The sequence below is a fragment of the Niallia endozanthoxylica genome, assembly GCF_008710145.1.
In the GTDB taxonomy this organism is placed as follows: Bacteria; Bacillota; Bacilli; order Bacillales; family Cytobacillaceae; genus Bacillus_BD; species Bacillus_BD endozanthoxylica.
The window spans coordinates 1-54545 of sequence record NZ_VYKL01000023.1 but is presented as its reverse complement, the minus strand read 5'-3'; the positions used below and the strand labels follow the sequence as shown (position 1 = coordinate 54545).

Sequence of the window (54545 nt, the reverse complement as noted above, 5' to 3'; positions counted from 1 at the left end):
GAATCTCCCACTTCTAAACGAAGTGAAAGTGGGAGTAGTTCAATGAGATTCTATTACCGTTTATTCATGAGTCTGAACTAAACTGAAACGTGGGGATGGTTGGAGAGCACTGAAAAAATGTTGAAACATATATCAACGTTAAGTATTTTTACAACATATAGAAATAAAGGAATCTGATTATCTGCATATGATAGGTAATTAGATTCTTTTTCTTTTTATTTGGACCTTTTCAACCGTCTCGGACGGTTTTTCGTGTTTTAAATATACTTAATTAAAATCAATCTATATTTTAGATTAATTTTATAATTAATTGATATTAGATAGATTGATATAAAAGTATTACAATACAGTTAAGAAATAAGAAATTTTTAATCATACAAAAGAATCAAAAATAAGAAAAATTATTTTCTGTTAAATAGTATTTAGGCCGAATGGATGGCTGTTGAGTTGGTAAATATCTTAGTTTACAGACAGGTGAATCGAATTGGGGAAATGGAGCAGTGGATCAATCTGATATTCCTCCATTATTTTTCTGGATATTTTGTTCACTAGTGAGCAAAAAAATCTAAATCATTATTATTAAAATCTATCTAAGAGGTGATTGCCATGAAAAAAGTTGAAGCGATTATACGGCCTGAAAAGCTGACTGAGACGATTAAAGGGCTTAAAAATATAGGAATCACAGGCTTTACCGTATCACAGGTCGTTGGCAGGGGGAAACAGAAAAGCAGTAAGGGAGTCTATCGGGGGCAAAATTATAAAGTCACTCTCCGGCCAAAAGTAAAATTGGAAATTGTCCTTTCGGATTTTATGGTGGAGCAAACGATAAAGAAAATTATTGATTCGGCTCAAACAGGAGAAGATGGGGACGGGAAAATTTATGTTTATCCCGTTTTAGAAGCCTATAACATTCGAACAGGGAAAGCAGACGAGAGTATTGATGAATTAGTAAATGAAGGGGAGTGATGAGTGTGGAGCTAATGTATTTAAATACCGTATGGATTGTATTAGCCGCGGCAATGGTGTTATTTATGGAAGGTGGATTTAGTTTACTAGAATCTGGTTTTGTTCGAACGAAAAATGCTGTCAATGTAACGATGAAAATTTTCGTTGATTTAACGATCGGGATATTAGGCTTTTGGTTAGTAGGTTTTGGAATTATGTTTGGGAAAGATGCCTTTGGAATCATCGGTACGAGCCTTTTTGGCAGTCCAGAAAAAATAGCTCTTTCCATTGAATTACCTAGTGCAGCATTTGTGCTGTTTCAAATAGGTTTTGCTATAGCCTGTGTCTCGATTATTTCAGGTGCAGTAGCTGAGCGTATGAACTTTAAAGCCTATATTTTAACCGTTGCACTTATTTGTATCATTATTTATCCACTTTCTGGTCATTGGATTTGGAGCAGTAATGGATGGTTGGCAGAATTAGGCATGAAGGATTTTGCGGGTTCGGCTTCTATACACGCACTAGGAGGATTTGCTGCTTTTGCCATGGCTAAACGATTAGGTCCGAGAAATGGCCGATTTAACTCCGACGGAAGTGCCAACGTTTTTGCTCCTAGTAATATTCCTTTAGCTTCAGCAGGTGCTTTTATGTTATGGTTTGGCTGGTTTGCTTTTAATGCAGGAAGTACGTTAGATGCCTCTAACGCAAACCTTGCATCCATTGCCCTTAATACGATGCTTGCCGGGGCAAGTGGCGGTACAGCGGCCTTATTTTTAACGATGAAAAAGTTTGGAAAAGCAGACCCGAGTATGACGATTAATGGCATATTAGCTGGGCTGGTGGCTATTACCGCTGGATGTGCCTATGTTTCTCAATGGAGTGCGATTGTCATTGGGATGATCGGTGGTTTCATTGTCATTTATGCCACTTTGTTTATTGATCATTTAAAAGTAGATGATCCAGTCGGAGCTGTAGCCGTTCATGGCTTTAATGGAGTATTCGGAACGATAGCTGTTGGTTTGTTTGATACGTCACAAGGTCTTTTCACAACAGGTGATTTCTCACTAGTAACCGTACAACTGCTAGGTGCAGCAGTCGTGATTGTTTGGGGACTTATTGGCGGGACATTCATCGCAAAGGTTTGTGAAATGACGGTTGGCTTCCGGGCAAGTACACATGAGGAAGAAGAAGGCTTGGATATGTCCTACCACGGGATTCCAGCCTATAATGAATTAGAACGATTCACAGATATTCCTGGAAGTTTATATGATTTTGAAGAAACAACAGGAATCACTGTTGCTCCGGCGGGCAGTAGAAAAGAAAGAGTGGTATGAAACAGCAGAACCATCCGAGACTGCTGAAAAAGTGTTGAAAAGTGTATCAATGGCAGCTACTTTTACAATAGACAGTAAAGAAGCGGATTCTCTTTAAGGTGCAAAATAGTCAATTGCAAGGCAAATGGGTGTGAAATCTGAGTGATTCTCCACCCTATTTTTTATTGTGTTTGAAAAATAGACGGAGAAATTCCGCTTAAATGGAGAAATACTGATATTTTCCTAGATATAAAGGAAGTTTTTCCGTTTATCTTCTCCAAATCTTTGGATTTTGCTTTATTTAGAGGAGTTAATCGGAAATTCTCCGCTTATATCGTCTTCTGAAGCCTCCGCTATATAGATTAATCGGAAATTCTCCGCCTATGATTTTATACCTTTAAAGAAATATAAAGGGCATGGAGATTCCTTTGCGAATTACCATGCCTTTTTGTAAGTTATTTAATCTGTTTTTCACTTTTTGTACTTCAAAAGAGAACCGTTTATCCTTCTGGAGGCGGCCTGTTCTTATAATATAATAGTGAAGAAACGAGGTGTCTTTCGTGGAACAATTTATTCCCCTCATAAGCGAGGTTGGCTTTCCGATTGCCGTTACCCTGTTCTTGCTTTATCGAATTGAAGCAAAACTTAATCACGTGGTGCAATCAATCCAAAGCCTGCCGGAGCGATTAAGCGGAAAATGAAATATGAGGCATGTTCGTCTCCGCGTTTTTGCGTTTCTATTTTCATTTTCAAGAATATGTAAGTGAAAAAGCAAAAAAAAGCAATTTATGTCAAAAAAGGTTCCTCCTATTCTGTTATCTTATTTCTAAGGAGGTTCGGAACATGAGCTATAGTCCCATTATACAAAAAACCATTGAGTATATAGAGCAAAACCTGCATGAAGAACTATCCTTAGAAAGCGTTGCTCAGTTTGCTGGATTTTCAAAGTACCACTATCATCGTATTTTTCAAAAAGAGGTTGGTGTCACGGCATCTGAATATATTCGATACCGAAGAATTGCTAATTCAGCGAACCTGCTGCTCTATACGGATGAAAAAATCATCGATATTGCTTTGTATTATGGTTTTGAAACACAGGAATCATTTACACGTTCCTTTAAGAAATATTATCAATTACCACCAGGACAGTATCGTAAAATCATGGGTAAATTGACCATTCAAAGGGAGGAAACGAAGTTGAATCATGAACAGTTATCATTAAAAGGATGGATATTAAGTGGAACGCATCCATTTAACTATAAGATGGGGATTGATAGAGAGACGTTTCACAAAGGAAAAGCATCCGGTTTCTTAAAATCCGTTACAGTCCAATCTCAAGGTGAATTTGCAACGATGATGCAGCAATTCAAAGCAGAAAAGTACCTTGGTAAAAGATTAAAACTATCAGGATTTATAAAATCCAAAGATGTTGATGGATTCTGTGGATTTTGGATGCGAGTAGATGATGCACTTGGGGATGTGCTGCAATTTGATAATATGAGTGACCGCCCGATTACAGGAGACTCGGAATGGAATCATTACTCCATCGTTTTAGATGTTCCTAAAAATAGTGCAGTCATCGCGTTTGGAGTTCTACTTTCAGGGAACGGGCAAGTATGGATGGATGAGCTTTCATTTGAAGAAGTGGATAACCGCACGCCAACAACAAATCTTGATCTTTCTAAGGAACTCTTAGACGAGCCTGTTAATTTATCTTTTGAGGAGTGAAAATAGATGATATTACACTTTCTACTGGCTTTGATGAATAGTTTTTTGAATGTAGGAAGCATCAAATCAGCATTCATACTATGTTTGGCAGCTGGAGCGGTTTATTTTATGCAAGAAAGGATGGAACGGTTGAATTGAAACGGGAGCAAGTGGTTGATTCTGCTGTTTCATGGATGAAAAATTAAAAAAGCATGGGGAATAAAGACATTTCGGGGGTCGGTACCTCCCCAAGCGTTTTTTTGAAAGTTACTGCTCATGATTTGAAATTCTGTATGACAAGTGATTCCTCGCAATGATTTATTGAAATGTAATCAATAAATCGAAAGGTAATACAGCCGATAAAGGAATCTTAATAACTTGCTATAGTAAGTTCCGTCACTGTGACCGCCTGAAGTTTGTTAAGATTTGCAGATTAGGAGGAAAGGGTTATCCCTTTTCCTCTTACGTATTTCGTTATCGCAGCAATCACATATGGTAAATAAAAGTTGTTAGTTTCTACCTGTTTTATTAATCTTAAAGCCCAACTCAATTATGAGAAGGGCTTTTGTTGTGGCAGAATTATCTTCAACCGTTGTTCCCCTTTTCTGTTTTCAATTAGGTTTTATTTATATATCCTGTACCTTTGCAATCAGGGCATATCTTATAGCCTTCTCCTATTTTCAACATTGCTTCATAGTAATTAAATCCCATAAGGTTCGCAAATTGCTCAATCTCTTCTTCCCTACCAGGGAAAGGGATTTTCCCCAAATAACAGTTACATCGTTGCTTATTCATCTATACCACCTCCACATATCATTCATATGGCCGCCTAATTGATGATATTCATCCTGAACAGAACAGGTAGAAACGGAAAAACCTTCCCTGTACTGTGTTTCTACCATTAGCTGATAATCAAGAATGTGGTATTGCATATGTTACTATGTTTGTATCAGAAAGAATGGAGGAGGAAATCATGAATCCTGAACAGAGGGAAGCAATATATGAATTCTTTAAGGTGACAAAAAAACTAAAGGACTTAGATATCGTTCGTTCTAGTTCTTATCTAGGTAACATTGCTGAATTTGTTTGTTCAAATCTGTATGGAATAACTTTAAGTGAATCTCAGAGAGAGGAAAGTTTAGACGGTGTTGATATAAATGGAATTAAAGTGGAAATAAAATCCCATGATGGCGAAAGTGGAAATAACATAGTTATGAGTAAGTATAAAGATGGACAAAACTTTAAAGATTTAATAGTCTTTTTAGCTCCATCAAGTAAGATAAGGCCAAATAATATTCCGCAAAACACTTTTGCTATATATAGAATTAGAAATTATAACGTAAATACTCATGGGAATATTGCCAAAGGAGTTTTGGGGGAAAATGGTTACGATTTTTTGCTTGATGAACATTTGAATATATTGGAAGATCACATATAGTGAAACATGGGGAGGTTCTCGCGTTTTAATATGAAACCGTCCCAGTGTTTCTTTTTTTATTTTAATAGTGAATTTTGTCATTTTTGTTTAAATGGGAATGATTTATCATGAGAGTATTCAAATCGTCTTATTGATTCATACATTTTGAGCACGGTCTTTTCTTTTAACTAATAGTACCTTTTTAGGGTGGGATTTATTTGTCTAATCACGTTTTTTTGGAGAAGCAAAAAAAGAAATTAGAAAATCAACTTCGTGTACTCTGGTCTCAGATTAATTATTGCGAGGATATCGAAACATCCTCTTTGGCATTAAGTGATTATCTAATGAAAATAAAAAAGATTTATATGGATTATACAAGGAACGAAAATTATATTACATTGATGGCAGAGAGAACAAAGCAAAAAATCGATTTGCAATTGCATCTATTTCTAGAAGGTTTAGAAAAAATCATTCAATTAAGAGAGAATTATAGTCATGTGAATGCAAAAATAGTGGAATTAAACAAAGATAATATGGAAGTGGATAAGCATCTGCGAGATACATTTACATTATTACAAAATGTCTCTTCTCAAACCAAGGTCCTGGCGATTAACGCAAACATCGAAGCCCATCGATTAGGAGCACAGGGAGCCGTCTTTAAAATTATTGCATCGGAGGTAAGGAAATTATCTGATATAACGAACGAATCCTCGAGCCATATGACAGATACAACGAGTAAGTTAACAAGTCAAACGTCTGAAATGACCCAGATATTAAATGAGAATAATCGTACCTTAATCAAAGTCGTAGAAGAATTGGAACAAGGAAAAGATAGTTTTGTGTCCATGTATCAAGACAGTGAAGATATTGTAAATGAGTCACTGGTTCTGGACGATACGTTAAAATTGATATACGACTTAATTGATAAAGTGAATATGATGATTGAGTATAACCGAATCAGTTATACCAATGTTAAAAAAATACTTAGAGAACAGGTCGATATAACAAAGGAAATGATTACGGATTTTAACAGGGAATTAGATGTATCCACTCTAGTCAACCTGAATGATGGGATTGATTTATATAAAAATTTCTATAAACATTTTAAGGAGGAAAATTTAGAGCAGTGCGTTTGGCTTATTCAAAAAGCCCTTGAAAACGGTGAGGAAGCTGCTTTTATCACGACTCATATTTTAGAACGTACAGTTGAGACTGTAGGAAAAGAACAAATTGATCGGCTCGTTCCATTAAGTGAAATTTATGTGAATGGAAGAATCATTGAAGCTTGTATGGATATTTTGATTCCTATTTTAGAAAAAGACCGCAAGAAAGAAAACTTAGGGAGCATTATCATCGGAAATGCTTATGGAGACTACCATGCATTAGGAAGACAAATCATCGCTACTTTTTTAAGAATGGCTGGTTTTGATGTAACCGATTTAGGTTTATCCGTTTCGAATGAAACATTTGTTGAGGCTGCTAAAAAGCAAAAGGCTAACCTCATTTGTGTTTCGGCATTAATTATCCATACAGCAGAGGAAGTCATCCAATTAAGAGAATTATTGGACAAAAGCGGGTTAAAACATGTAAAAATCTTAGTCGGAGGGGCACCTTTTAATTTTGAACCGCGTCTGGTTCAGAGGGTAAAGGGGGATGCTATGGCTGCGAATGGGATTGAAGCCATTAAAGCAGCGAAAGAATTGCTAGGTTTATTGAATAGAAAGGTAGATTACAAATGAATTCAAAAGAACGTTTAGTAAGAGCTGCTACATTTCAACCAGTGGATCGAGTACCTGTTATTCCTATTGCTTTGTCCCAAGGCTCAAAATTGTTGAATATCGACCTGCCAACCTATCAAAAAAGTGGGACACATCTTGCAAACGGACAATTAAAATTATTAGAACAATTGGAACATGATGCTGTTTTTGGAATCCCGCATGTGGTAGAGGACTTAGTCCCTTGGGGCTCCCCTTTGACCTATTATAAAAATGGTTCACCTACTCTTTCCAAAATAGTTATTCATAAATTTGAAGATATCGTTGATTTAAAGGTACCTGACCCTTCGGGATCGCTTGAAACAAAGGAAACATTAAAAGCCATCAACCTTTTAGCTAAAAAGGTAGGGCATCATACGGCTGTCATTGGAGGACTTATTGCCCCTTTCAGTCTGCCAAGTATGCTAATGGGAACCGGTCCTTTTATGAGATTGCTGTTGGAAGAAGATAAATCCGGTGATAAATATTTAAACATGTTATTAGACAAATGCAGACGATATGTTGTTTCCTGGACAAATCAAATGATCGATCAGGGTGCTGATATGATTGTAATGGCAGACGGTATTGCTTCAGAAACCGTTATCAGCAGGCGACTTTTTCAAAAATATGTTCATCCGCTTGTCATTGAAACGATTAAAGAAATCCCCGTACCAGTCGTTTACGAAGCAGTGGGCAGTGCGCAAGGTATTTTGGATTTAATTGCGACAACGGGAGCGGTTGCGGCGATTATCGATTATAAAGATAATCTAGAGGAATGTAAAAAAATGGCTCAAGGCAAGATTGCTATCATGGGGAATTTCAATAATATCGAAATGTTATATTGGAATTCCATCAGAACACAGTTGGAAGTAAAGAAGGCTATTAACAAAGCGGCTGATGGATATGGATATATTATTTCATCTCAAGGACCTGAAATTCCATACAATGTACCTTTTGAAGTCATTGAAACAATGGTTCGGGCAACAAAAGAATTTGGCCAATATAAATAAGTTCCGTCACTGTGACGCCCCGAAAAGTCTTGTTTCACAAAGTGTTTCACGAAAAGGAGCCCCGTCACTGTGACCACCCGAATGATTATATATTCCATGTTGGGGAGTGATTATATGTATGAGAAGGATTTAAAGCGAATTGTCTGTTTATTTCCTGATCTTATTGAGGAAGGCTTAAGTATTGAACACGAAGAATTCCCTATAAGAAGTGGAATATCGACTTATCGATGTGATTTAAAAGGGAAGGATAAAAATGGGAATACTGTTTTCATTGAACTAAAATTAAAGGCAGATGAAGCTGTGCTTTTTCAAATAGGGAAGTATAAAACCTTTGTTCAAGGTGAAGGAAGGTTCATGGTTGCTGCATTTGATTTCAAACCAGATTTACCGCCTGTCTTGTCTAATCATGGGTATGAATATATAGTGATTGATCAAAAAAGAGCTGCATTATTGTTGGAAGAAAATCAATATAATCCGGACTTATTTAATAGGAAATTATCAGCTGTGAAAGAATTCAAAAAAGGTTTTTCTTCCAAATCAGTACCGACACACTCTTTATATAAGGAAAATGAGCGGCAAGCTATCTCTGAATTAATGAATGAATTGAAAGAGATGTTAAAGAATCACCTTCGTCAGCAATTCAATATTACGTTTGAAACATTTGATATACGAAAGAAGGACGAACATAGGTTAATTTTTCAATCTCCTACAGGAGCAGGAGATAAGTTTATCATTTATACACGACCTAGGGAAATGAATATTATTGAGCTGCAATTTGTCCCGGATTTCAGCTTAACAACAGGTTATACCACCCCGAGGAAAGAAGCCTTTAAAGAATATGTAAATAAGCATAAAAATGAAGTCTTAGAGCTTTTTGGTTTCCACGAACTTTTCTCTAAATCTCCAAAAGACGTTTTGCATATGGGAGATCACTTATTACATACAAAACAAGCATGGAAGGCGCTTCACTACCGAATTGTCTCTCCAATAGAAGAATGGAATAAACCGGACTTTTGTGAATGGACCGCCATGAAATTTATTGAATTTATTGAAATTCTATTCCCTTTTATTCGTGAGTTTGAACTAAACTAAAACATGGGGGGCGGTTCGAGACCACTGAAAAATTGTTCATTTGTCACTTTGAACATGAAATCTGGTGCCGGCTTATCCAGATATGGCGACTGTTCATCATTGATGTAGGGGGCATATCAAGGTAACCCGTTCTTAACCTAATGGTATGCTTCCCAGGTGGCCCGGCAGCTCGTATCTTTGCTTCAGCCGTTCCCTTTGTTGAGATAGCCTGGGTACTTATTATCATATGTCAACTGCCAGTTGCGTATATAAGTACTCCAACCCAGGCCTTCTACTTTTACGGTCATATCCGTACCAACTAGACCAGATTCAAGATACATGGTAAATGTAGTAATCCATAATCAAAAGCCTTATTGTTTACTGGTGGACTAAGTTGAGTAGATATTTGTTTTAATACAGCTAGAGATTATTCTGTTACATTTGGATCATTCTTTCATGTTAGTACCACAAAAAGACAAACTGCATGAGTTTGTCTTTTTGTGGTGCATTTTTTATTTCTTTCCTTCTTTCATAAATTCTTTTATCATTTTTTTGTAAAATCGAAATTTTAAATATTTCAAAGGGATGCTTGTCTAAACAAAAATCCGACAAGAGAATACATTATATTATTCTGATTTGAAGGGGGGAAATGATGAATGAGTAAAGTATGGAAAAACTCTGATATTTTCGGTAACGAAAGACGTTCTGGAGCTGACGTTGACGTCGATGTTGAAAATGAGTTTAAAACAAGAATCGATAATGAAGCAGAAAATGAAACAGATGTTAATGTAAAAGACAAAAATACGAACGTTGCTAATTCGCGTGTAACTCAAAGTGGAAACTCTAGCATTTATATAGAGATTAACGTTGATAGCGATTCAGCAGCTAAAGTACGCACAAAATCTGAATCCGAACAGGAGCAAAAGCAAGAAAAAAGGCACGAAAAAGAGTACGAAAAAGAGCAAGAAAAAGAGCAAGAAAAAAGGCATGAAAAAAAGCACGAAAAAGAAAAAAAGCACGAACAAAAGCAAAAGCACGAACAAAAGAAAAAGAAATATTAATAAAGGAAGCTTTATTTGGGATACGAGTTCGAGGGATACTAGTATCTAGTATCCCTCTTTTAAAAAAGGAGGGAAGGAATTGGAGAGACCCATTGAGAATAAAGTACATTCACTGGTTGGACATAGTGGAAACTCAGATGTTGATCTTATTGTAAATATAGATATTCATTCAAAAGCGATTGCATATGGAATGTTATGCAGTTTATATGCTAAAGGGGAAATAACTGAGTTAGAGCTAGAAAGGGCAATTGAAAAACTTGATCATTTAATAGAAAGGGATACGAAAAGAAAAAAGTCAAATAAGAACCCTGTCAGTGAACACAAACCTAAACCAACATTAATATACTCACCACAACAAAATTCTAGAGGAAATTGGTTTTGATGCCATGTTTTCTTTATATGAAACGCCGGGACGGTTCGAGACTGCTGAAAAAGTGTTTACCTGGAACAGTTAGCGGACTTTTTCATCAACATAAAGTAAGAAGAGGAAGTAGACCTTCTACATATAGTAGTTGATCTACTTCCTTTTCTTTTTAGATGGACTTTTTCAGTGCCTTCGAACCGTCCCCGCGTCTCCTCTTTTATACCCATGTCATTTTAACTGAGATTAATATTCTATTATTATGCTAAACTAGTGTTATTGTTTCTACATAATTCTACATAACTTTCAGTTAGAACACAGACAAATGTCGACCTTGCCCATCATAGGGATTCAAAAAGGTCAGGTCGTCAAGCGAGGAGGAAAATGATGAGGAAAGAGATTAGGAAGAGGAGAATATTGGCGATTACGTTCTCAGCCGTATTGGCTGGCAATATTCTGACGCCGCTGAATGCTTCCGCTTTAGGAAGCTTTGATTTACATTCAGCAGTGGTGCAAACGGCAATTAATGAGTATGAGGCAGTTCTTGCACCTGGCGTAACAGAAAAACATTATACATTCGAGGGGAAAGACGGAAAGAAGATTGAGAGTTTTGTCATCGATATTGATAGGCAAACGCCCAATCTATCCATTGAAGCAGGAACACCGAATGATGGCACGGCCTTTGGACTTCAGCCTGTTCAAAAACAGGCGACTAGTGCCGATCGAGAGAATCATAGAGTCGTAGCGGCTGTCAATGCGGACTTTTTTTATTTTGCCACTGGCGAACCGGTTGGAATTGTCCATAAAAACGGACAAGCGCTAAAGACGGATATCAGCCCCACTCATTATTTCTTCGGCATCACCAAATCGGGTGAAGCGCTCATCGGAGGCAGCGAGGAATATGAGGGAGTCAAGGATCAATTGCAGGAGGCACTTGGCGGCAATGCGATTCTTGTAAAAGATAGTCAAGTGTATCAAACACCGAAAACCGGTGGAGATGTCGAACCTCGTACAGCAGTAGGGATTAAGGCAGACGGCGACGTTTTCTTTGCTGTTATTGATGGAAGGCAGGAGCCTTATTCAAGCGGAATCTCCATGCCGGAGTTAGCGCAGCTTATGATTGACTTGGGCGCTGTGACCGCTCTGAATTTGGATGGCGGCGGTTCTTCTACTTTTATCACACGTGAACTTGACGGTAATGGGCTGGAACTGGATAATTCACCGTCTGACCGATCGGAAAGAAGCGTGGCAAACAGCTGGCTTATCGTGAACAAGGCACCATCTGACCAGGTTTTCCATAATGCTCATATCGAGCCATATGATCAATCCTTTACTCCAGGTTCAACGATTCAATTCAGTGCGAAAGGCAGAGATCAATCCTATGCTTCTGCTTCCTTGCCGGCAACCGGTTTAACTTGGGCAGTGGAAGATCCATCCTTCGGTACGATTAATGAGAATGGAACCTTTGTTTCTAGTGGAAAAACTGGCCAGTTCCATGTTCTATTAAACTATCAAGGAACAGAGGTTGGAAGATCGATTATTGAAGTGGAAAATCCAGATCACATGTATTTCAGTTCACAGGAATTGACACTCGCAAGAAACAGCGAGATGCCTTTGAATTTAACCACTCAGTTTCAAAAAAGAAATGTAAAGTGGAATCCTCAGGATATCGAATTTGATATTCCAGCAGGTCTAGGAACCATTGATGAAAACGGGATTCTGCACACTGGCAACCAAAGCGTCACAGGCACCATTACGGCCCGTTTGAAGGGAACAAACCTTACAGCACAAACGAAGGTATCTGTTGGGAGGAGCCCAGAGGTTCTTTTTAACTTCGAAGAATCGCTCGGCAGTTGGAAGACCTCTACAGCAAACCGCGGGGAAACAAGCAGTGTACATCTTGCCAGTGCCCCAGCACCTGTACAAAATGGCAGCCACGCGCTAGGGATTGATTTTGATTTTACAAAAGCACAAACAGGAGCGACACTTGGCGTTTATGCAGGACCTGGCAAAGCAGTTTCAATTGATGGCGAACCAACAAGCATCGGGATGTGGGTATATGGCACTCCGGAAGCACAGGGCTATTGGCTGCGCATGATGATTGTCGATGGAAATGGTACGAATCAAACGCTGACCTTGGCTTCGGCCATCAATTGGACAGGTTGGAAATATGTGAAGGCGGACATTCCCGCAGCCTTTACTGGACCTTTCAAACTCCATGGCACGCAGGCCATTCGCTTAATGTCAACGAATTCAGGAACAGCTGGACCGATGACGAAAGGCAGTCTCTACGTGGATAACATTCGCGCTGTGTATGGGGAAGATGATGGTGGTGTAGAGGATGATGGTAAAGAAGATGGGCTTGAACCTAGTGCGTTTACCGATGTAAATGAACGTTATGCTGAAGCGGTTAATTATTTGCATAAGGCTGAAATCGTACAGGGATTCAGTTCAACGGAGTTTGGCACGTATCAGAATATTACACGAGGCGATGCAGCTGTCATCATGGCTAGGTTAATGGGCTATGATACCGAAAATGCCCCAGATGCCGGCTTTACTGATTTAAATCCTCGTGTAAAAGGAGCGGTCAATGCGCTCGCCGCTGAAGGAATTGTCTCAGGGGTAACAAGCGATCGCTTTGCACCGCATGAACCGTTATCACGTGGTGCCGTGGCAAAAATACTTGCCCTTACATTTGATCTCACAGATCGAGCTGCCGAGACACCTTTTACGGATGTCAATGGCAGTGTGTTTGAACCATACATCGAGGCACTGTACGGGGCAGAAATAACGGCAGGTAGAACAATAACATCCTATGGTACACACGAACCGATTATGCGCGGCGATTTCGCAAACCTGCTTTTTAAATCCTATAACTATAGTACAGGAGAGTGAAGCATGGGGACGGTTTATTCTCGCGTTTCAATATGAAACAGTAGAATCGTCCGAGATTGCTGAAAAAATATAAAAGTGAATTTCAAGCGGTAGTATATAACAGAAGCATCCTAATTGATAGGACAACGCTATTGGGGTTTTCGGGAAATCTGTCCGAATGAGGCCTTGATTGGGACAACCTGAATGGATTTCTATGACAATCTGTCAGAAAAGTGTTTTTCAGCAGCCCCGAACCGTCCCGGTGTTCTATTAAAATTTTTTATCGTTAGAATAAATACTTTTATTATTCTTTACTAGTGGGAATAAAAGCTGTGCATTTAAGTGTACGAAAAAATGTTGAATAGTGTGTGCCATGAATGATAGTCTTCCGATATTTCAAGCGTTCCAACGAAAAGGCCACCTACTGGACAAGGTGGCCTTTCATTTTTTTTTTTGCAATTGGACTACCATACTTTAGAAAAAAATGCTGTGATTTTTATCACTGTCAGTTATTAGAATTTTCTTTATAGTCTAATTGCAAAGTAGATACAATAAAGATTAATGTTATAGAATTCAGACAAGATATAAGTATTTTTTTGGTCGAAGGTTGTATTTCTAACAACTATCTAACTTAAAAAAAGCTCATTGGTATATTTTTATCATGTAAATTTTTGAAAAGGTCTTGATTTTAATGGTTAGTTTTGGAATCATGTGTATCGTTCTTGGATTGAGATTTGGAGATTGGAGAAACATAGAAAAATATTATCCAACGATTTTATTCTTGGTTATTGGTGATTTACTATATAACATTTTTACGTATAGTAATCCAACATGGAATTATAACGAAAGTTGGTTGTTTCCGAATCATACATTAGCGAATGTGTGGATTATGATAACGGTGTATCCTGCAACGGTGATGATATACTTATATCATTTTCCTAAAAAAAGAGTGAATCAGGTTTTTTATATTGCATTTTGGGTGATTCTGTATGTCATTACGGAAATAATTGGTCTTCATGTTCTCGATCTTATAGATCATTTCAACGGCTGGAATATGTGGTGGTCATTCTTGTTTGATATTATTCTTTTTGTTATGCTGTATATCCATTACAAACGTCCATTTTTAGCATGGGGATTATCCATTCTTGTTATTATTTTCTTTTTAAATGTATTTGATGTGAATTTGCTTTATTTGAATTAGTTATCTATCCAGTCGACTCTCAATAGAATCGGCTTTTTTGATGTTTACTGGAAATATGGGGAGGGTTCTCGCATTTCATTTGCTCTTTGAAGATGAAAATATCTCCAGTGCTTTGTTATGAAACAGCAGAACCGTGCCTGGCAGTTCATAACTTTTATCCCACGCTTAACGGGCAGTAAGACCCCCACCTCAAGATTCTGAGTATACAAAAGAAGATAAGTGGGGACCAGCTGCCCGTAAAGGTCCATTCGTGGAATCACAGACTAAGAACGCCACATTTGTGGCAACGTCTGTGTGACCCACATCCTGTGGGCCGCAACTAACCATCAGTGGGGGATGAAGAAAACCCCCACTGATGGAAGTTTCACTTTATTTCATTTCGATGTATAAAAGAATAATAGGTTGGAAATCATGGAGATACAGTAAGTAAATAAGGGAGAATAATCATGTACAGAGAAGGTGAAATGCAGTTTACAGACTTTGTTGCTTATGATCAATTTGAACTAAAACCTTATCTTTCTTATCTATTTCAACGGTTTTATGAACATGCTTCCAATCAGTCAGAGGAAAAAAGATTACAGTTGAATGAAGAATTGGTGTTAAAGTAGAATGTGAGACTACTATGTGCTATATTTGTAGTTCTTACATAAAAATTATAAAGTAGAGGTGTAAAAAATGAATAAAACAGAATTAGTAAAAGCAGTGGCAGCGCAAGCTGAACTATCACAGAAAGATGCGGCTAAAGCAGTGGATGCGTTATTTAGCACGATTTCTAACACGCTTGCTCAAGAAGAAAAAATCCAATTAATTGGATTTGGAACGTTTGAAGTACGTGAACGTTCAGCTAGAACAGGACGTAATCCTCAAACAGGCGAAGAAATACAGATTGCTGCGTCAAAAGTTCCAGCTTTTAAGCCAGGAAAAGAATTAAAAGAAGCTGTAAAATAAGTTAAAATTGAACCCTGGGGCAGCACTTGTTCCAGGGTTTAGAAATATGGGGACGATTCTGAACTGAACCCAAAAAGCTAGACAAATAATTTTATGCAGCTAAACAGGATTGTTCTCTGTGTTGTATACGGGGGGCAATCCTTTTCGTTTTACCTTCATGCGTTTGTAATGGTAAATAGAGTTCTCCCGTTCTCTCTTAAAATGGTCCATACTCTTCAATTCCCGCAGATACAGTAGTTCAGATTGTAATAAGCCAAAGAAATTCTCCATGTTTGCATGATCCAAACCATTCCCTTACGAGACATGCTTTGTTGTATATGATTGTTCTCCAATCATTTTCGGTACTTACACATACGATAATGCCAGCGATTTTTACTAAGTTTGTTACCTTATGAAGAAACACTGGGACATTCCCGCGTTTCAATTGATTCCATCCAGACATTGATGAAACATCAGAACCGTCCCAGCGTTTCAAAAGCTTCTACCATGCATCATTTATATCACGAAAATCATAAACCAGGCTGCCTGCTTGCATACCTGATGAATTAGCATTTAAAATGTTGGCTAAATAATCGGAAGGGCCGGTACTAAAATACTGCCGACTATCCACGAATTCATCGAGACCTTTCATTGCTTGTAGGGCATATATTGACTCCTTTATATATAATTTATGTGCTTTTTTTAGTATTCGATTTTTAGGTTTAGGATAGTTGATAATTTCGTCTGTTAAGTCTGAAAGATTATCTTTCATCATCATATAAGACGTTAAGTCAATATAAGTGTCAGGAGTTCTTTCGATTTCCTCATAAATAAATTGTGCTTCGTTAATGATATCATTCATTTCTGAGGAAGTTTCATTATACCAATCCACATAAGCGAGGTCTTCTTCATTAACTTGACGGTCAAGAAAAAAGGTCGTGATTTTTGTTAGAAGGAATCCTACTGCGATAAGAATCGTAATAGACAATATAATTTTAATAACTGGATTAAGAGTATTGAACCTTTTGATCATCACTACCACCTTACTAGCTATGTCGTTTTCTTACTTGATTCTTTAACTACTTTTTCAAGTTTTCTAATAGCTAGTAATGAACCATATGCTATACCCATATTTATAAAGGTCGATAACATGGCAAAGAAAAGTCCATTTCCAGCATCTTCGCCTGTAGATACAGCGAAAAAAAGAGTAGAAACAAAACTAGTACAAGCAATTAAAATAAATACTTCCTGTATATTTTGTTTTTTTAATTTATGAAGTACCCACCCATCTATGAGAAAAGTCGATATAACTAAAAGCCAAGTGGCAACGTTGTCCTCATATGTTGGTACAAACATAGCTAAAACGATAAAATAAGCTACTAACAAAACAATGGCGTAGATTATGTAAATGGATTGTATTAGTGATTTATCCCCAGCATTTTTTATCCTATTAATAGTTTCCTCCTTTGTAGACGACGGTTTGAATGGATCCCTTCCTTTGATCTCTTTCCCACAACTCGAGCAAAACTTATCTTGTTCATCTACATTATTTCCGCAATTTGTACAAAACACATAAAGAACCTCCTTTATAGTAAAAAATAAAGGTATCAAGTCTTTTTGTTCATTTGATTCTTAGTGTTTCATAGTGGGATATTTTTATTCGTAAACAGGGGGATGGTTCTGAACTGCACCTCCCATTGTTAGTTTTTGTCATTGTTAGTTTTTGTGTCTAACAATTAGGGTGCAGTTCATGGACCTGTCCCTGTGTCCCTCAAAATAGATTACCAATTGTTAATTTTAAGACTTTTGAGTAAATCCATTATAAAGAAAACGAATGATTTCAATTGGAATGTAAAGAAAAGTAATTGGAATTTTTTGGGCCGAAAGCATTAAATGAAAAGGTTTGATAAGGAAAAAGAAACTTGACAAGAAGAGTTGGGATAAGAAAAGTCCTTCAAAGCTCTCCAAGGATTAGTGAAAAAGTAATAGAATCAAGGGATTTTCTATCTTATTCTGATGAATGAAATATTAATATCTCTTTACGAATCTTCATTTTGGGGTAATCATTTTTTAGTATTGTCGAATTATGATAGAGACAAAGTTTAACATACCTGAATGGAGGATTCCTATGAGTAATCAAGACCAAAACTATTCTTTTGATAGAAGAAAGTTTATTAAAGTGGGTGGTGTGAGTACACTGGCGTTAACCATGGGTGCTGCAGGGCTTCCAACCGGTTTATTCGGTGATTCAGCTACTGCGCAGGCTGCTGCTAAACCTAATTTCAATGCAAAGCTCAAGTTTAATTCTGATGGAAAATTCAAAGTTGTCCAATTCAATGATACACAAGATGATGAAAATATTGACCGTAGAACGATTGAATTAATGGAAAAAGTACTGGATTCAGAAAAGCCGGACTTTGTTGTTATCAATGGCGATGTGATAACTGGAGGTACCGATACTCCGATGGAAACAAGACAAGCCATTAATAATGTGGCCCAGCCTATGGAACAAAGAGGGATTAAGTGGGCGATTACTTACGGAAATCATGATGAAGATTCTACTCCGAAAAGCGGTCTTGATGAAGCAGATATGTTACAAATTTACATGAATTATAAACATAATATGAACCAACCGAGTGAAAAAGGCATCACAGGAACAGGGAATATGAATCTTCTTATTAATAACTCCAAAGGCACGGATGCTGCTTTTAACCTTTGGCTGCTCGATAGTGGAAGATATGCTCCTGGAACCATTGATGGTCAAGACTTTAAAGGGTATCCAACATGGGACTGGCTTCGCGGTAACCAGGTGAATTGGTATTTTGAAACGTCCAAACAAATTGAGCAACAATACAATCGAAAAATTCCTTCTCTTATGTTTTTGCATATCCCGCTGTGGGAGCATCGTTTTATGTGGTTCTCAAGTGTGGATGACCGATCAGCTGCAGCCCATGAACGTGCGGTTGCCAAGCACAATATTGTCGGAGAAAGAAATGAAGATGAATGTCCAGGACCATTTAACAGCGGCATGTTTTCAGCTATTTTAGACCGAGGCGATGTGAAAGGCGTCTTCTGCGGCCACGACCATATAAATACCTACCATGGTAATTATTACGGAGTATTACTTGGCTATGCGGGTAACACCGGATTTGGAACCTACGGCCTTTCAGGTGCTGAAAGAAACAGACTTCGCGGGGCCAGAGTCTTTCATCTAGATGAAAACAAAGAAGGTGTTTTAGTCGAAACACATATGGTCTTTGCCAAAGACTATGGAATCGACTTAACAGCAAACGACCAAAGCATCAAACCGGAACCATTAGAGGAAAGTAAAAAGTGGGAAAAATTTGTTCAGCGTAACACTTGAGTTCCGTTACCGTAATAGGCATGGTGCTTGGCCTCACTTGAAGTTTGTTAGTTAAACAGGGGAAGGGACAGAGGGGCAGGTCTCCATGTCCCTCGACCTATGATTTTTTATTTTAATAATATTCACCTTTACTTCATGTTTTCTCCATAGTTTGTTTGACACAATATGACATAGCCAATCTATTAATAGTAGGAAGAGGTTCGTAATATGGGAAAAAAACAGAAAAAGCAGCAAAGAAAAGTGACTCCGATTGTGTTAACAGGTTTAATGGCGCTTGGTATCAGTTCTTTTCCAGCAGGAGCGGCTGGTACGACGGTTCATGCCAGCGCACAAGAGAGTTTACTAGTTACAGAGAATTTTGATCAATTGACGGGAGAAGCATTGCCGAATGGCTGGAAGCTGATTGAAGGCCAAGCCGCTATTGTGGATGGAAAACTGCAGCTGACTTCACCGGCAACTTCAAAACCGAGCCGCGTTCTCATTCCATTAGAAGAGGAGACAGGTGATTATGTATTTGAGGCCGATATGACGTTTATTTCTGCTGTTGAAGATACACGTTGGGCTTCGATGATGTACCGTGTTCAAGATAGTAACTATCCTTATTATCAATTTGCGGTAAGAAGAGGGACAACGGCGTTAAATGGCTTGGAATTTGCCATGCGGACCGAGCAAAATGTCTGGAATGTTCCTGAAAAGACCTTTTATCCAGAATCTTTTCAGTTCGGTAAAAGCTATCATTTAAAAATCGTAGCAAAAGATAATCGTGTGCAGCAATTTGTCAATGGCCAGCTTGTGATCGACACAGACTTAGCAGCGAAATGGTCAAACGGTGATGTTGGATTTCAAGCGGCCGGCGTAACTGTGCAATTTGATAACGTAAAGGTAACGACGACTTCAGAAGAATTGCCGCCGCTCGAGAACTCAAAGGCATTTCTTGCTGAGGAGCCTGAAACCAATATCGTCAATGCACCAACCGTTATTTCCAATTTTGAAAACGTCGGTGAAATCAAGAATAGCCAGGATGTTTCTTCGATGATTTTACCAGTTAGAACGAATGAACTGGATGAATTATTTGTCAATGAAACACCGCTTTCCGATGTAATGGAAGCAATGAAAGGAAAGATGATTCCTATTTTTCAAGTTCAGGACGAGTCATCCATTGCACCTCTTCAAGCTTTTATAAAAGAAAAACAGCTTCAAGACATTCACGTACTGTCCTCAGAGGCGGAGCTGGTAAAGCAATTGAAGGAAGGTACACCGTTTGCAAGAGGAACGGTTTTATACACAAAAAACTCCCTAAATAAACATGACTTAAAGGAATTGGCATTAGAAATTCATGAAAGCAATGCCAAGGTTGCTGCGATTCCACAAAAGCTGCTCACGCCGGAAGTGGTGCACTACTTACATAGCCGTACTATCTCTGTTTGGGGTGTCGGCGGAGAAAGTGAAAGTGACGCACACACACTCATTCATTTAGGTGTGGATGGAATCATTGCTGAGAATGAACAGGCAGCTGTGGCTGCATACAGTCAATATCCTAAAAATACAATCGTTCAGCGTCCGATTGTAGCGGCCCACCGAGGAGTGCCATCGCTTGCTCCTGAAAATACAATGGCCGGTTATCAATTAGCCTATGATCTTGGTGCCGATTTAATCGAGACCGATGTACACCGGACAAAGGACGGACATCTTGTCATTATGCACGATTATACGGTTGACCGTACGACAAACGGAACAGGAGCCGTAGCAGACTTAACGCTTGAACAAATCCGTGCTTTAGATGCGGGTATCAAATTTGGTCCTGAATTTGCAGGTGAAAAGGTACCGACTTTTAAAGAATACTTACAGGCTTTTAAAGGAAAAGATGTTGTATTACTGGTTGAAAACAAGGCTACTGGTATCGCAGAGCAGGTCATGAAGGAAATTGAAGAGGAAGGCATGACGGATCAAGTCTTAATCCAAAGCTTCCATCTAGGGGAAATCATTAAATCAGACGAGGTAAATCCAACAGTCGGTATTGGGTACTTGTTCTCAGCGGGTGTTCCAGGTACAACAGAGGCACGGCTGAAGGATGCCCAGAAGATGCTCAGCTACGCATCTGGCATGAACGCGACGCTGAATGCAAGCTATGGAAGCTTATCTGAAGAGTTTATCACATACATGCGCCAGCGCGGTATGATGAACATGCACTGGACGTATAGAAATGAACAGCACTTAGGTAATCAGCTGGAGCAAGGAATCATCGGGCCCATCACGGACTATACGCAATGGTTGACAGATGTACCCATCCGCCTGGAAACGCCAATTAAGAAGAGGAATCTAAAAGTAGGCGATACCGCGGATATCCAAGCGAAAGCGTTTATGCATTACCGTGAAGACAAGAAAGAAAATATTGAAACAAAGCTCTTTGTATCCGGCGATCAAGACACTGTAACCGTTGAAGGAAATACCATTAAAGCACTCAAACCGGGAAAAGTAAATGTATTCGTCACACATACCTTTACCGCACATGGCAAGGAATGGAACCTTGTGGCCGAGCCGGTGGAAGTAAATATTCAATAAGAAGAGCGGTGGCTTCTCATAGAAGCTGGGTAGGAATGGTGACAGTGCGTTTCGGTTCATAAAGTAGACAATATAATTCCAGAATGATTTAGAGAACTCAGTGCTGACAGGGCCTGAGTTCTTTTTCCTACTCATTATCCTCAGGGGAAACATGGTGACGGCTCTCGCGTTTCATTGACAGGAAAGGCTAAATCTATAAGTGGTTTTTATGAAACATCAGAACCGTCCCGGCGTTCCGTTTAAGGAACCTAAATCAGGTAAAAGCAGGTCTTTAACTGCTACCTAGGGTGACCCGTTGCATTTTAATCTTGACTGTGCTCATCGCCCCTTTCTTTCTGCGATTTGTGACAATTACCTATACTTAGGACATTCATGGAGAATAGCATAAGAAATGGAGGAGGTGAACGAATATGTATTATCCTCAAATGTATTATTTTAGCAATTTTTCACATGTGCGAAATGAGAAACGACTCATACAAGTACTTCAAAACTGTGCGGCCATGTGCAATTATACAAGCTCAGTAATACATCGAACGATGGATGTACTTCAAAGAGAAAAACAACTGACATTGTTAAGTTATTGCGCAGACATCTGTTCTATAACAGCAAGAGTAATTGCTCGTCAAGGTGAAGAAGCGCAATCACTCGCTTTGCTATGTGTACAGATTTGTCAAGATTGTGGTATTCATTGTCTACATGAGCAACCTGATGAATTATCACATAGGTGCGGTCAAATATGTCTAGATTGTTCTATAGAGTGTAGAAAGTATACTGGAACCGAATCTTAGTTTTGAGGGACTGAGGGACAAACCTGTCCCTGTGTCCCAAACCCATACCGACAGAGGGTTAACTTTAAATGGTTTAGTATTCTATCAGCCTCACCGCTTCCATATACAACGCTTGGATGAACTTTTTCATGTTAATGCGGCTCTGATTGCTAGCTTTATTGCTCTTGTCCTCCAACTCTAGCATTTTCTTGCGGACTTCCAAAAAGTCAAAAAACGTAGAAGAATAGGCTTCGAATTTTGGATTTGCATAATCCGTCAATCCTAATGAAGCAATATGAATAAGCGCCTGGTAAAGAGCCCGGCGTACGCGCTGTTCGGAGGCTTTCATCTCTTTTTGGACTTCCGTCTCCGTCGCTTTTATTCCCAGCTTTTCAGCAGCGATACCTGCGAAGGTTGCCTTTAAAGATGGAAACTTGAAGGAAGATCCGAGTCTTTGCTGTTCATTTTGGAGAAATCCTAAAATCCTCAGTAAATCCTCGCTTCCACCTTCTCCAATCATGCCCAAATCGGAAATTAAAGAACGTCCGGCTTCCAGAATATTTTTAGTATGGAAGGAAGGTACAAATGGAGACTGTGGACGGCTTGTAAATAAGCTCAATGATTCTTGAATGCCCCGAATGGATTGTTCCAACAGCATCCGCTCGTTTACCTTTTTTAATATGCCTGCAATTTCAAGGCGATTCAATGGTTTTGTAATGTAGTATTCCACTCCTAAACTATATGCTTCTCCAATGAGCTCCTTCGCTTCCACTTGCGATATCATCACAAACTTTCCAGCAAAGCTATCAACAAGAGCCCGGACCGTTTCTATTCCGTCCCTTATTGGCATAAGTAAATCAATTAAGACAACGCCTGCTTCTTTAATAGACAACAAGCCATTATCAACGAATGATCCGTCCTCAGCTTCTCCCACCACAGTTCCTAAATCTTCGTCTTCGATTATTTCTGTCAGCATTGCTCGAATAGCAGGATCATCATCTATAATGAAATAATTCATCTCACTAACCCCTTCTCTATCAACGCATCCACCGGTATTTCAATCATAAATACGGTTTCCTTATTTTTATCCATAAGTCTGATATGTCCTCCCCATTTTTCAACCGTTTGTTTCACGTATGATAAGCCGATGCCTGTTGAAGGATTTCCAGCTGCATCAAATTTTGTTGTAAAGCCTTCCGTAAAAATGACTTCCTTCAGCCTCTGTGCAATGCCGGGACCATTATCACTGACACAAAACTCCACGAATTGATCCTTCTTTTTCACATGCAGAGATACGACCCCTTCTTCTTTAATAGCTTCTACGGCATTGGTCAACAAATTATTTATTAATGATAATACTATGTATACATGGTATGGAGGATGATTTCCATCCACATGTAAAGAAAACGAAATATTCTTATGCAGGGACTTCGCATATCGTCTGTTGGATACGAACATGATGTTTCCGAGTTGTTTGATATTCATATAATCCTGCAGGCGTTCAGAAGCCATAAGCTCCGACAGCCCCGCATAAATTCGCTGATTATCTTTTTTAATCTCATGCACAAGACCAGCAATCTGCAGCGCTGTTTGCGCATCGAGGACACTGGTGTTTCCTGAATGTAACCGGCGGTAAAAATCATAACAAGTGCGCGTGATTTCTTCCGCATTTTGCATTGTTTTCTTTAACTGAACGGATTCTTCATACAAATTTGAAATAAAAAGAAGCATTTGTTCATTTTGTCTGCGCTGCTCTTCTTCAGCGAATTTTGCTTCTCTCAGCTTGAAAATAGTAAAAAAACTGAGAACGAAGAAGCTGCGAATAAAGGCGATAACAATGAGTTGATTAATGGAAAGCAAGGATATGTCCTGATTGTTCAGTAAAAAACGGATGACCATTTCCGATACGCTTGCAGAAAGCTCGGTCACCCCTCCCAAAAGCCCAAGCATTAAAGGCTGATCGTGCCGTTGGTTCAATTTTATCCAATGAAATATGAACGCGTACATGACGTAATAAACGAAGGCGGGAAAATGTAGATATATCGCTTCCTCAACAGATAGGTCCCGTATCCCAACAGCCAACCAATAACGAAACACAAATACACTCATTCCCGCTATAAAACCGGCAATATACGGATGAATCCTTCTCTCCCACAGCAAAAACAGGAAAAAAACAGGGGTCCCTAAACTGACCCTAAATGTATCTTCAAATGGATAAAACTTGAATTCACCCGCAAGAGGCACCGCGATCATCATTAATAGTAAAATCCATAACTGCTTCTTCAACATGGTTCCTCCCCAGTCATACTAAATAAAAACATACCACATTGTACTGAAATAAATAAAAAGAGGAAAGAGTTTTTTATTAAGTCGTTCTCTTTCGAGGTACCCGCAGGTTTAAAAACACATATAAAAGCAGCTAAAATAGCAGAGTTATTCACATAAGAACTCCCTTTGCTATTTTGTTTATTTAGTGGAGTTTATGACGATTTATATACCAAAATTAACATGATTAATAGAAGGTGAATTAGTACGAGCATAATAAAAATTATGCTTCCGCTCATTGCTTTGCGAATAGACTTGGCAATTTAAACACTATTTGGAAGTTTTGTTGAACAAGTTGTAAATTTAACATTTTAAAGTAAGAGCATTTCTTTTTAATGAGAAATGCTTTTTTTGTCAAAAATCAAAGGATATTCCCCTAACAATAAAAATATAATAAAAAACAATAATTATTTATTTTAAAACGATAAATTCTATGTTAAAATCGCATTGTCATTAAATAAATGAGGTGTTTTATATGAATGTTAAACGAGGTTCTACCACTTTCTTAAAGGTCATCATTTTTCTGGTTGGAATTGCAGTGCTTGCCGTGTGTATATTTTTGTTGCCTGAAGCAGCCAGAAGAGACGTGATAGAACGTCCAGGTGATTATTCGCTATATCCACTTTTGGTATGTGCATATGGAATATGTATTACGTTTTCTGTAGCGTTGCATCAAGTATTTAAACTTTTAACCTATATCGAAAAGAACAATGCTTTCTCTGAGTTATCTCTTCAATCTTTGAAGGTAATAAGAAAATGCGCTTTTATTGTCATTTTCTTCATTTTGTTAGCGATAGTTTATTTAAGGGTGCTTGCTCAATTCACAGGTGATGACGCAGCAGGTCCAATATCTCTAGGTCTAATGGGGATTTTAGCAACAAGCGTCGTCGTAGCTTTTGTAACCGTTCTTCAAATACCTATAAAGAATGTCTTGGATTCACAGCCAAAAAACAATTAACATTGCCCTAGGTCTCATATTTGTTGGAATGGTCATTCCTTTTGCTTCGTTTGTTATCTCAGTTTTTGCTGCTGTTCTTCAAAGGCTTTTGCAAGAAGCGATTAACATCAAATCAGAAAATGATTTGACGGTCTGAGGTGAAGGATATGGCAATTATAATAAATATTGATGTGATGTTAGCAAAACGAAAAATGAGCGTAACCGAGCTTTCGGAAAGGGTTGGAATTACTATGGCGAATCTTTCCATTCCAAAAAAATGGGAAAGCAAAAGCGGTTCGTTTTTCAACATTAGAAGCGATATGTAAGACTTTGGATTGTTAGCCAGGTGATATTTTGGAGTACAAAAGCGATGAGGACACTTAATAATAACAGACAACAAATTTTATCAACTAACAGGATTAGGGAGTGAAATTAAGATGAAAGGATAGCGATTAAGTTATCCTTTCTCTACATTTATTAATGTTAATTAAGTAGAGAATTCTATTGATATTAGTGACATAAATAGTCTTCTAACCATCAAAATAAACTCTAGCTATGGATTTTATATCTTCATTACTTTCTATTTTAATCTTCAAACTAATCACCTATAAGTAATACATAATGCTAAAAGCAGTGCGATTTCGGGTGTGAAATCCACTGCTTTTATACTTGTTTTTATATATGTTTTTTCCTACGTGGGTACTCCAAAAGAGAACGGCTTAGTTTTTTATTAAGATCCTTATTTTATCTTTTTCCTTTTTCTTACAGTAGAAAAGTTGTATCCCTGCTTCTCAGGTCATCTCAGGTATTAGTTTAATAGTCTGAAAGGAATTTTTTAAAAAGTTTCAGTATGTTTCAGTATGAATTAGTAGGTTTTAGTAGGCCGGGTTGTAAGATTTAAATATTCAGAACATTGTAAATGTTACCAACTAAATACTAAGGAGGAGTTTAAATGAAAAAGTTTGGATTAGCTACACAAATTTTAGTTGCACTTGTACTAGGTATTGTTGTCGGTACTTTATTCCATGGCAATGAAATGGCTATGGCCATTATGGTGCCAATGGGCGATATTTTTATTCATTTAATTAAAATGATTGTCATTCCAATAGTCGTCGCGGCATTAATTGTTTCAATAGCTGGAGTTGGCGATATTAAAAAATTGGGGAAATTGGGCGGGAGGACCATTCTTTATTTCGAGATTGTGACCACCATTGCTATTGCTATTGGATTACTAGCGGCAAACTTGTTCCACCCAGGTTCTGGCTTAGATACTAGTAATCTTGAAAAAAGTGATATTTCAAAATATGAAGAAACGACGAAGACAGCTGAAGGCCAAGGCTTTGCAGAAACGATTGTTCATATTGTGCCGAAAAACATATTTGAATCCATGGCCCAGGGTGACTTGCTGCCGATTATTTTCTTCTCTGTATTATTCGGTCTAGGGGTTGCAGCAATAAGAGAAAAAGGAAAACCTGTCCTTAGCTTTTTTGAAGGTGTATTAGAAGCAATGTTTTGGGTGACCAACCAAGTGATGAAGTTGGCTCCGTTTGGAGTATTTGCGCTGATTGGTGTAACCGTTGCCAAATTTGGTGTGGCAACGTTAATTCCTTTGGGAAAATTAGTGATAGCTGTTTATGTAACAATGGTATTCTTTATACTCGTTATCCTTGGAATGATTGCGAAAATGTCTGGGACAAGCATATTTGTTCTCATGAAAGTATTAAAGGACGAACTTATTTTGGCCTTTACAACGGCAAGTTCAGAGGCTGTATTACCAAGGCTTATGGACAAAATGGAGAAGTATGGTTGTCCGAAATCCATTACCTCTTTTGTTATTCCAACAGGCTATACGTTTAATTTAGATGGTTCATCGATTTATCAAGCCCTTGCTTCACTTTTTGTAGCACAAATATATGGTATTGATCTATCCATTACACAACAGATTACATTATTACTAGTGCTCATGCTAACGTCAAAAGGAATGGCAGGCGTTCCGGGTGCGTCATTTGTTGTCATTTTAACAACACTTGGTTCGATGGGACTGCCGCTTGAAGGCGTTGCATTTATTGCCGGTATCGACCGTATTTTAGATATGGCACGAACAGTGGTTAATGTCTTGGGGAATTCATTGGCAGCGATTGTCATGTCCAAGTGGGAAGGTGAATTTGACCAAGAAAAAGCAAACGACTACATCCAATCCGTTAAGCAATCGGACGTAGCGTAAACTAGCGGAAAAATAAGGAGGAGACACCATGTCAATGGTCAAAATAAAACAAAATGTTCGCATGGAAAAGGATTTCTTAGGAGCAAAGGAAGTACCAGTGGATGCCTATTATGGTATCCAAACATTACGCGCGGTCGAAAACTTTCCTATTACAGGCTATCGTGTCCACGAAGATTTAATTAAAGCTTTAGCTATTGTGAAAAAGGCTGCGGCTTTGGCGAATATGGATACGAAACGCTTGTACGATGGACTTGGTAAGGCAATCGTCCAGGCTGCAGAAGAGATCATTGAAGGCAAATGGCATGATCATTTTATCGTCGATCCAATCCAGGGCGGTGCGGGTACATCAATGAACATGAATATAAACGAGATGATTGCTAACCGTGCCCTTGAGTTGATTGGAATGGAAATGGGAGACTATGGTCAATTAAGTCCAAATACTCATGTAAATATGTCACAATCTACAAACGATGTGTTCCCGACTGCCATCCATATCGCCACTTTACATTTACTAGAAAAATTGTTAAACACAATGGAATATATGCTTGATGTTTTTAAGAAAAAGGCAGAACAATTCGACCATGTGATTAAAATGGGACGGACACATCTGCAAGATGCTGTGCCAATCCGTCTTGGCCAGGAGTTTGAAGCATACAGCCGTGTGTTGGAGCGTGATATTAAGCGTATTCGTCAATCACGTCAGCATTTGTATGAAGTGAACATGGGGGCAACTGCGGTTGGAACAGGATTAAATGCTGACCCTTATTACATTGAAAAGGTGGTCCAGCATTTGGCAGTTATTAGCGGTCTCCCTCTTGTTGCTGCCGAACATCTTGTTGATGCTACCCAAAATACTGATGCCTATACAGAAGTGTCAGCGGCATTAAAAGTATGCATGATGAACATGTCTAAAATAGCCAATGACCTGCGTTTAATGGCCTCTGGTCCTCGTGCGGGTCTAAGCGAAATCACCTTGCCTGCCCGCCAGCCAGGTTCATCTATCATGCCAGGAAAGGTAAATCCAGTTATGGCAGAGATGATTAACCAAGTAGCGTTCCAAGTAATAGGCAATGATCATACCATCTGCTTAGCTTCCGAAGCCGGCCAGTTGGAACTAAATGTAATGGAGCCTGTGCTAGTCTTTAATTTACTGCAATCCATCAGCATAATGAGCCATTCATTCAAGGCTTTTACAGACTACTGCCTGACAGGTATTGAAGCAAACGAAGAACGTTTAAAAGAATATGTGGAAAAAAGCGTAGGGATTATTACGGCTGTTAACCCGCATATTGGCTATGAGGTAGCGGCACGAATCGCACGGGAGGCCATTTTGAAAGGTAAATCAGTACGCGAGTTATGCTTGCAATATGATGTGTTAACAGAGAAAGAACTTGATCTTATTTTAAACCCTTATGAAATGACAAACCCAGGTATTTCAGGGGCAGCTCTATTTGACGGAAATTAAATAGGATGAAATAAGCTCGATGATTAAGATCATTTTTTTAGACTATGCCCATTAAAGCGGGTAGAAAGAAAATCTATCAAGCTTCCATATTCTGCGGGGCTTTGAAAGAGGAAATATACACTTTTTTAATAAAATTTGGAGGTATTCTAGTATGGCTAACAAACACATCATTCGTACGTTAATGGTGGAGATTCCTTCGGTGCCAGGGAGTCTTGGGAAATTGACAACAGTAATCGGTCTTGCGGGAGGAGATATAGGTGAAGTCGAAACCATACAGGTGGGTCCTAATTATACAACGCGTAATATCACTGTCCAAGTAGAGCATGAAAAACAGTTATCCGAGTTGTTGGAGGCTGTCCATCAATTAGAAGGAGGTTTTCGAATTCACACGGTCTCTGATGAAGTCCTTCGTTCACATGAAGGGGGAAAGATTCAGATGAAAAGCAAAATGCCTATTGAATCTTTAGCAGACCTGAGACGAGTATACACACCAGGAGTAGCAGACGTTTGCCGTGTAATAGAGGAAGAACCAGAAAAAGCAGGAATCTATACAAGCATTGGTAATACAGTGGCTATTGTCACAGATGGGACAGCGATACTCGGTCTTGGAGACATTGGCCCTGTTGCTGGGATGCCGGTAATGGAGGGGAAATCAGCCCTATTCGACCAATTGGCTGGTATCAATGGGGTACCTATTCTTTTAAATACGAAAGATCCAGATCAAATCGTCCAAACCGTGAAGAGTATTTCCTTAGGATTTAGCGGGATTCTTTTGGAGGACATCGCTTCCCCGCATTGTTTTGAAGTAGAAGAACGCTTGAAGAGGGAGTTAGACATTCCTGTTATGCACGATGACCAGCATGGAACAGCTGTTGTCACCTTGTCTGCAGTCATTTCTGCCTGCAAAAGTGCCGGGGTTGACTTGAGAAAAGCACGTGTGGGGCAAATTGGCCTGGGAGCGGCAGGGCTAGCTATCTGTCGGATGATGATGGCCTATGGAGTAAAGAATGTGATTGGGACGGACAAGTCCCAAATAGCCATGACACGCTTGGAGAATTATGGAGGCTGTTCTGTAGACAGTATCGAAAAACTTATGGAATGTAGTGACATTGTTATAGCCACAACTGGTATCCCAGGACTTATCAAAAAGGAATGGGTGCGACAAGGTCAAGTCATTTTGGCCCTGTCTAATCCAAAACCAGAGATTGAACCGGAGGAAGCCCTGCAAGCGGGGGCTGTCTATGCAGCGGATGGACGCTCTGTGAATAATGTCTTGGGATTCCCGGGAATATTCCGAGGGGTGTTGAATGCAGGATTCAACGAGATTACTCATTCGATGCTAGTCGCTGCAGCCGAAGCGATCGCGGCATGCACGAAACCAGGGGATTTGGTACCTCACCCACTTGATTCAAACGTCCATAAAATGGTGGCTAAAGCTGTTGAAAATGTGGACTCTTTGTCGGATAAGGAAGTGAAGCATCCGAAGATTTGTATTCAGAGAAAAGTTCCCCTCAAAAGTTTTGCGTGAAGAGTAATGACAAGAACATCAAAAGGCACAAAGAGCAGTCAAGCGCTCATTGTGCCTTTTTTCGCGCAAAAATTCCGTCCCCGTAAAGAACGTCCCCATGTTTCACATTTGAAGAAATTGCGTAGTTTTCAGCGAACAAAATAGATTTTAGACTTTGTTAACCTCTTACAAGGCTTTTTTCTTTGCTGTAGAGAATATATAAAATGTGGAATGTTATAATGTAAGTAAATAATGAATATCAAAAAAATGGCGGTGATAGTATGTTATCGTAGCAAGAAATTCTAGATGAATTGTCGAAAAACCTAAATATATGGAAAGAAAAATATGGTGTAAAGCGAATTGGATTGTTTGGCTCTTACAGCCGGGAAGAGCAAAAAGAGTCTAGTGATATTGATGTGATAGTGGAATTTTTTGATACTTCCTTGTCTTTTGATAATTACATGGACTTAAAATTCAACCTTGAAGATCATTTTCAGAAGCGAGTAGATTTGGTCATATTAGATGATATTAAGCCGGCTCTAAAGCCAAGTGTTTTAAGGAGTATCAAGTATGCAGAGGGAGCCTAGAGTTTTCTTAGAGGACATTTTAACCGCTGCAGTTAAAGTTGAAAAGTTTACTAAAGGATTATCTTATGAGGATTTCATTAACAATGATTTAGTTGCTGATGCGGTTATAAAAAACATTTTAGTCATTGGAGAAGCGACCAAAAACATTCCAGAAGAGATTCGAAACATCAATGCCCAAATCGAATGGAGAAAGATGGCGGGAATGAGGGATATGATGTTTCATGGTTATTTCTCCATTAATGATCGGATTGTTTGGGATGTAGTCCAAAATAAAATTCCTACACTCAAACAACAAGTAGAGGTACTTTTAAAAAGTCTTTCATAAGGCTGGAAACACGGGGGCGGTTCTGACGTTTCACTATGAAACAGTAGAACCGCCCCCATGTTTCATTCCTTGACTAACATTTTATCTAATTCGCGCATTTTATCATAAGATTCTAATAATTCTTGAGGTACTACAGTTCTCCCGTATTCCCAAGCATTCGTTTCGATTTTAGATTTAAGGCTTTCTTTTTCCTCTTCATCACCATACATGAGAATCCTTAAATCATGTTTGTTTTTCTTAAAGTCTAAATAATACCCAATTTCATGATAGAGAAGAAGCTTAACAAAGTTTTCATTGGTTTCTCTCAGCTGTACGTTCATAATGCTTATATACCCATTCACTTTAAGATAATTAAACTTTATTGTATTGGTCGATACGTTATAACTCATAGGTGTGGTTAGTTTATTGTTGAACTCATACTTAATAGTTAACTGATGCTCATTTAATGTATCTCGAATGATCCTTTCGATATCCCATATATATAGCATTTTAGTATTCCTTTCTAATAAGGTCTGAAACATGGAGACGGTTTCTCAAGTTTTATTATAATATCTTTTTGGCATGCGGAATTCTTAAAATGAAAAAAGCGATTATAAAACATGTAGCCACACTCAAAGGAGCAACTAAGACAAATTTTACAAATGGCGGTAATCCGAAAGGACGGAATGCCATTGTCCATCCAACAATAACTGGCGGGTGAATCAAATATACGGTGTAGGCACTTTCACGCAAAAGGTTAATAAAATGACTCGTGAAATTCCACCGTTTTTGAAAATAAACAATCAAGCCTATGCAAATACCAAAGCATAAGAATGGCTCCCATAACGCATAAAACAGGGCTTGAGTATTCATTCCTCCTGAAAAGTTAAGGTTCCCGCTAAGAGCACCAGTGGCAATTAAACCAACGGGAAAAATGGGAATCATAATAAGGCCAATGATTTTCCACGTTTTAACCAATTTTTCTGACATATTTTCAAGCCATTTGTGACGGTATGCGGCAACTCCGGCCCACATAAAGAGTAAATACAATGGGAAATAACCAAATTGAAGCCCCCATATACCCGTTCCAGTTGGGTAAATCAAACGAACTGAAAAGGCAATGAATCCAAAAATAAAAGCGATTAGAACTAGTGTCTTACCTTTTGGGAAATCTATTGTTTTTTTCTTATTCGGCTTTGTAAAAAATTGATAGAGTGCATAAACTATACTCGCATAAAGAAGCGTTTCTAAAAACCAAGCGGGTCCAAAAAAATTCTGTTGAAACGAAAAAACCTTTTGAATGTAAAATTGTGATAAGGTCATTCGGCTGGAGAAATGAGCAAACCAGTTCGTTATCGGTCCAATGATAAAATAGTAGAATAAAAGCGGAATTCCGATACGAATCAATCTCCCTTTTAGAAAAGATACTGGACCTTTTTTGTCATAGGAAGCTGGAATAAAGTAAGTAGATAAAAAGAAAAACAAACTCATAAAAAACGCTTGGCAAACTCCAGTGAAGATACTTAATATAATCACAGTTACACTTAATTGACTATCATCCACATCTTTTAATATCCAAGAACCTGCTCCGCCGTATGCAATGGATGAGTGAAACACAACCACAAGCATGGTTAAAAAAACACGTAAATTGTCCAAATATACTATTCGACCCATTTGATTCTCTGCCTTTCGTAGTGTCATGTGAAACATGAAGATGGTTCAATATCATAAAGATGCGAGGTTATTAATCTCCACCCCCACCGCAGCTTGAGCAGGAACTACAGGACGAGCAAGAAGAACTGCAGGAACTAGTCGAACCACAACTTGTAGAACTTGATGATGAACTGTTGCTGCCCATTTTCATATAACTTGTAAATTCATCATAATGAAAGTAAGAAACAGATAAGAATGGAACGAGCATTAGGTTGTAATTTTGCTGAAGTTTGCTTTTTTTCATTTTATCTTGTATGACGCGTTTTTCATAATCCTTTACACTATAGGCCGTTTTTTTCATAGAGGAGATAAGCGAGCTTAGAGTAGGCATATATTTGGTATCGCTTTTAAAGTACAGATTGATAAGCTCGTTTTCTGGCAAACTTTTAAACTCCTCGATGATATTCGGATGTACAGGGTGCCTGAAAAACCCCTTATAAAGATAGATATTCTCTTTTCTTATGAAAAAAAGCTCCGTATACACCCAATCAAAAAATCCTCGTAAATCAGGATCAGATGACTCTTTTACATTTGGACTATGATGAAGGACACTACCTAAATATTTCTTTGAAAATTCATCATACTCACGGGTAAACATGAGCATCTGATGCCATAGATCATCGACCTTTTCGCTAAACATAGGAACCTCTTTTAAAAGAGCAGTCAAAATAAAGTAGCGTTTTAAATCGAGTAGACGCCAGTTGTACTCATTTTCTTTTAGCTTCGTTTCTTTTTTTACTCTCTCTTCTACATTTTCCATATAACTTTTACTAAGAGACTGGTCAAGGTTATCACTTAGTTTTTTTAACCCTTTTATTGGTTTTGTCTCTACTGATTTTGAAGATAAGCCAAATTTAAATGAGAGTTTCTTGCGCAAAAATAAAATAACCCCAATAACAACCGCTAGAAAAAGTAACCATGCCATCTAATCTCTCCTTTCTATTATGAATAACTTCCTTTTTTTCGTCATTGTTAAGCCGTGTAATAATCTTTTCCTTTTCTCTATCAAGCATTTCAGAGATTCTAATCCTTTTTAGGTAGTCTTTCGCTCGTTCCCTTCGAATAGAATCCTCATCTAGTCTAAGTCTAATCCCATTAAGTACATCAATCATATTTTCCATCTATTCTATTATATAATAAATGAAACATGGAGACGGTTTCGCGCGTTTCACTATGAAACCGCAGAACGTCCCAGCGTTGCAGAGAATATCAAAATGCTATACAATAACTAACAATTTTGCGTGAAATAGGAGATTCTATAATGAAAATTAAAATGATCATTTTTCTAACATCTTCAAAAGAACAAAAAGAAAATAATAGAACTGAAATTAACGTGCTAAAAGGGAAAGATTGACTGTATGTCCGTCGAAACGCGAGAACCGTCCAAAACCACTGAAAAACGCAACCTGCGTAATGGAAAATAGTTATATTAAAAATAAAAAACCCCTTCAAATGTAGTAAAAAACAACCCATGAATTAACAGCAAAAATCAAATCGATTCTATGTTATTGTGATACTAGTAACTAAATGAGTGAGAAGTTCTATACTTGATGAAATAAATACAGGTTGTATCCTGAAACGGTCGAACCTTCGCAGCGAATGGGACCTTATACAAAATAGCAAAGGGGTTGTTGATTCTGGGGAATGGTATCATTTTTAGCCAAAAGGATATTAATAACCAGGTTAAACAAATCTTAGATTTAATCAAGAGTATCGATCCTCATACGTTAAGCCAATTTCCGCATTATAAGAACCTTTCAGCTAGCAAACTAAGAAATTTATATACTCCGTACGAACACCAGCAAATGTTGGCACAGCTATTATTATTGGAAGGTGAAAGCGGCCAGTCTAAACAGCAATTAAGGTTAAATAACACCACGAGCCCTCAAACAAAAGTGAACCCTTTAGATGAAAAAGGTCAATTGGTACAGGATATTCTCCAATTAGCGGAAATGTATGATTTGAGTATTATTCCTGGTTTTGAAGATGTTCCGTTATCCTCTCAAAATATTGATAACTTGAGTCAATTAGCAGAATCAGAATTAAAGGTTCTTTATCAGATTATTGATTCAGATTTTGAGAACAAGCGGACCTTAGCGATTCGTAGAATAATGGATCTTTCTGATGAAGTAGATGTTCCTGCCATTCCTGGTTTTGATGGGATAGATGCGCGGACAATGACAGAAGAGGATTTTAGCAGGTTCTCTGACCAAGAACTCGAGGACATGCTTAAATGCTTGGTGTCGGGGAAAGAAGAGCAGGAAATGGTTGATCATATCCTCCAATTAGTAGAGGAATTAGATGTAGATTATCTGCCAGAGAGCAAGATTGATTTTATGAAAATAACAGTGAATAAGCTGCGTGAAAAATCTCTAGAGGAGAAGCAGGCTATTTTAAGCGAGTTAGAAAATCTACTAAATGATAAAGGCGATGCAGCCAGTATCGTGATTAATCGAATCTTCTTTTTAGCAAATGAATTGCAGTTAAAAGAGTTACCAGCGTTTGGGATTGATTTTAACAAGATAACGTTTGGTGAATTACGTGATGTGTATTCGAAGGAAGATCGTGAATTTCTTGTAGAGGAATTAGAGCAGCTTTATAAAAAAAGGGATGAGACGGACTATATCCATCCGCTAGAGGTACTTGAAAAATATAAGGATGGCGCGATTACAGAGGAAGACGAGAAAGAATCTAAGCCGCAGGATACTGCTTGGAGAAAAGAGATTCCTAAGGTATTAAAAGTAAACATAAGCAGTTGGAACCATGATTCTATTGAAGAGTTTTATGAGAAGGCAAAGGAGTTTATGACAGGTTATCAGGGGGAAGCCTTACCTGTTATCAGAGAATATGTATGTGATTTGTCAGATATCGTATTTGAAAAGAGGGAAGAGGAAGCCCCGGAGGAAGAGGAAGAAGATCAGGACGAGATTTCTCAGGCGATTTTGAGTACCGTTGAAACCATTATCCTGCCGCATCTCGAGGTGATGGAGAGAATTGAAAACCGCGGCGGACAGATTCTGTTCAGTGATATTTGGAATCAACCGTTCAATGATTCGTTAAAAAATGCGGTTAAGGACCGTGATAACTGGGCATGTGTGATTTGCGGGTCTGATAAAGGTTTGCATGTTCATCATAAAATCCCTAGGAAATTTGGCGGCGTTAATCACATGCATAATCTTGCTACTCTATGCGACTCTTGTCATCCAGTGATTGAAACAGCTGATATTAAAAAAGCTCACAAACATTGCTTAGCAAACTATTGGAAAAACCGCAATAAACGCATCACCAAACCCATTTCAAATAATAAACACCAGCTAAAGAGAGAAGTAGAAGAAAGCTTAGACTCCTTAGTCATCGCTCTTTCCAATCGAGAAGAATATAAACTAGCTGAAGAAGTAATGGATGTAATGAAGCGGTTAGAGATTATTTTTTATGAGTGAAATATGGGGGAGGTTCTTGCGTTTCAATATGAAACGGCAGAACCGTCCGAAACCACTATTTTTACAAAATACAATAAATAAAGGAATCTGATTATCTACATATGGTAGGTAATCAGATTCCTTTTCTTTTAAATGGAATTTTTCAGCAGTTTCGGACCATCCCTATGTTTCATCCAAGGGACAGAGGAGGGACCTGTCCATGCGTCCCACCTGTCCCACTTTTGTCCCAATGTGTTATACAATTTATAGTTGACAAACCAAATGTGACATACTATTATAAGATTAACAAATAAATAAAAAACGTTTACATTTTAAAAAATTAGAATCGTCTAACTAAAAAATTTTAAAAAAAGAGGAGTTTTTCTAATGGGAACTATCATTTGCCAAACTTGCAATAGCACAATTGATCATTTCGAAAATGAGAAAGTTTCAACTTTGTACGGAAAATGCACTTGCTGTGATGAAAAGCAACAGAAGACTTCTAAATAATTCAAGCATATATCTATACTGCAAAAACCGTTCTCATAAGCTGAGAACGGTTTTTGTACATCTTATGATTGTCAGCACCCGAAGGAAACGTGAGGACGATTCGCATTTCCAATTCTGTGGCAGTTGAAAGATTAAGCATGATGCGCTTGTTACTTTTTAAATAAAAAAGTGTCTACAAGCTCATTTGTCATGGTTTGTAGACACATTTTCTTAGGTGACATAAGCTCCACCTTCTTTCTCTATAACGCTTACGAGGTTAGCTGACGGATTCGGGCCAGAGTAGCCCTACCTATATAAAAGGATTCACCCCTTGGATTCTATTGAATCCAGATGGTTCCCCCGCACACTATGGTTTCGGCGATTTAGAATTTGGAAACTTTTTTTTAGTTGGTATGGGTAGTAAAAAGGTTTTATCTCTTTTAAGAAACTTTTGAGTTTATATAAGCTTCTTCGATGAGTTCAGAATCAAAGTCGTTATAGTAGATGACCTCAGTAAGGACTTTGCTTCCCTTTATTTTCTTAAAAGATTCTTTGGCCTCTTCTTGATTATCAAATTCAAACATTTGAACATCATTTTTTCCATACACAGTAATAACCCACATATTAAAAGTTCCCTCGCTTTTATTATTGATTTGAAAAGATATCATCCCAATGCCGTACCGCCTAAACAATCAATCGTTACTATTTTTTCCCTATACGCTGCCTTTATCTCCCCCTTACTTAAACGAAATTTGCATGGAGGTCGCCTATCTTTTGCGAAATAAGCTTACCTTCCATATACGATATTGTACCTCATTTTGATTACCTAATTGTGAAAAAATTTTGACAATTTTATGACACTACATAGAAAGTAGAGGAAAAGCGGTGGCAGCACAAGCAAAATAATCACAGGAACAGGCGGCTAGAGCAGTTGAAAATAGATCAAAAACAAAATAAGAGAACCGATATTGCTAAATAACACAATCTCGGTTCTCTTATCACTAAATTGTTGTCTCCGCTGAAAGTCTTTTAAGCGCAGAAAGTTTTATCCTCACAATCATGTTCTCCTGTTCTACCTATCGATTTCTTATAAGACCGAAGTGGGATAGAGTATATGTAGACGCTTATTAATAGCTTCGGCTTATTGGAAAACATCGTGTTTGGATTGGGTTGGTCTTATTACAACCCAAACTCTCCAGCAAATTGCTTTACAATTCCTGCTACTTCCTCTAGTTTCTCTGGTTTTAAGAGACTAATCATTTTAGGGAGAAACACTTGAATATCTTCTTGTGAAAAAGTGCCTTCCGTTAGTTTCTTGAAATTTTCTGTTAGTATTTCTTTTGCTTCATCCTCTTTGCCCTCTTGAACTCTTTCTAAAATAAAATTTAGAAACATTTCTTGTGCTTGCTGATCCATGTCTTTTGCCTCCTAAAAAAATTAAATGTGTAACAACATTTTGTTTAGTTTTATATTATAACTCCAAATGTGTCAATTTTAAAATAGTAGGGACGATTCTCGCGTTTCATTTAATATCTAGAGCGCGACAGCAGAAGAATAAATCATTCCAATGTCACTTAAACTAATAGGGTCTATCTAATAAAGTTAGGTCTTAATAAAAAGGGTATAAAAATCATAGGAAAGAAGGTGTAAAGGAAATGGATCTATCCAGTTATTTTGAGACAATGCCTGATTTTTACAGCCACGAGGAAGCAAGGGAGTGGTTTAAGGCGCAATTTCCTAATCGGTTTTTGCTTAGAACTAGTGATGTGATCGAAGGAAAAAAAGTCTGTTACTATCATATCGTCAAGGACCCGGAAGTGTATCAGCAATACATGGAAAGCTTTGCTCATGAGGAAAATCACGAAATTACCAATTTTGATACTTTCAAGAGCTATTCAACTGTTGAAATCAACGAAGATGGCGATGTTAGTTTTACAATCTAGAGAAATGAAACATGGAGGTGGTTCTCGCGTTTTAATAGGAAACAGCAGAACCATCTGAGACTGCTGAAAAAATATAAAAATGAGTTTCAAGCGGTAGTATATAACAGAGGCATCCTAATTGATAGGACAACACTATTGGGGTTTCCAGGAATTCTGTCAGAATAAAGCCCGGATTTGGACAAACTTTATGGATTTTCACGAAAATTTGTCAGAATGAGACCCGGGTTTGGACAAACTTTATGGAATTCTTTAAAAATCTATCAGAATGAAGCCGGGATTTGGACAAACTTTATGGATTTTCACGAAAATCTGTCGGAATGAAGCCGGGATTTGGACAAACTTTATGGATTTTCATGAAAATCTGTCAGAAAAGTGTTTTTCAGCAGTCTCGAACTATTTCCATGTTTCACCCTTTTCATACAATCAAACTGATTAATGTATCTTTTGTTTGGATTTTGCTATCTTTGGTTGGAACAACGTCTAAATACTGATTGGTATTGGTGATGACAACGGCAGTTAGTACATCATAGCCTGCATCTTTAATGTTTTCAATGTCAAATTGAATCAGTAGGTCGCCCTTTTTAACGGTATCCCACTGGTTGACATAAGAAGTGAAATATTGGCCTTCTAGGTGAATCGTATCAACCCCAATATACATTAAGATTTCAGCCCCATTCTCTGATGCAATTCCAATGGCATGCTTGGTTGGAAATAGCGATGTCACGACTCCATCAACCGGTGAAACAAGTTCACCCTTTACTGGTTCAATCGCAATTCCTTTTCCAACCGTTTCAGTTGAAAAAAGCGGATCTGTCATTTCGCTTAATGGAACCATTTCCCCGCTTAATGGACTTGAAATTTTTTCTTTTTTTACTTTGGCTAAGCCAAATTCTTGGATAGTTTGAACAGGAACGACATCATTTTTTCCTTCATATCCAAATACAAAGGTAAGAACCATAGCAATGACCAAAGCGGATAGAACACCGATAATAAAAATTCCTATTGGTGAAAAAACAGGTATCGATAAGAAGCTTGGAAGAGCAAATGCCGTTGCTTTTGTTCCAAGTGCTCCATTAATGGCTCCGCCTATGGCGCCTGCTATTGCGACAATCACCATCGTTCTTTTATAACGGACAAGAACACCATAAGTGATAAGCTCTGTTGTGCCTGCTAATGCGCCAGGAACAATACCTGATCCAGCGACTGTTTTTAAGTCCTTATCCTTCGTTTTGAAAAAGACCCCTATTCCCATGCCAATTTGGGCAAAAGGGGCAGCAGCGGCCATCGCAATAATTGGGTCAGCCCCTTTTGCAAGATTGGCAATAGCTAATGGAATGACTGCCCAGTGAAGACCTAATATCGTTAGGAAGGTCCATCCTGCACCCAGCACAGCCCCAGTTAAAAGGCCGCTTTTTGAACTTAAAAACTCTATCCCCATTCCAATTGCCTCGCCGACATAAGTACCAAAAGGACCAAAAATCAGGATTGTTAAGGGAACAATAACCACTAATGAAATAAGTGGATTAATAAACATTTGCAAGTCTTTAAGAATGACTTTTTTCAAAAGTTTATCTAAAACGGCATAAATGGAAACAGCAATTAAGATAGGAAAAACCGTTGAGGAATAGCTCGCTAGTATAACCGGAATTCCTAGGAAATCTACGTTTTGTGCTTTTGCTGCAACTAAATCAGTATAATGCGGTTCCAAGAGTGCTCCGCCAATCGCACCGCCAACATAGCCATTGGCTCCGAGTTTTGTGGCTAATGTAATCCCGAGAAAAACAGGAAAGAAGTAAAAGATAGCATGTCCGGCTGCAGAAAGAATAGCATAGGTTCCGCCTTCAGGGGATATCCATCCTAGTGACAGTAAAATGGATAATAAGGCTGAAATTAATCCGGAACCAGCAAGTACCCCTAAAATCGGTGCGAAACTTCCGCTGATAGCCCCTAAAATTTTGTTCATAATCGTTTCTTTTTTTTCTGCAGAGACATTAGAGTCTTGATGAATAGCTTCCATTATTGTACTCTCCTTGTTGAATCGTGCATTTGAAAAGATCATTTTAGACATAGGAATTCTTAAGTGACTACACTACATCAACATCTCTAGAAATCGTTTGCCTTATTTTTATGAAGTCTTTGTTAAAATACGTAAAAAGACCATTTTTATACGCGTTTCACTTCATAAGGAGACTAAAAAACATGACCAGCAAGAAATCTAAAGAGAAGCAAGTGGAGGAAATGATAGAATGTTTCAAGCTATTGCCGACTGCTAAACCGCCGTTATTTCATTATCATACGGTGCGGGGGAATGTTTCTGCTTACCTGTGGCAAAAGAAAATCCGGCCAGCTGTCTTGGAACAGTTACATAAGACATGCTCGATTTGTGGGTGGCAGCCAACTATCAAAGAAGAAGAACGAAAACTCCATTTGCACGAGATAGAGGAATATGACTATGAAAATATGGTGTGTCATTTGATCGATATACAACTTATTTGTGTAAAATGCCATGCCATTCAGCACATCATGCGTGCTCAGGCGGTATTGACGATGAAACAATGGGACGATCTCATGCAGCATTTTATCATGGTAAATGGTTGCTCATCAGACGTCTTAGATGATTGGGAGTTAATCGTAACGAAATCCATGCAAAGAGACAAAAATCTGATGACGATGCCTGCTTTGGAAGAAAGGAAAGAACTGACTAAGAAGACGAGACGTTACACCGTCGCGAGTCATCTTCCTTTTGCAGAAGAAATGGCCAATCAGTTATTAAAGAAAGGCTTGTTGCATCATGAGTCATTCGTTGAAAAGTTGATTGAGGATTATACAGCTATCAAGCGAGCGAATAAATCTAAGAACCTTTATCGATGCCCTAAGTGTAGAAATATCGGAAAAAAGAGAGAGTATGCTACGTATACTATGTATGAGCATAAGGTCTATTCGACTATGATGGGGATTACTCGGATTTCTGGTTGTATAGTGGAAAAGTGAAGAATCTTTTACTGCAGGCCGCCTTGCTAATCGTGGTTGAGCTTTTTGTAGGTTTATAGGCCGGAATTATTTTTGAATCAGCCACCATACTAGGGCTAATGATATGCTATACTATGTCTTTAGTATGATAAAGAACATCAGGCTTGGAACATCATAGGGAGAGAAAATGTGAATGAATGAACGTGTATTATATCTGGATTGGCTGCGAGTAATTGCCATAACAATGGTTGTTACGATACATATCTCAGGTGGAATCGTACAAGTGAATTATTTTGATGCGCCAACGAACTGGCTAGCAGCAAACTTCTATGAATCAATATCAAGGAGTGCAGTTTCCTTATTTGTCATGATTAGCGGGGCTGTTTTACTCGGTGATAATCGGGAGTTCCAATACAAACCATTTTTTACAAAAAGAATGAGTAAATTATTCATTCCCTTAATCGGCTGGAGTATGATTTATTATGGCTACCAAGTGTTTGCGGAGTGGTATCCATCTTTCTCACTGAAAGAATTTATCGTCCTTTTTCTCACAAACGGAGTGAGTGGTCATTTTTGGTTTATGTACATGATGATTGGCCTCTATTTAACGGTACCCATCATAAATGTCTTTATTCGACACGCAAAAAAACGGGACATTGAATATTTTTTAATCCTCTGGATCTATGCGTCTGTGATTGTAAAATCGATGAAGTTTATTTGGGGCTATAGTTTTTCCATCGAGTTATACATGGTAACGAATTATATTGGCTACTTTGTGTTAGGTTATTATCTTCATCATTTTCCATTAAAAAGAATATGGGAGAAAACGGCGATCGTTTTTGGCGGTATTAGTATTTTTGTCACCTTTGTTCTGACTTATTATGACACAAAAGCAGCAGGCGGAATCCTGCAGGAGTTTTGGTATGAAAACCATGCGCCAAATGTTCTTTTATCGTCAATCGGGATTTTTCTCTTATGTAAAAACCTTTTTGCTAAAAGAAAATTGGGATTTGTCTTCCATCAAATAAGCCGCTTAAGCTATGGGATCTATCTTGTTCATATTTTACTCATGACCATGCTTTCAAATAAAATCATCGTCGTTATAAATGAACTTTTCCATCCGGCTTTCTCCATCCCGTTACATGTGGTTATCTTTGTCACAATCAGTTGCTGCTTGTCCTTTTTATTAAACAAGATTCCATTTTTGAGAAAGCTAGTTTCCTAGTTGTTCCGTCACTGTGCGTTGGAATCTTTGAGGTAGACAATATAATTCCGGATTTATCAAAAAAATTTGAAAAGCGGAGACGGTTCTCGCGTTTCAATCTGAAACAGAACCGGCCCCGCTTTTCATTATCCCCAAATTTCTTTAGAAAGATCTACAATATATTTCAGCTTCGTCCATTGCTCTTCTTCAGTTAGAATATTTCCGTGATGGGTAGAAGCAAAGCCGCATTGAGGGCTGATGCATAATTGCTCTAATGGCACATATTTTGTTGCTTCTTCTATACGTGCTTTAATATTTTCCTTCTCTTCTAATTCCCCGTGCTTTGATGTGAATACACCTAGCACGACTTGAGGGCCGCCATTTGGAATGTACTCTAATGGTCCGAAATCACCTGAACGGTCATCATCATATTCTAAGAAGAATCCATTTACCTTTTCTTTGGCAAATAAGGTTGGCGCAATTTTCGCGTAACTGCCTTCAAAGGCCCATTTAGAACGGTAGTTCCCGCGGCAAAGGTGAGTCGTTACAATAAGATCTTCCGGTTTATCTTCTAATGCTCCATTCACAACACGTAGAGCTAAGTCAATTAATTGTTCACGGGAATAACCGCTATCATTAAATGGAATTTCTGGTGCATTGAGACCGGCAATGTATACATCATCTAATTGTAAGTAGCGGCAGCCTGCGTCATAAAAAGCTTGAATGGCGTCACGGTAGGTTTGAATAATATCATTTGTATATTCTTCAATGTCCGGATAAATGTCCAGGTTGCGGATACCGGCGTTAAATAATTGGTTTGGACTTGGGATGGTTTGTTTGGCAACAGCACGGTCCCCAACGATTTCTTTAAATTCGATAAAGTCTTTAATATGCGGGTGATCCCGGTTAAACGAGATTTTTCCAATCACACGTACATCGTATCTTTCTGTTTCTTCCCCTTTGAACGCAAAGCCATGTTCTGGAACATAGCCCTCTACACCATGTAAATGCTCGAGAAAATCGGTATGCCAAAATCTGCGGCGAAATTCTCCGTCTGTTACAGCTTGTAGTCCAACTTCAATTTGCTTGTCAACAATCTTCTTAATTTCTTCTGTTTCAATGGCGTGCAGTTCTTGTGCCGTAAGATGGCCTTCTTGAAAATCCTTTCTCGCCTTGTGAATGCTTTCTGGTCGTAATAAGCTTCCTACATGATCCGCTCGAAATAGTGCTTTCACTTTTGTTTGTGTCATAAATAATCTCCCTCTTCCTTTTCGTTTTTGATGTTAAGGTAAGTCTAGCATAGGGAAATGATTATAACGTAACACCTAAAGTCTATCGTTTGTTATAGCTTTAAACTATAACTGTTCTAATTCTTCATCAATGGTTTCTTTTAAATATTGAATATAAATAGTGGCTAACGGACTGTTTGTCACGTTTTTATGAGTAATATAGCCAACATGAATCCGTTCATCGACCAGTAAAGGAACGGCAACAATGTGTTTACTATTTAATTTATGACTGATGACGCCTGTTGAAATCGTATAGCCATTTAATCCAATGAGTAAGTTAAACAGTGTGGCCCGGTCTGTCACACGAATATTTTTGGGTCTGGATAAGGTACTAAGAATCTCTTCTGAAAAATAGAAGGAATTATAATCTCCCTGCTCAAACGAAAGATATGGATAGGGATCTAAATCAGATAACGTGACAGAATCCTTTGTTGCCAGCGGGTTTGTTGAGCTAATAAACACATGGGGCTTTGCCTCAAACAGCTCGTGAAATCGTAAATTTCCTTCTTTAAGAAATTTTTGAATGACCTTTCTATTAAAATCATTCACGTATAAAATCCCAATTTCACTCCGCAGGTTTTTCACATCATCAATGATTTCATAGGTCTTTGTTTCTCGTAAAGTGAACTCGTATTCCTCGCGGTCATATTCTTTTAACAGTCGTACAAAGGCACTTACTGCAAAAGCATAATGCTGGGCTGACACAGAGAAGTGCTGCTGTGGCGCCGGCGCATTAGTATAACGATTCTCAAGAAGTTCCGCCTGCTCTACGACCTGCCTAGCGTAACCTAAAAACTCCGATCCTTCAGGAGTAAGCAAAATTCCTTTATTGGTCCGCGAAAAGATCCTAATCCCCACTTCCTCCTCCAGCTCCTTTAGTGCATTGGAAAGACTTGGCTGACTAATAAACAGCCTCTGTGCCGCTTTATTAATCGAACGACTTCTCGCTACTTCAATCACATATTTTAGTTGTTGTAATGTCATCTTCAATCCCTCTTTCTGAAACATGGGGAAACATGGCGACGGTTCGTGCGTTTCATTCTGAACCAGCAGAACCGTCGCCATGTTTCATATCTCTTCATTACCTAGAGAAAGCACCTCCGCATTCCTCCTTGGATGTGCAGCACATTCCTTACTTCATATACAAATTAACAAGCTCATAACACCTGTCTTTTGTGATATCAATCCTATTAATATTGTATTGCAGGCTTGGCCAGCCGCCGCCTAATTGTTCTGTACCATTTTTTGCTGTGGTATCTCGATAAACAATCCATTCCCGTTGTTTCTGTCTTAATGCTTCCATTTCATTTGACGGCAGCTGCTCTTCTAAAACGCCGTAAACATCATTTAAAGCAGCATCCCAGCGCTGGTATCTTTGTTCTTCTAAGTCAACCATTTCAGCGACAGATTTTTCATCATATAAGTCATCAATATAGGCAAGCTCACTTTCCAAGCTGTTAAGCATTTGGAGATATTCATCTCTTTGGGAGCTTGGCACTGCTTCTTGACCATCTGTGCTGCTTAACAATGGCGTATTCTCTGGAAGCATATAGTTATATCCGGTATCCGCAAAGATAGCGACCTGCTCATTTACGTTTCCGTTCGCCTGAAACAGATATATTTTCCGCAGCCCTTTTTCCGGATCTTCTAATTGAGCTTCCTTGACGAACTGATATCCGCTGAGGTCCTTAATGGCCATCACTTCTATAGCTTCTTCTTTAGTCAAATTCAGGGGGACATTAGAAGCAGTAAAGTCGTCTAATTTCCAGGTTCCGTCTGCCTTTTTAATGATAACCTGTTCTGTGCTATGGCCCGTGACTTCATTCTCAGGGAAAATATATTCTATTGTTACTTTTTCATGAGTAGAATCGAGCATTTTAAAGCGCAGGCTGTATTTAGTAGAGTTAGGGAAATAACCTGCATCACAGCCGCCGTAACAAAAGGACTTAGCGATGTCAAACAAACCCGTTTTAATGAGCTGTTCTGTAGCATATGGCTGCAAATCCTTTGACATCGACTGATAAATATCATCCGTTAAATCCTGCGGGTCGAAGAGGTTATACTTGGACCCTGCGTCAATATAAACCGTTTGAATTTTATAAACTAAATCATCAATGATTGTTTTCGTTTCCTCTATAGTCAGTGCGTCCTGCTCAGTTGGCTCTTCTTTTGCTGGTGATTTAGGTTCTTCGGTTATTTTTGTTTCCGTTTCCTCGATTACTTCTTCTTTAGCTTTGTCCTTTACGCAAGAAGCAAGCACGAATAACAGCAGTAGACTGCTAAGCAGCACACCCATTCTTTTCTTCATGAAATATCTCCTTTTCACACCAAGTTTTTATTATCGAAGTTCATCCACTTCTTTACATTCTATTATAATGGTACATTAATATTAAATTTTTATTGAGAAAAGATTAAAACAGGGGGAAGGTTCATGCGTTTCATTTGTTATTGAGGTGCAGCATCGATGAAACAGCAGCACCGTCCCGCCGTTTCACTAAATTGAATAGAAATGAGAATGTAAAAAACTCATTTAGATGTGTTACGGAGAACCCTATCACAAATAGAGGTGAAGAAAAAATTTATGAGTTAAAAGGAGTTGGTTTCGTGACTCAAAAAAGGACATTACATCTATTAAATGGGCAATCCATGTATAATTATTTTAAAATGACACAATTTCTTGAAGAAGAATTAATGATTCCTTTTAACGAGGCTATGTGTTATGGTGACACGTGTAACGATGTATTTTCACATGAATTCACCCGAATGCGTGCTAAGGTTCATCACGTTACACCCGAACAATATACTGAAATCACACTAAAACCTTTAAAGCCCCTCCTTTATAGAGATTTCACTCATCTTTCATTATGGTTTGATTTAGATATGTTCTGTCAAATCAATATTCTAACCATTCTTGCCTGGTTAGATCAGACTGATTATAAGGGGGAGATTGAATTATACATAGTCGGAGATAGGTTTGAAGTGAAGGACCATTTTACCCTGAAGGCTGGGGGATATTATACCATTTATAAACAGGTATTAATTCAAAAGAAATTTCCTACATCTATCTTTCCGGACTTTTTAAAAATAGGAATTGAATTATATTTGAATTATCTTAATAAAGATAGTGATCTTATTCGTTATATAAAAAAGTACCAAGATGTATCTGAAGAAGAGCTTGTAACTAAATTAATTGCAGAATTCCAACATTATGGGCTAGGTGATATTCAATATCTTGAAATGATTAAATTATATCGTTAGAGTCGTCCCGATGTTCCATTTAAAATAATAATAGACATTTGAAGCACTTGTGGTAAATAAGTGATGGAAATGATTCTCTTCAAATAAAGAATACCCCAAATAAATCAGAGAGAATATGATTTATTTGGGGTATTCTATTCATTTCTCTTTTCATTACGGCATTATCTAGTATAGTAGAGCGAGCCTCTTCCTCATTCATTTCTTTTTGGAGGCCGTTTACATCAGTCGATTATAATTTAATACAAACATTAGATAGTTCTGAATAGAATTCAAAGCTGTGAATACCGCCTTCACGGCCAATACCACTTTGCTTCATTCCGCCAAATGGTGTACGAAGATCACGAAGGAACCATGTATTTACCCAAATGATTCCAGCTTCTACTTCTCTTGCTACACGGTGAGCACGACGTAAATCATTTGTCCAAATAGAAGCACTTAATCCGTATTCTGTATCATTTACTTGATCAAGAACGTCTTCTTCTGTGTCAAATGGAATCACTGTTACAACTGGTCCAAAGATTTCTTCTTTCACCACACGGCAATGACGATCAAGACCTGTAATAATCGTAGGCTCTAAATAATAACCTTTTTCTAATCCTTCAGGACGTTTACCGCCAGTTAATACTTCTCCGCCTTCTTCTTTCGCTAACTCAACATAGCTTAGAACGCGCTCATAGTGGTCTTTACTGATCAATGCGCCAACTTTTGTTTGTGGATCAAATGGATCGCCAACGACTAATTCTTTTGTTTTTGCAACAAATTTTTGAATGAATTCATCATAGGCAGAACGTTCTACATAGATTCTAGAACCGCAAAGGCAAACTTCCCCTTGGTTAATGAAACTTGATTTTAACGTTGTTTCAATCACTTCATCCAGGTCAGCATCAGCGAAGATGACATTTGGATTCTTTCCGCCAAGCTCGTAAGAAAGCTTTTTCAATGTATTTGCTGCTGATTTCATAATCGTTTGACCGGTAACTGTTTCACCCGTAAACGTAATCGCATCCACATCTTTATGTTCTGTAAGTGCTGTACCTACCACGCCGCCGGAACCATTTACGATATTTACTACGCCGTCAGGAACGCCAGCTTCTTTACAAATTTCTCCCATCACGGTTGCCGTTGTTGGAGTTAAGCTTGCTGGCTTAATGACAACTGTATTACCAGCAGCAAGAGCTGGGGCAAGTTTCCAAGTCATTAGTAATAAAGGCAGGTTCCAAGGACTGATGATTCCAACAACTCCAACTGGACGACGAACGGAATAGTTGATGGCTGTATCATCTGTTTCATAGGCTTCTGTTCCTACAGAACGTAAATAGTCTGCGAAGAAATGGAAGTTATAGGCCGATCTTGAAATATCAACAGCCGTTGACAACCAAATTGGTTTTCCTGTATCTAATGATTCAAGTCTAGCAAGCTCGTCTTTTCTTTCTAAAATAATATCACCAATTTTACGAATAACCGCAATTCTTTGATCCAATGTGAACTTCTTCCAAGGGCCTTTTAGCGCTTTTTTCGCTGCAGCTACTGCTGTATCTACTTCTTCTTGTCCACCCTGTGAAATTTGGCTGATCACTTCTTCTGTTGCAGGATTAATATTTGGTTTTACCTTCCCTGAAAGAGACTGAACATATTCACCATTAATAAAATGTAAACTATCAACTGATTTTACTAAGTTTGCTTGTGTACTCATCTAAACATCCTCCTAATATGGTTTAATCAATCCTCTATATCTAGTATGAAAATAATAGACATAGAGGATTGATTAACTCGTAGCATGAATAAATATCTTGGGTATATGTAAAAAACTGAACATTGTTACTGTGTACTCTTATTTCGAGTGATTATCATTCTCATTAATAATGATAATGATAATCACTTAAAATTTCAAGAATAAATTGAAAATTGGTTCAAAAGGAAATAAGGGCGGTTCTCGCATTTCATTTGTTATTCAAAGTAGTGAAATACGGCGCCAGTCCTGAACTGTCCCCATGTTTCCAATCTCGAAAAAAGTTTAAATTAATAGAAAATATTTTGGAAAGTTGAACTTTTTGCAAAATATTTTCTATTAAATATTTATATATGGATTGTCATTAAAATATAAAAACTCTCAAAATTTTATATATAATACAAAATACTAACTTTCTGAGCATGTACGGGCTAAGGAGAAGAGTAAGAGATTCATTTAAAAGGGGGAAAATGGATATCTTTATTATAGTAGCTAGGGTCATCATTGCAGCTATCCTTGTTGCTGCAATGGTTATTCATACGCTTGAAGGAGCTAGAAATAAAAAGAAGCAGATTGATCATATTACTGCTTAATACAGCGAAACATGGGGACGATTCATAATAGGTTGGATATTCACCCAACGATTCCCTATAGAAATGTCACAAAAAGTACAATATACTAGAAAAAACTTAATAAAAGATTCAGCGGGCCGACTAGAAGAAGTGGCTTTTTTTATATATTCATAGTCAAGATTAGTCAAAGTTAAGAGGAGGATTGAATGATGATTTGTGAAAACTGTCAAACAACGCAGGCGAGTTATAAGTTGAAAATGTCATTTAATCAGAGCCGAAGCGAGATTAGTTTATGTGCAGAATGCTATGAAATTGCAATACAAAAATTGGAGAGCGGTTCCATTGATTTTGATGACCAGATGTTCAATCACTTGGATTCAGATGGCAGCCAGTTCGAGCAAACTGTCCATGTAAAGCAGCCAAAGTATCGTGAAACAGACGGTTTTCTTGATCAACATGGACGGAACTTGACGAATGAAGCAAGAGAAGGACGAATTGATAGCGTAATCGGCAGGGATAAAGAAATTGAACGTGTCCTTCAGATACTAAACCGTCGTGCGAAAAATAATCCGGTTTTAATTGGTGAAGCAGGTGTAGGGAAAACAGCGATTATTGAAGGCCTTGCCCTTCAAATTGTTAAAGGTAAAGTACCTGCGAAACTCAAAAGGAAAGAAGTCTATTTGCTAGACATCAGTTCACTTGTAGCAGGTACATCTTACAGAGGGCAATTTGAGGAAAGAATGAAACAACTGATTACGGAATTACAAGAACGTGAGAACGTCATTTTGTTCATTGATGAATTACACATGATGGTTGGTGCTGGAGGTACGTCTGACGGTTCAATGGACGCAGGGAATATCTTAAAACCAGCGTTGGCGCGTGGGGATATCCAAGTGGTTGGAGCAACAACGATGAAAGAGTATCGCATGATTGAAAAAGATCCAGCACTTGAGCGTCGCTTCCAGTCAGTAATCGTTAAAGAGCCAACTGTTGATGAAGCGATTGATATTCTAAAAGGAATTCGGCCAGCGTATGAAAAGTATCACGATGTGACGTATTCAGATGAGGTACTAAAAGCATGTGTCACACTATCCAAACGCTATATTCAAGATCGCTTTTTACCAGATAAGGCCATCGATTTAATGGATGAGGCCGGTGCCATGCTAAACCTTGCTCATGGAGGCTTAGATGTTAACTATTTAAAACAGCGCTTAACAGATATTGCTGAGGAAAAACAACAAGCAGCGCAATTAGAGCACTATGAAAAAGCAGCGATTCTTCGTGATGAAGAGAGAGAAATAAAAGAAATATTGTCTGAATACTCAGATGACGTTACAAAGGATATTACTGTAGAAATGATCCAAGAGATTATTGAAAAAAGCACGGGAATCCCTGTACAAAAGCTGCAAAAAGCAGAGCAACAAAAAATGAAGGGCTTGAAAGAGAGACTCGCAGGTGAAATTATTGGTCAGGATCAAGCCATTGAAAAAGTATCCAATGCCATCTTAAGGGCAAGCGTAGGATTGAAACCAAAAACACGTCCGACCGCTTCCTTCTTATTCCTAGGTCCAACAGGTACAGGTAAAACCGAGTTAACGAAAACTCTTGCAGCGGAATTATTCGGCAGTAAAGATAGGATGATTCGCTTAGATATGAGCGAATATATGGAAAAGCATTCTGTTTCTAAGCTTATTGGTTCACCTCCTGGCTATGTCGGACATGAGGAAGCAGGACAATTAACAGAACAGGTTCGCAGAAATCCTTATTCCATTATTCTGCTAGATGAGATCGAAAAAGCACATCCAGATGTTATGAATATGTTTCTTCAAATCATGGAAGATGGCAGGTTAACGGATAGCCAAGGAAGAGTCGTGAGCTTTAATGAAACGATTATTATCATGACTTCCAATGCAGGTGTTGGCAGCAAAAATTTAGGGCCAATTGGTTTTGGCAGTGAAGAGCAGGCAGAAGTGCAATCAAATCTTATTGGGAAAATCGGACATATCTTTAAGCCTGAATTCTTAAACCGTATCGATTCGATTATTGAGTTTAATCATCTGCAAAAAGAGAACCTCGTAGAAATTATCGATATTATGATTGCGGAGCTTAAAGAGACATTAGAAGAACAAGGGATTTCGATTGCAATAGATAAGGAAGCAAAAGAAAAGATTGCGGAATTAGGTTATAGCAGTGAATTTGGTGCTCGACCGCTTCGACGCGTCATTCAAGAACAAATTGAAGATCAAATCACTTCTTTACTTATTCATAACGAAAACGTAACTGTGATTACTGTATCAGTAGAAAATAATAAAATTAACGTAGCATAACGATAGATGACTTTCATCCTTTTCAGCTTTTAGAGAAACCCCACTTTTCAAATGAGTGGGGTTTTTCTCATGAAATATAGTGAGTAAAACGACTTCAGCTGGGTAGTATATGTTTAGAATGGGATGCTTTCATAATGAGTATATTCCCGATTAATAACCAAGGAAGTGAATTGATGAATCAGAGTAACGAACGCGAGAATTTTGGCGGAAATGCAGATGAAAGTGGCAATAATCAAGTGGATAGTCCTGATAATCAAGAGGCCGCTGAATTTAGTGAAACAGCGGGAGCTTTTAATGGAGCCGTTACGGGCGCTATGATAGGTGCTCCATTTGGACTAGTTGGTGCTGTTATAGGCGGTGTTTCAGGCGGTGCGATTGGTAACCAAATGGGGGAGGGAGTTGAAGCAGATAACGAGACAGCTTCCAAAAATGGTGATGTAAGCAATAATAGTAACTCTGAAACACCGTGACGGTTCTGTCGTTTCAATCATTCAATCAAGCAAACCCTCTAGGGTTAAATCTCTACAGAGTTTGCTTTTTTTGATATCTTTTAGAAAAAGTCCTGCCATACCTTAATCGCTGTAGTAGAAACGCGAGTACCGTCTCCACATTTCCTTCCCCCTTTGGCTCATTTTCTAGTAAAAAACCATTTACTTTCTGGCCGTTCTCTAGGTGTTAGGTTCATAATGAAGTAGCCGATGATTAAAATTAAAATGATTAGAGAGTATATTAATGTGTTTATTGGGTCTTTATGATCAACGATAATGAGACGAATCATGGCCGTTATTCCAATATAAATAAAATATCGAAGCGGAAAATGGTAATGTTCTTTGAAGTATTTTACAATCATAGTGATAAATTCGAAATAGAGAAAAAAGATGAGGATGCTCTCTAGGAATACTTTGAAATTGTTATTTTTATTTTCAATTAATAAGCCTGCAAACATGAAAAGCTCTTTGAACAACAGGAAGGATAAAACGATAGCCAATAATATTAACGATAGGTTTAAAACTCCCTGCAGTAACTTGGGAATGACAACTGGTAATTTAGATATCCACTTATTATTTTCAGACATACAAAACCTTCTTCCATTTTATAGTATATCTATTATTATAGCGCAATGTTATCGTGGCAGTGCATAACAATGTTGTGAAACATGGGGAGGGTTCTCGCATTTTAATATGAAATAGAAGAATTGTCTGAGACTGCTGAAGAAGTCCATTGAAGGAAAATAAGGCATTGATTACCTACTATATATAGGTAATCAATGCCTTTTGTTTACTGTATATTAATAAAACTTCTCATCCATTGTTTAAAGTGAATACTTTTTTCAGCAGTCTCGAATCGTCCTCACGTTTTAAAATTTACAAAAATTTAGCAAACCCTTAAAAATGTATTTTTTCTATTATGATAGACTATCAGTAACGTGATCATATCAGTAACCCATTCACTAATATCTTAATAAAAAGCTTTTATTCTAATACTATGTCTTTCAGTGTTGTTCGTTCGATACTTTATTCACATGACCCATTCTACGAGCGAATAGGATCTAATTTCTTGAAATAGCAGGGTCAATTCTTGCTGTATTTAGGTTGGTAGGAGGGCTTTTTATGAAACCGGCTTTGATTGAAAATAGAAAACGGTATGTTTTTAAAACGGTAAGAGGTTTCCTAGGAAAGATTTCTCCGAGGAAAACAGAAATAGGTACGCTTCAAGGAATAGCGGAGTTTAAGGACATCCATAAAGCAGCAATATTCGCAGAGGAAAAAGGACCGAAAGTGGATAAGGCAAAAGCAGAATTTCAACGTTATCTATTCAATGTTAACCTTGTGTTGGAAAGCTTAGGAGAAGAAACGCTGGCATTAGAATTAGTCTGCTTGGATAGTGAATGCGGGGACAGTCCTGAACTGAACCCAAAAAGTTAGACAAATATTTTTATGCAGCTAAAG

Annotated in this window: 48 protein-coding genes, 3 pseudogenes and 1 riboswitch; of the genes and pseudogenes, 34 read left to right on the top strand and 17 right to left on the bottom strand. The window is 38.1% G+C overall.

What is annotated here, in order from left to right; translation table 11 throughout:
* Positions 1-606: 606 nt before the first annotated feature.
* From F4V44_RS15710 to F4V44_RS15695, 4 genes are all read left to right on the top strand, one after another.
* Entirely contained in the window at positions 607-966 is a 360-nt protein-coding gene (locus F4V44_RS15710) for a P-II family nitrogen regulator (protein ID WP_150440969.1), read from the top strand.
* Between the two features lie 5 nt (positions 967-971).
* Positions 972-2279 carry an ammonium transporter gene (locus F4V44_RS15705; protein ID WP_191090709.1) on the top strand — a complete coding sequence of 436 codons (1308 nt, stop codon included), beginning with the start codon at positions 972-974 and terminating at the stop codon, positions 2277-2279.
* 539 nt (positions 2280-2818) lie between these two features.
* Complete coding sequence (locus tag F4V44_RS15700) at positions 2819-2959, top strand: YvrJ family protein (RefSeq protein WP_150440967.1); 141 nt, start codon at positions 2819-2821, stop codon at positions 2957-2959.
* A 142-nt stretch (positions 2960-3101) separates the two neighbouring features.
* Entirely contained in the window at positions 3102-3986 is an 885-nt protein-coding gene (locus F4V44_RS15695) for a helix-turn-helix transcriptional regulator (RefSeq protein WP_150440966.1), read from the top strand.
* 594 nt (positions 3987-4580) lie between these two features.
* Here F4V44_RS15695 and F4V44_RS15690 read toward each other — a convergent pair.
* Entirely contained in the window at positions 4581-4760 is a 180-nt protein-coding gene (locus F4V44_RS15690; protein WP_150440965.1) for a hypothetical protein, read from the bottom strand.
* A 178-nt stretch (positions 4761-4938) separates the two neighbouring features.
* On the opposite strand from F4V44_RS15690, the gene F4V44_RS15685 reads away from it, so the two are divergent.
* The 10 genes from F4V44_RS15685 (at position 4939) to F4V44_RS15645 (ending at position 15662) form a co-directional block, all read left to right on the top strand.
* Positions 4939-5403: a hypothetical protein gene (locus F4V44_RS15685; protein ID WP_150440964.1), complete on the top strand. Its 465-nt coding sequence runs from the start codon at positions 4939-4941 to the stop codon at positions 5401-5403.
* 197 nt (positions 5404-5600) lie between these two features.
* Positions 5601-7121, top strand: a complete 1521-nt coding sequence (locus tag F4V44_RS15680) for a cobalamin-dependent protein (RefSeq protein WP_150440963.1) — start codon at positions 5601-5603, stop codon at positions 7119-7121.
* Positions 7118-8146 carry a uroporphyrinogen decarboxylase family protein gene (locus F4V44_RS15675; protein ID WP_150440962.1) on the top strand — a complete coding sequence of 343 codons (1029 nt, stop codon included), beginning with the start codon at positions 7118-7120 and terminating at the stop codon, positions 8144-8146. The genes F4V44_RS15680 and F4V44_RS15675 overlap by 4 nt, the downstream gene beginning before the upstream one ends.
* A gap of 114 nt (positions 8147-8260) precedes the next feature.
* The gene (locus F4V44_RS15670; RefSeq protein WP_191090708.1) at positions 8261-9238 is read left to right on the top strand and encodes an endonuclease NucS domain-containing protein; all 978 of its coding nucleotides are present in this window, start codon (positions 8261-8263) and stop codon (positions 9236-9238) included.
* 635 nt (positions 9239-9873) lie between these two features.
* Positions 9874-10278, top strand: coding sequence for a hypothetical protein (locus F4V44_RS27410; protein WP_191090707.1), 405 nt, complete (start codon positions 9874-9876; stop codon positions 10276-10278).
* A 79-nt stretch (positions 10279-10357) separates the two neighbouring features.
* Positions 10358-10660, top strand: a complete 303-nt coding sequence (locus F4V44_RS15660; RefSeq protein WP_150440959.1) for a hypothetical protein — start codon at positions 10358-10360, stop codon at positions 10658-10660.
* 366 nt (positions 10661-11026) lie between these two features.
* Complete coding sequence (locus F4V44_RS15655) at positions 11027-13534, top strand: phosphodiester glycosidase family protein (protein ID WP_223881914.1); 2508 nt, start codon at positions 11027-11029, stop codon at positions 13532-13534.
* Between the two features lie 670 nt (positions 13535-14204).
* The gene (locus F4V44_RS15650; protein WP_150440958.1) at positions 14205-14714 is read left to right on the top strand and encodes a CBO0543 family protein; all 510 of its coding nucleotides are present in this window, start codon (positions 14205-14207) and stop codon (positions 14712-14714) included.
* A 446-nt stretch (positions 14715-15160) separates the two neighbouring features.
* Positions 15161-15322: a hypothetical protein gene (locus F4V44_RS27405; RefSeq protein ID WP_191090706.1), complete on the top strand. Its 162-nt coding sequence runs from the start codon at positions 15161-15163 to the stop codon at positions 15320-15322.
* 67 nt (positions 15323-15389) lie between these two features.
* Complete coding sequence (locus tag F4V44_RS15645; protein WP_150440957.1) at positions 15390-15662, top strand: HU family DNA-binding protein; 273 nt, start codon at positions 15390-15392, stop codon at positions 15660-15662.
* 91 nt (positions 15663-15753) lie between these two features.
* Here F4V44_RS15645 and F4V44_RS15640 read toward each other — a convergent pair.
* The 3 genes and pseudogenes from F4V44_RS15640 to F4V44_RS15630 all read right to left on the bottom strand — a co-directional run.
* Positions 15754-16039 (bottom strand): annotated as a pseudogene (locus F4V44_RS15640) (IS3 family transposase); the annotation flags it as partial.
* 104 nt (positions 16040-16143) lie between these two features.
* The gene (locus tag F4V44_RS15635; protein WP_150440955.1) at positions 16144-16674 is read right to left on the bottom strand and encodes a hypothetical protein; all 531 of its coding nucleotides are present in this window, start codon (positions 16672-16674) and stop codon (positions 16144-16146) included.
* Between the two features lie 17 nt (positions 16675-16691).
* The gene (locus tag F4V44_RS15630; protein WP_191090705.1) at positions 16692-17213 is read right to left on the bottom strand and encodes a zinc-ribbon domain-containing protein; all 522 of its coding nucleotides are present in this window, start codon (positions 17211-17213) and stop codon (positions 16692-16694) included.
* Positions 17214-17769: 556 nt separating this feature from the next.
* Here F4V44_RS15630 and F4V44_RS15625 point away from each other — a divergent pair.
* Together F4V44_RS15625 and F4V44_RS15620 are read left to right on the top strand one after the other, a co-directional pair.
* Positions 17770-19005, top strand: coding sequence for a metallophosphoesterase family protein (locus tag F4V44_RS15625; RefSeq protein WP_150440953.1), 1236 nt, complete (start codon positions 17770-17772; stop codon positions 19003-19005).
* A gap of 207 nt (positions 19006-19212) precedes the next feature.
* The gene (locus F4V44_RS15620) at positions 19213-21567 is read left to right on the top strand and encodes a glycerophosphodiester phosphodiesterase family protein (RefSeq protein ID WP_150440952.1); all 2355 of its coding nucleotides are present in this window, start codon (positions 19213-19215) and stop codon (positions 21565-21567) included.
* An 861-nt stretch (positions 21568-22428) separates the two neighbouring features.
* On the opposite strand, the gene F4V44_RS15615 is transcribed toward F4V44_RS15620, so the two are convergent.
* Both F4V44_RS15615 and F4V44_RS15610 read right to left on the bottom strand, forming a co-directional pair.
* Positions 22429-23352, bottom strand: a complete 924-nt coding sequence (locus F4V44_RS15615; protein ID WP_150440951.1) for a response regulator — start codon at positions 23350-23352, stop codon at positions 22429-22431.
* Complete coding sequence (locus F4V44_RS15610; RefSeq protein ID WP_191090704.1) at positions 23349-24620, bottom strand: sensor histidine kinase; 1272 nt, start codon at positions 24618-24620, stop codon at positions 23349-23351. Before F4V44_RS15610 ends, F4V44_RS15615 begins: the two co-directional genes overlap by 4 nt.
* 514 nt (positions 24621-25134) lie before the next feature.
* Between F4V44_RS15610 and F4V44_RS15605 the strand changes: the two genes are divergently transcribed.
* The 8 genes and pseudogenes from F4V44_RS15605 (at position 25135) to F4V44_RS15570 (ending at position 31704) form a co-directional block, all read left to right on the top strand.
* Complete coding sequence (locus tag F4V44_RS15605) at positions 25135-25617, top strand: DUF2975 domain-containing protein (RefSeq protein ID WP_150440949.1); 483 nt, start codon at positions 25135-25137, stop codon at positions 25615-25617.
* Positions 25618-25621: 4 nt separating this feature from the next.
* A pseudogene (locus tag F4V44_RS15600) lies at positions 25622-25753 on the top strand (DUF2975 domain-containing protein); the annotation flags it as partial.
* 10 nt (positions 25754-25763) lie between these two features.
* Positions 25764-25938: pseudogene (locus tag F4V44_RS15595) on the top strand (helix-turn-helix domain-containing protein).
* Positions 25939-26548: 610 nt separating this feature from the next.
* Positions 26549-27820 (top strand): cation:dicarboxylate symporter family transporter, encoded by a 1272-nt coding sequence (locus F4V44_RS15590; RefSeq protein ID WP_150440948.1) that lies wholly within the window; start codon positions 26549-26551, stop codon positions 27818-27820.
* Positions 27821-27854: 34 nt separating this feature from the next.
* A complete protein-coding gene (aspA, locus tag F4V44_RS15585; protein WP_150440972.1) occupies positions 27855-29285 on the top strand; it encodes an aspartate ammonia-lyase in 1431 nt (476 codons plus the stop codon).
* A 151-nt stretch (positions 29286-29436) separates the two neighbouring features.
* A complete protein-coding gene (locus F4V44_RS15580) occupies positions 29437-30813 on the top strand; it encodes an NAD-dependent malic enzyme (protein ID WP_150440947.1) in 1377 nt (458 codons plus the stop codon).
* Positions 30814-31103: 290 nt separating this feature from the next.
* A complete protein-coding gene (locus F4V44_RS15575) occupies positions 31104-31379 on the top strand; it encodes a nucleotidyltransferase family protein (protein ID WP_191090703.1) in 276 nt (91 codons plus the stop codon).
* The gene (locus F4V44_RS15570; RefSeq protein ID WP_150440946.1) at positions 31363-31704 is read left to right on the top strand and encodes a HepT-like ribonuclease domain-containing protein; all 342 of its coding nucleotides are present in this window, start codon (positions 31363-31365) and stop codon (positions 31702-31704) included. The genes F4V44_RS15575 and F4V44_RS15570 overlap by 17 nt, the downstream gene beginning before the upstream one ends.
* Before the next feature lie 62 nt (positions 31705-31766).
* On the opposite strand, the gene F4V44_RS15565 is transcribed toward F4V44_RS15570, so the two are convergent.
* From F4V44_RS15565 to F4V44_RS15555, 3 genes are all read right to left on the bottom strand, one after another.
* On the bottom strand, positions 31767-32192 hold the full coding sequence (locus F4V44_RS15565; protein WP_150440945.1) for a hypothetical protein: 426 nt from the start codon (positions 32190-32192) through the stop codon (positions 31767-31769).
* Between the two features lie 55 nt (positions 32193-32247).
* Positions 32248-33357, bottom strand: a complete 1110-nt coding sequence (locus F4V44_RS15560; RefSeq protein WP_191090702.1) for an acyltransferase family protein — start codon at positions 33355-33357, stop codon at positions 32248-32250.
* 70 nt (positions 33358-33427) lie between these two features.
* The gene (locus tag F4V44_RS15555; RefSeq protein ID WP_150440943.1) at positions 33428-34321 is read right to left on the bottom strand and encodes a glycine-rich domain-containing protein; all 894 of its coding nucleotides are present in this window, start codon (positions 34319-34321) and stop codon (positions 33428-33430) included.
* A gap of 706 nt (positions 34322-35027) precedes the next feature.
* Between F4V44_RS15555 and F4V44_RS15550 the strand changes: the two genes are divergently transcribed.
* Both F4V44_RS15550 and F4V44_RS15545 read left to right on the top strand, forming a co-directional pair.
* Positions 35028-36836 (top strand): HNH endonuclease, encoded by a 1809-nt coding sequence (locus F4V44_RS15550; protein WP_150440942.1) that lies wholly within the window; start codon positions 35028-35030, stop codon positions 36834-36836.
* 366 nt (positions 36837-37202) lie between these two features.
* Complete coding sequence (locus F4V44_RS15545; RefSeq protein ID WP_150440941.1) at positions 37203-37325, top strand: GapA-binding peptide SR1P; 123 nt, start codon at positions 37203-37205, stop codon at positions 37323-37325.
* Between the two features lie 230 nt (positions 37326-37555).
* Positions 37556-37695, bottom strand: a riboswitch (cyclic di-AMP (ydaO/yuaA leader).
* Positions 37696-37744: 49 nt separating this feature from the next.
* Here F4V44_RS15545 and F4V44_RS15540 read toward each other — a convergent pair.
* Both F4V44_RS15540 and F4V44_RS15535 read right to left on the bottom strand, forming a co-directional pair.
* The gene (locus F4V44_RS15540) at positions 37745-37972 is read right to left on the bottom strand and encodes a hypothetical protein (RefSeq protein WP_317978331.1); all 228 of its coding nucleotides are present in this window, start codon (positions 37970-37972) and stop codon (positions 37745-37747) included.
* Positions 37973-38483: 511 nt separating this feature from the next.
* Positions 38484-38720, bottom strand: coding sequence for a hypothetical protein (locus tag F4V44_RS15535; protein ID WP_150440940.1), 237 nt, complete (start codon positions 38718-38720; stop codon positions 38484-38486).
* Positions 38721-38959: 239 nt separating this feature from the next.
* Here F4V44_RS15535 and F4V44_RS15530 point away from each other — a divergent pair, with 239 nt between their 5' ends.
* Positions 38960-39247 carry a hypothetical protein gene (locus tag F4V44_RS15530; protein WP_150440939.1) on the top strand — a complete coding sequence of 96 codons (288 nt, stop codon included), beginning with the start codon at positions 38960-38962 and terminating at the stop codon, positions 39245-39247.
* Between the two features lie 415 nt (positions 39248-39662).
* Here F4V44_RS15530 and F4V44_RS15525 read toward each other — a convergent pair whose 3' ends face one another.
* Complete coding sequence (locus F4V44_RS15525; protein WP_150440938.1) at positions 39663-41264, bottom strand: glucose PTS transporter subunit IIA; 1602 nt, start codon at positions 41262-41264, stop codon at positions 39663-39665.
* Positions 41265-41446: 182 nt separating this feature from the next.
* Here F4V44_RS15525 and F4V44_RS15520 point away from each other — a divergent pair, with 182 nt between their 5' ends.
* Positions 41447-42238: a hypothetical protein gene (locus F4V44_RS15520; protein WP_150440937.1), complete on the top strand. Its 792-nt coding sequence runs from the start codon at positions 41447-41449 to the stop codon at positions 42236-42238.
* 172 nt (positions 42239-42410) lie between these two features.
* On the top strand, positions 42411-43442 hold the full coding sequence (locus tag F4V44_RS15515) for an acyltransferase (protein WP_150440936.1): 1032 nt from the start codon (positions 42411-42413) through the stop codon (positions 43440-43442).
* A gap of 125 nt (positions 43443-43567) precedes the next feature.
* Here F4V44_RS15515 and F4V44_RS15510 read toward each other — a convergent pair whose 3' ends face one another.
* The 3 genes from F4V44_RS15510 to F4V44_RS15500 all read right to left on the bottom strand — a co-directional run bounded on the left by F4V44_RS15510 (position 43568) and on the right by F4V44_RS15500 (position 47018).
* Positions 43568-44671 (bottom strand): 5-methyltetrahydropteroyltriglutamate--homocysteine S-methyltransferase, encoded by a 1104-nt coding sequence (locus tag F4V44_RS15510; protein WP_150440935.1) that lies wholly within the window; start codon positions 44669-44671, stop codon positions 43568-43570.
* A 105-nt stretch (positions 44672-44776) separates the two neighbouring features.
* Positions 44777-45694, bottom strand: coding sequence for a LysR family transcriptional regulator (locus F4V44_RS15505; RefSeq protein WP_150440934.1), 918 nt, complete (start codon positions 45692-45694; stop codon positions 44777-44779).
* Positions 45695-45842: 148 nt separating this feature from the next.
* A complete protein-coding gene (locus tag F4V44_RS15500; protein WP_150440933.1) occupies positions 45843-47018 on the bottom strand; it encodes a lysozyme inhibitor LprI family protein in 1176 nt (391 codons plus the stop codon).
* Positions 47019-47314: 296 nt separating this feature from the next.
* Here F4V44_RS15500 and F4V44_RS15495 point away from each other — a divergent pair, with 296 nt between their 5' ends.
* Complete coding sequence (locus tag F4V44_RS15495; protein WP_150440932.1) at positions 47315-47968, top strand: AraC family transcriptional regulator; 654 nt, start codon at positions 47315-47317, stop codon at positions 47966-47968.
* Between the two features lie 229 nt (positions 47969-48197).
* Here F4V44_RS15495 and F4V44_RS15490 read toward each other — a convergent pair whose 3' ends face one another.
* Positions 48198-49661, bottom strand: coding sequence for an aldehyde dehydrogenase (locus F4V44_RS15490; RefSeq protein ID WP_150440931.1), 1464 nt, complete (start codon positions 49659-49661; stop codon positions 48198-48200).
* Positions 49662-50167: 506 nt separating this feature from the next.
* On the opposite strand from F4V44_RS15490, the gene F4V44_RS28165 reads away from it, so the two are divergent.
* From F4V44_RS28165 to F4V44_RS15480, 3 genes are all read left to right on the top strand, one after another.
* The gene (locus F4V44_RS28165; protein WP_263406665.1) at positions 50168-50290 is read left to right on the top strand and encodes a hypothetical protein; all 123 of its coding nucleotides are present in this window, start codon (positions 50168-50170) and stop codon (positions 50288-50290) included.
* A gap of 188 nt (positions 50291-50478) precedes the next feature.
* Positions 50479-52596, top strand: coding sequence for an ATP-dependent Clp protease ATP-binding subunit (locus F4V44_RS15485; RefSeq protein WP_150440970.1), 2118 nt, complete (start codon positions 50479-50481; stop codon positions 52594-52596).
* A 134-nt stretch (positions 52597-52730) separates the two neighbouring features.
* Complete coding sequence (locus tag F4V44_RS15480; protein ID WP_150440930.1) at positions 52731-53066, top strand: hypothetical protein; 336 nt, start codon at positions 52731-52733, stop codon at positions 53064-53066.
* A gap of 158 nt (positions 53067-53224) precedes the next feature.
* Here the strand turns inward: F4V44_RS15480 and psiE are convergent, their stop codons facing one another.
* Entirely contained in the window at positions 53225-53671 is a 447-nt protein-coding gene (gene psiE / locus F4V44_RS15475; RefSeq protein WP_150440929.1) for a phosphate-starvation-inducible protein PsiE, read from the bottom strand.
* A 535-nt stretch (positions 53672-54206) separates the two neighbouring features.
* Between psiE and F4V44_RS15470 the strand changes: the two genes are divergently transcribed.
* Positions 54207-54521, top strand: coding sequence for a hypothetical protein (locus F4V44_RS15470; protein WP_150440928.1), 315 nt, complete (start codon positions 54207-54209; stop codon positions 54519-54521).
* Positions 54522-54545 lie beyond the last annotated feature (24 nt).

Coding starts and splice junctions, on each gene's coding strand:
- F4V44_RS15710 (WP_150440969.1), top strand. CDS start 607: ATGAAAAAAGTTGAAGCGATTATACGGCCTGAAAAGCTGACTGAGACG.
- F4V44_RS15695 (WP_150440966.1), top strand. CDS start 3,102: ATGAGCTATAGTCCCATTATACAAAAAACCATTGAGTATATAGAGCAA.
- F4V44_RS15690 (WP_150440965.1), bottom strand. CDS start 4,760: ATGAATAAGCAACGATGTAACTGTTATTTGGGGAAAATCCCTTTCCCT.
- F4V44_RS15685 (WP_150440964.1), top strand. CDS start 4,939: ATGAATCCTGAACAGAGGGAAGCAATATATGAATTCTTTAAGGTGACA.
- F4V44_RS15675 (WP_150440962.1), top strand. CDS start 7,118: ATGAATTCAAAAGAACGTTTAGTAAGAGCTGCTACATTTCAACCAGTG.
- F4V44_RS15670 (WP_191090708.1), top strand. CDS start 8,261: ATGTATGAGAAGGATTTAAAGCGAATTGTCTGTTTATTTCCTGATCTT.
- F4V44_RS27410 (WP_191090707.1), top strand. CDS start 9,874: ATGAGTAAAGTATGGAAAAACTCTGATATTTTCGGTAACGAAAGACGT.
- F4V44_RS15655 (WP_223881914.1), top strand. CDS start 11,027: ATGAGGAAAGAGATTAGGAAGAGGAGAATATTGGCGATTACGTTCTCA.
- F4V44_RS15650 (WP_150440958.1), top strand. CDS start 14,205: ATGGTTAGTTTTGGAATCATGTGTATCGTTCTTGGATTGAGATTTGGA.
- F4V44_RS27405 (WP_191090706.1), top strand. CDS start 15,161: ATGTACAGAGAAGGTGAAATGCAGTTTACAGACTTTGTTGCTTATGAT.
- F4V44_RS15645 (WP_150440957.1), top strand. CDS start 15,390: ATGAATAAAACAGAATTAGTAAAAGCAGTGGCAGCGCAAGCTGAACTA.
- F4V44_RS15635 (WP_150440955.1), bottom strand. CDS start 16,674: ATGATCAAAAGGTTCAATACTCTTAATCCAGTTATTAAAATTATATTG.
- F4V44_RS15625 (WP_150440953.1), top strand. CDS start 17,770: ATGAGTAATCAAGACCAAAACTATTCTTTTGATAGAAGAAAGTTTATT.
- F4V44_RS15620 (WP_150440952.1), top strand. CDS start 19,213: ATGGGAAAAAAACAGAAAAAGCAGCAAAGAAAAGTGACTCCGATTGTG.
- F4V44_RS15615 (WP_150440951.1), bottom strand. CDS start 23,352: ATGAATTATTTCATTATAGATGATGATCCTGCTATTCGAGCAATGCTG.
- F4V44_RS15605 (WP_150440949.1), top strand. CDS start 25,135: ATGAATGTTAAACGAGGTTCTACCACTTTCTTAAAGGTCATCATTTTT.
- F4V44_RS15590 (WP_150440948.1), top strand. CDS start 26,549: ATGAAAAAGTTTGGATTAGCTACACAAATTTTAGTTGCACTTGTACTA.
- aspA (WP_150440972.1), top strand. CDS start 27,855: ATGGTCAAAATAAAACAAAATGTTCGCATGGAAAAGGATTTCTTAGGA.
- F4V44_RS15580 (WP_150440947.1), top strand. CDS start 29,437: ATGGCTAACAAACACATCATTCGTACGTTAATGGTGGAGATTCCTTCG.
- F4V44_RS15570 (WP_150440946.1), top strand. CDS start 31,363: ATGCAGAGGGAGCCTAGAGTTTTCTTAGAGGACATTTTAACCGCTGCA.
- F4V44_RS15565 (WP_150440945.1), bottom strand. CDS start 32,192: ATGCTATATATATGGGATATCGAAAGGATCATTCGAGATACATTAAAT.
- F4V44_RS15560 (WP_191090702.1), bottom strand. CDS start 33,357: ATGGGTCGAATAGTATATTTGGACAATTTACGTGTTTTTTTAACCATG.
- F4V44_RS15555 (WP_150440943.1), bottom strand. CDS start 34,321: ATGGCATGGTTACTTTTTCTAGCGGTTGTTATTGGGGTTATTTTATTT.
- F4V44_RS15545 (WP_150440941.1), top strand. CDS start 37,203: ATGGGAACTATCATTTGCCAAACTTGCAATAGCACAATTGATCATTTC.
- F4V44_RS15540 (WP_317978331.1), bottom strand. CDS start 37,972: ATGATATCTTTTCAAATCAATAATAAAAGCGAGGGAACTTTTAATATG.
- F4V44_RS15535 (WP_150440940.1), bottom strand. CDS start 38,720: ATGGATCAGCAAGCACAAGAAATGTTTCTAAATTTTATTTTAGAAAGA.
- F4V44_RS15530 (WP_150440939.1), top strand. CDS start 38,960: ATGGATCTATCCAGTTATTTTGAGACAATGCCTGATTTTTACAGCCAC.
- F4V44_RS15525 (WP_150440938.1), bottom strand. CDS start 41,264: ATGGAAGCTATTCATCAAGACTCTAATGTCTCTGCAGAAAAAAAAGAA.
- F4V44_RS15520 (WP_150440937.1), top strand. CDS start 41,447: ATGACCAGCAAGAAATCTAAAGAGAAGCAAGTGGAGGAAATGATAGAA.
- F4V44_RS15515 (WP_150440936.1), top strand. CDS start 42,411: ATGAATGAACGTGTATTATATCTGGATTGGCTGCGAGTAATTGCCATA.
- F4V44_RS15510 (WP_150440935.1), bottom strand. CDS start 44,671: ATGACACAAACAAAAGTGAAAGCACTATTTCGAGCGGATCATGTAGGA.
- F4V44_RS15505 (WP_150440934.1), bottom strand. CDS start 45,694: ATGACATTACAACAACTAAAATATGTGATTGAAGTAGCGAGAAGTCGT.
- F4V44_RS15500 (WP_150440933.1), bottom strand. CDS start 47,018: ATGAAGAAAAGAATGGGTGTGCTGCTTAGCAGTCTACTGCTGTTATTC.
- F4V44_RS15490 (WP_150440931.1), bottom strand. CDS start 49,661: ATGAGTACACAAGCAAACTTAGTAAAATCAGTTGATAGTTTACATTTT.
- F4V44_RS28165 (WP_263406665.1), top strand. CDS start 50,168: ATGGATATCTTTATTATAGTAGCTAGGGTCATCATTGCAGCTATCCTT.
- F4V44_RS15485 (WP_150440970.1), top strand. CDS start 50,479: ATGATTTGTGAAAACTGTCAAACAACGCAGGCGAGTTATAAGTTGAAA.
- F4V44_RS15480 (WP_150440930.1), top strand. CDS start 52,731: ATGAGTATATTCCCGATTAATAACCAAGGAAGTGAATTGATGAATCAG.
- psiE (WP_150440929.1), bottom strand. CDS start 53,671: ATGTCTGAAAATAATAAGTGGATATCTAAATTACCAGTTGTCATTCCC.
- F4V44_RS15470 (WP_150440928.1), top strand. CDS start 54,207: ATGAAACCGGCTTTGATTGAAAATAGAAAACGGTATGTTTTTAAAACG.